Here is a 57,671-nt window from a genome sequence, read left to right on the forward strand (position 1 = left end):
TCCATCGCCGCCCGCACGATGTCGGACTTGTTGTGCCCGAACGTCATGCCGACGAAGGCGCCCCGGGCATCGGCGTTGTAGAAGGGGCAGGCCGCGCCGGCCAGCCACGGGACGAAGACGAGGCCCTGCGCGCCCGGACGGGACTGGGCCGCCTGCCGGGTCAGGAGGTCGTAGCAGTCGATGCCGGTCAGCTCCTGCGCGGTCATCTCCAGCTGGCCGAACGTCTGGCGCACCCACTTGAAGCTGCTGGCCGCCGCGCTCGCGTGTCCCTCGATCTCCCACTTGTGCAGGGCCGACCCGATCACGTGGGCCTTCCTGTTGGGGTCACGCACCGGCTGTTCGGACTGGGCCACGATGACGCCGGCCGTGCCCAGCACGAGGGAGGCCATGCCCTCGGTGATGTTGCCGAGACCGACGGCTGCGCACTGGTGGTCGCCGCTGCCGACGACCAGGGGGGTCCCCTCGGCCAGGCCGGTCTTCTCCGCCACCTCCCTGGTCACTGCGCCCGCGACGGTGCCCGACGGCACGTTCTTCGAGTACTTCGCCGCGTCGACACCGAAGATCCCGGCCAGCTTGTGGTCGTACTGGAAGGTGTCGCCGTCGACGATCTGCCACCAGCCCGCGTCGTCGGTGTCGTCGATGTAGTCGTCGGCGCCGTAGGCCTTCATGACGAGGGCGTGGATGCTGTGGATGAGGGCGGTGCGCTCGTACAGCTCCGGGTGGTGCTTCTTGACCCAGTAGATCTTCGACGAGGGCCAGACCTGCCCGAGGGGGAATCCGGTGATGTCGTAGAGGTCGTCGGCCGTCATGCCGTGCTCGGCCAGCTGCTGCTCCATCCAAGGGAGCATCTCGGCGTTGCGCAGGTCCTGCCACATGATGATGTCCCGGACGAAGCCGCCGTCCTCGTCGCGCAGCACGAAACTCGACCGCATCATGGTGAAGCTGATGGAGGCGATGTCCTGGGGGTCGATGCCGCTCTTGCCGATCGCCTCGCGGGTGGAGTCGTAGCAGTTGTCGATGATCGCCTGCGGGCTGCACTCGACCCAGCCGGCCTGCGGGTAGCGCAGCGGGTTCTCCTTGTAGCCCGACGCTATCTCGTCGCCGCGGAGGTTGAAGATGACGGTGCGGCATCCGGTCGTGCCCGCGTCGATGCCGATCACATATCTTTTGCTGTCCACTGAGATTCCTCCTTGAATTCAGTAGATTCAGACGTGCCGCCGTCCCGAGCGGCCCGATTTGTGCTGCACCAGAATCCGGTCAGGAAATTACCGGAGATCTGTCGCGAAGTGATTCAGTTGTTGTACATGTAGCGGCCGCCAGTGACGTCCACCGAGATGCCGGTGACGTACGCGCTCTCGTCGCAGACGAGGAACATCACGGCACCGGCCGTGTCCGAGGGCTGGGCGATCCGACCCATCGGCACGTTGCCGACCTGCTGGGCCTTCGTGGTGTCCGTGTGCGCTCCCTGGTCGGTGAGCGGGGTCTCGGTGACGCCGGGGCAGACCGCGTTGACCCGGATGCCGTCGCTGACGAAATAGCCGGCGGCGTACTTCGTGAGACCGATGAGACCCGCCTTCGACGCCACGTAGTGGGGGCCCGCCCAACTGCCGCCGCTCTTTCCGGACGTGGAGGAGATGTTGACGATGCGGCCACCGGTGAGCTTCATGTAGGGGTGGACCTCGCGCAAGCACCGGAACGCCCCGGAGAGGTTGATGTTCATGACGAAGTCCCATTCCTCGTCGGAACATTCAGGCAGTTGCGAGAACCGGGCGACGGCCGCGCCGTTGACCAGGATCGTGATCTTCCCGGTCCGGTCGAAGACCTCCTGGAAGGCACGCTTCACGGACGGCGAGTCGGAGATGTCCATGTGCACCGCGAAGGCTTCGCCGCCGGCCTCCTGGATCTCCTTGACCGTGTTCGCGTTGGCGTCGTCGTCGATGTCCGCACAGGCCACCAGCGCGCCGTGCGCGGCGAGTTCCAGGGCCACCGCGCGGTCGATGCCGGATGCCGCGCCGGTGACCACGGCGACATCGCCCTTGAGTCGTTCGCTCCTCATGGCTCCGCCTCAGTCCCTGGTGATCTCGATGTTCGAGAAGATCTCCTCGAACAGCGGCAGTTCACGGATGATCTGGTCACCCGCGCGCGTCCCGACGATGTCCGCCCCGGCGGCCACGCAGCCCAGCGCCACGGCGGTGGTCCAGAAGCGTCCGGTCCCGGCGAGCTTGATCCTGACTCCGGAGTCCTTGAGAGTGTCGTTCATCAGTTTGATGACCGCCATGTCCGGCCCGCCCTCCCGTCCGGTGGACGACTTGACGTAGTCGCCGCCGCCCTCGGCCACGCTGTTGCAGGCCGCGACGATCTCGTCCGAGGTCAGCCGGGACACCTCGACGATGAACCGGGTCTCCCGTCCCTGGGCGGCCTTGACCAGCTCCCGGACCTCCTTGGTGACCTTGTCGTACTCGCCGTTCTTGAGCGCCCCGAACTCGATCACGGGGTCGATGAGGACGGCGCCGCGCCGGACCGCGTCCTCGACCGCGGCGACCTTGGAGGTCAGGGTGCCGGTGCCGAAGGGGTAGTCGGTCACCACGTTCGGCAGCACGTCCGTGCCCTTGAGCTCGCTGACGATGTAGTCGAGGTAGTTCGGGTTCACGCAGCACGCGTGGACGTTGTGCTCGAGGCAGACCGCCACGAGCTCCTTGATGGAGTCCAGGGTGGTGTCGGGGTGGACCAGCGATATGTCGAGCATCTTGGCGAACGACTGCGCGTCGATCTTCTTGCCGCGAATCTTGATCACGATTTCGGACCTCCCTAGAGGCTGTTCTCAGTACCCCTGGATTAGATCTGTATATACAGGCAAGTACGAGATTGGACGAGAGCGTATGTGCGGCGCCTGGGCCAGTCAAGAGACTGGTTCAGGGGAGTTGGGCAGAGGTGTTCAGCATGGCCGCTCCGCAGGGCGGGAGGCCGCGCTGATCGACTCGCAGGCCGCGTCGGCCACGGCCTCGGCGGTCAGGCCGAAGCCGAACAGGCCGCGCTCGAAGCGGGCCGGCATCGCCATGCCGACAGCGTTGGCGACACCCTGGCCGAGCGGGCCCGTCGTGGTCTCGACACCGGGCGTGTGTCCGTGCTCCGGGTGTCCGGGCGTGCGGCTTCCCCAGCTGCGGAAGGCCTGGAGATCCTCGAGTTCGAGGCCGTATCCGGCGAGGAACAGCTGGATGTAGAGCGTCAGGCTGGTGCGGCCGGGGGGACAGTACGAAGCGGTCCCGGCCGGTCCGGTCGGGGTCTGCGGGGTCGTGCCGCATCAGTTTCCGGAAGAGCAGGCAGGCGGCCGGGGCCAGGCTCATCGCCCTCCCGGGGTGGCCGTTGCCCGCCTTCTGCACGGCGTCCATCGCCAGGACGCGCGCGGTGTCCACGGCACGCTGGTCGATGTCGCTCCACTGCAGGTGGTCGGTGGTCGTGCGGGAGTGCACAGCTTTTTCTCCTTCGGAGTGACGGAAACGCTTTCTCCTCGGGGTGGTGCCGCGCCGCGGGCGGGTGGGGAGGCAGCCTGCCGCCCGCGGCGCGAGATCGGCCGGCTCACACGTCCGGGATGGCGTCCCATCGGGCGCGGGTGTACTGGCCTGGGTAGGGCGCCTGCGTCCACGGCATGCCGAGTTCGTGTGCGGCGCGCAGGGGCCAGGCCGCCTCCCGCAGGGCCACGCGCCCCAGGAAGACCGCATCGGCCTCACCGGCCGCCAGGACGGCCTCGGCCTGTTTGGGATCGAGGATCAGTCCGACGGCAGCGGTGGGGATCCCGTTGTCCTCGCGGATCCTGGCGGCGAGGGGGACCTGGTAGCCGCGCGTGGCGGGAATGTCGGCGGGGGCGATGCTGCCGCTGGACACGTCCACCAGATCCACGCCCCGCTCGCGCATGAGCCCCACGAACCTGCTGGTCTGTTCGATGTCCCAGGCGTCCGGCAGCCAGTCGGTCGCCGAGACGCGCACGAACAGCGGTTTGCGGTCCGGCCAGACCTTCCGGACGGCTTCGACGACTTCCAGGGGGAAACGCACGCGTCCCTCGAAGGATCCCCCGTACTCGTCGGTCCGGTCGTTGGCCAGGGGCGAGAGGAACTCGTGCAGCAGATACCCGTGCGCGGCGTGGATCTCCAGGACGTCGGCACCCGCCCGGTGCGCGCGCCGCGCGGCGTCCGCGAACCGGGAGGCGACACCTTTCATCTCGTCCCGGGTCAGCGCCCGGGGCGCGGGGCGGCCCGGGTGTTCCCTCGTGGACGGAGCGACCGTGGTCCACCCACCCCGGTCGGGGGGCAGCACGCCGGACGGCTCACCGGGAAAGCCACGCCAGGTGGAGGCCTTGCGGCCGGCATGGGAGATCTGGAAACCGAACGCCGCGCCCTGGGCGTGCACGAAGTCCACGATGCGGGCCCAGCCCTCGGCCTGCCTGTCGTTCCACAATCCGGCGTCCTGCGGCGTGATCCGGCCGGCGGGATCGACCGCCACGGCTTCGGACATGATGAGCCCGAAGCCGGTCTGGGCCCGTGCGCCCAGGTGGGCCAGGTGCCAGTCGTGGGGCATGCCGTCCTCCTCGACACAGGAGTACTGGCACATCGGGGAGAGCCAGATCCGGTTGCGGACGGACACACCCCGCAGGGTGCAGGGCTCGAACAGAAGCGGCATGGTCACCGGTCTCCTTGGAGGTCTGCGGCGGGCGGAACGCCGGGTGTCGTCTGACGGGGGTCGCTGTCGCGCCGGTCAGTCATGGCCGACCGGGGCCGTGGCCGCCGCGTTCATGAAGCGGCGCTGGTACGACACGACCTGGTTCGCCGAGGCGAAGCGCGCGAGGTACTCGGGCTCGGCCGTGATGACCAGCCGGTCGACGACGTCCGCGAACTCGGGATCGGTCATCAGCTTGTCGAGATCCCGGTAGTTGGCGCCCTCCATGCTGCACACGATCAGACGGGTGTCGGGCAGGTGGGACTGCTTGAGCAGGCGCAGGTTGTGCCGGACGGCGTCCAGGCCGTCCCACCCCTCCGCGTCGTTCAGGTGCCGGTAGGAGACGAGATCCTCGCCGTAGTGCAGGACGTCGATGAGTTCACGGTCGCCGCCCGAGGCGGACAAGTGGTCGGTGTCGACGAGGAACGTCCTCAACTGCTCGAGGCGGGACCTGTCCCGGGTGGCACGGTAGGAGGCGACGAGATCACGCACGTGCCTGGCCTGCGAGAGCCGGTGGCGGATGAAGCTGTTGATGAAGTACGGCTTCGCCTGCAGCGCCAGGGCGCTCTGGTACGGCTCGAACATGAGCGTGTAGTTGACGCGGTAGCCGTGCTCGCGCAGGGCCAGAGCGAGGGTGTGCGACCGGAACGCGTCCTGCGTGGACGGGGAGGCGTAGTGCGCGCCCAGCTTCCGGTCGCCGCTCATCAACTCGTGCACGTTGCCGGCGTTCACCGGGCCGGTGTGCGGGACCTTCACCACGAGCCGGTACGGCGAGAGGATCTCGCGGTACACCGCGATCTCGTCAAGGATCTTGTCGAAGTCCGGCTCGAAGGGGTTCTCGATCTCGACGCTGACGTCGCAGCCGGGACCGAGGACGTCGCCGAGCTCCGTCATCACCTCCTCCAGCGTGTGGAACTTGCGCCCGACGTTCGCCTCGGGATTGTTGATGAACAGGTCGTAGACGATCCCGGGGTTGCAGGTGAGGTTGCCCAGCAGACCCGCGACGGGGGCGACCTCGTACGGGTTGGCGGAGTCCGCGGAGTACACGACACCGGTCGGCCGGCGAACGCCGTTCCCGTCGAAGCCGATGTCGCGCACGAGGTCGATCGACAGCAGACCGTCGGGCTCCAGTGAGCTCTCGATCCGGAAGCCTGCCGGGATTTCCCCCTCGGGCACGGCGAACGTCCTGATGACGTCACGGAACCGGTCCGTCACCGCCACCGCGCTCGCGCACCGGTTGAGCGCTTCGAAGTCCCGGCGCTCCAGAAGGAGGTCGCGAACCCGGCGGACGTCGCCCTCGTGACCGCGGGCCGCGTCCGCGGTCAGAGCGCCGAGCGTGTAGTGCACTCCGGTGCGCCCGGCACCGGCAGACCGGTAGTTGACATGGGGCATCTTCTCGCCTTCCTGCGCTACAGGAGGAGTACGCGGGAGCCTCACTCCACAAGTAGATACACCTGAGTTACTGAGGCATTACCTGTATATACAGGGAAAGCTAGGTGGTCGCTCCCCGCATGTCAACCGATCGGATCCATGACGTTCGCGCACGCACGCGTCCACACATCGAGAAGGCCGACACCATGTGGCCCACCCGGGAGGCTTCGGATGCGGGATGCCGAGCAGCCCACAGCGGGCCACCACAGCAGCACGAAGTCCGGCATGGCCGGCATCGGACGCGCCGTGAGGGCGGGGCGCCCGACGGCAGTCGGCCAGGGGCTTCGAAGGCACGGACGAAGTGGTTCCGGGCTGCCGGCAGCCCGGCTTCCGGGCGCCGGGGGCGGTGATGCAGGCTGTTCCGCACCGCCATGAGGGTTCACCGCACCGAACGCCGCCACCCCTCGGCCGCGAGTGATCGCCTAACCGCCCGGTGACGACCTGTCAAAGCCCAGGCAGCGTCCCTCGCCGGGCAGCCGGCGGGTGCCGCCGGACGGCTCACCGACAGCGTCACTCGAGCGTGCGACGCTCACTCCGGCGGGCGGTGGAACTCGAAGGTCACCTTCATCTTGTCGCCACGGAAGAGCACGTGGCAGTACTCGAACGGCCCGCCCGAGGACGCGTAGTTGGTCTCCTCAAGCTGCAGGAGGGTGAAGCCGGGTTTCACCTGGAGCAGTTGGGCGTCGCGCTCGCTGGCCAACGCCGTCTCGACGGACTCGACGACCCGCGCCGGCTTCAGACCGTAGTCCGATTCCAGCACGTCGCGCAGCTGCACACCCTCCAGGTCCTTGTCACCCAGGTCCGGGCACACACCCACGGGGATGTAGGAGAGGTGGATGCTCAGCGGTTCGCCGTGCACGGTCCGCAGCCGCTCGATCCGGTACACCGTGTCGCCTTCGCCGAGCCCCAGCTCCTTGCGCACCCGCCCCGGCGCCTCCACCTTGGAGGAGTTCAGCAGAATGGTCTTGCTGGAGATCCCCAGGTCGTCGAGCTGGCGCTGGATGCCGATCGGCAGGTGCGCCCTGTTGGCGATCTTGGGTTCGGCCACAAAGGTCCCCTTGCCGGGAACCCTGTAGACCAGCCCCTGCTGGACGAGCCTCGTGATCACCGCCCGCGCGGTCATCCGGCTCAGTCCGTACGTCGCGCTCAGCTCGTTCTCGGACGGGATCTGCTTGTTCGGCAGCCACTCCTCGTCGGCGATTCTGTCCTTGATCGCCTCTTCCAGCTGTACATGCAGCGGCGTCGGGCTCGATCGGTCCAACATGGCGGCCCCCGTTTCGGCAACATGTATGTACAGGAACGGTCAGCATATCACCTGCTAGTGGCACGAGGGCGGGAGTTTGTCAACACCTCGGACCGCCGCGGTCACCAGGTGGCGGTGAGCACGATCTTGCCGACCGTCCTTCCCGACAGCACCTCCAGGTGTGCCCGGCGGATGGTGTCCGTCGTGATCCCGTGCAGAGTGGTGGCCATCGTGGTGCGGATCGTCCCTGCCTCGACGAGCTCGGCGGTGCGGTCGAGCAGCCGCCGGTGCGCGGCCATGTCCTGTGTCTCGAACATGGGGCGGGTGAACATCTTGACCCAGTGCCAGGTGACCGACTTGTCCTTCAGGGGAAGGATGTCGAGCGCCGTGGGGGAATCAAGCGCGGCCACCCGGCCGAACGGTACGGCGATCTCCGCGAAAGCCTGCATGTTGCCCTCGGTGTGCGGGGCCAGGATGTAGTCCACGCCCAGGGGCGCGGCCCTCTTCACCTCCTTGACCAGGTCATGGTGGTCGACGACGTGGTCGGCGCCGTGGGCCAGTGCCCACGCGCGGGACTCGGGCCGGGAGGCCGTCGCGATCACTCGCAGGTTCGTCAGCCGCTTGGCGAGCTGGAGGGCGATCGAGCCGACGCCACCCGCCCCGGCGAGTACCAGCAGGGTTCCCGTGCTCTCGGCGGAGAGCCCGAAGTGGTCGAACAGGGCTTCCCATGCGGTGATGGTCGTCAAGGGCAACGCCGCGGCTTGCGCGAAGGTCAGACCACGCGGCATCCGTCCCACGAGCCGGGCGTCCACCGCATGGTAGGTGGCGTTCGTGCCGTCACGCGTGACGTCGCCGGCGTAGTAGACGCGCTCCCCCACTGCGAACTCGGTGACATCGGCTCCGATCGCCTCGACAGTCCCTGCGGCGTCGTAGCCCAGGACCCTGGACTCCCCCTGCCCCATGCGGGCATGCAGCTTCGTGTCGACGGGGTTGGCCGAGACGGCGTGGATCCGCACGAGCAGGTCGCGCGGTCGCAGCCCGGGCATCGGCAGGGTGCGGGTGAGGAACGCGTCCGGGTCCGCGGCACCGCGGCCTCCCTGCGCGACGATCCCTGTCATCGTGCCGCCCACCGCTGCCTCCATCAGATCGGTTTTGCGCGTCGGCGCCGCGCAGGCGCTCCGGCCGCCGGTCCGGACGCGGCGAAGAGGCGTGGATCACGGCGCGGTGCCGTTCGCCCCACCATGCCATGGTCACGATCGCCGCTGCGCAGCCGACCGAGCCGGTCGGCCCCGGCCCGCCGCCGCGGCACCCGCGGCAGAGGAGGCAGCGCGGCCTCCGCACCCGTGCTCCAACCTGCGCGACAAGCAAGGAAGTTGGACTCGTCGATCGCGGGTCTGGGTGCGAACTCCTTCCGCAGGAACCGACTTGGCCGACAGTCCGTGCGTGATCCCGAACGGACTGGACGCGCCGCGGAGACCCGCCGCGCCGATGCTGGTGGAGTGAGGGATTTCGAGGCCCCGAGCGACCCGACTCGGGTGCGAGCTCCTCCGGGGACGCGCGATCGAAAGGAGAGTCCGATCTTGCGAGAACGCGCATTCAGGACACATGCGCCACCCACTGTCCAGTCTTGCGACCAGCCGCCATCAGTAGCAAAATGCGGGACACCGTTCCGCAATACGACACATGTATGTAGGCCAGGGAGTAGCCCATGAGTGACAGTCCGCGCCTGAACCGTCCGGTCACCGTCCACTTCCGCGCAGACTGGGGGCAGGCGAACTTCCACCGGATCTCCGGTTGGCTGTCGCAGGAACTCGGCGACCGGTCGCCTGAAGGCTCCCGGTTCGCCGTGTGGAACGGCCGGGGCGGCACGGACCAGATCGCGGCGTTGCGCGCCAAGGAATGCGACATCACCATTGCCACGCCGACCGCGGCACTGAGCATGCTGCAGCAGGCCGGCGAGCTGGAGGGGCTGGCCGCCCTGGGCGTCATCCCCCAGCGGGACAGGCTCGTGGTCGCGGTGGATGCCGAACTCCCCGTGTCCACCGTGGCCGACCTGGCCTCCATCGACCGCCCTCTGACGATCGCGACCTCCCAGGACGACGGGGTGAACCTGATCGGCCTGGCCACGCACAAGGCGCTGCGGCTGGCCGGCCTCGACCTGGACCGGTTCTCGTTCTTCTACGACGAGCGCCCCTTCCCGCCGATCGCCCGGTTCGCGGCAGGCAAGGCGGACGTGCTCATCCACGAAGCCATCATGACTCCGCACTGGCAGAGCATCGACCGAGTCCGTCCGGTGAAGTACCTGCCCTGGGGCGACGCCGTGCTGGACGCGTTCGAGGCCGAGGGGTGGGGCCGGGCCGTGGTGCCCGCCGGCTACCTCCCGGGACTGGAGAAGGACCTCACCACGCTCGAGTTCTCCGACTTCGGAGTGCTGTGCCGCGAGGACCTGGCCGACGACCTCGCCTACCTGGTCACCTGGTGCATGGTCCGCACCAAGGCGGCCCTGGAGGGCCAGTACAAGCACATCCCCGCCGACTACTCCCCCGTCGGCTACCCCCTCGACCCGGCCGCGATGGCGCGCACCCCTCTGCCGTTGCACCCGGCCGCGGCACGCGCGTATGCCGACCTGGCCGACGCCGACCTCACGGCGGACGACGGCTCGGTCATCTGGAAGTGATCCAGTAACCGCGGGGCCGGGCGCACCACCAGGGCTCGGCCCCGGGTCCCCGTCAGCGCGCGGTCTCGTCCCTCGACGTCCCGCTCAGTCGCGCACGGCCCAGCAACTCGTCCAGGACGGCCGCGTGCGGCTCGGCGGTATTGCGCACGTGGACGTGCAGCGAGGCCGGCCCGGTGTCGAGTTCCTGCGCCAGCCGACGCATGGTCACCTCAACAGCGTGGAGAGCAGCCAAGCCGTGCGCACGGGCGGTCGGATCGGCTGGACCCTGCCCGCACACAACACCGAACCGCGGGCACAGCTGGCCGAGGTGCGCGAACGCGGATACGCCGCCATGAACACACCCGGCGACGCCAGCGAGATCGCCGCCCTCGTCCGGGACAAGCGAGGCCGTCCGCGCGCCGCGCCCATCACGACTTCGCCGACACGGTCGTACGCATGGCCAAGGAGCTGAGCGACCGCGTCGGCTGATCGCGCATCCCCACGAGCGGCCGGAACTCCCCAGGGAGTCCGGCCGCTCTACGCATGCCGAAACGCAATACCTCCGGCACGACGGTTGCCGAGCCGCGTATTTGGTATCACACTGACGGCCAGTGTTCCGCATAGCGCTACAAGAGCCTTCCCGTCCGTTGCGATCTTCGCAAAGGAGCCCGGTATGTCTGCCCTTGAGCCCAGCCTTGACGAGGTCGAGAAAGCGGTGAGCGTGATGCGCGCTCGGTCCGCCGAACCGGCCCAGGACTCGCTGCTGAACAACATCAAGCCGCCCGCGGACGGCGGCCAGCAGGTTTTGCTGCGCGTGGACCCGCTCGCGGCTCTGTGGGCCGACCACCGAGTGCGACTGCTGTGGCGCGGGGTGCTCGACTTCAGCGACGACGGCACATGGCTCACCGGTATGGGCCCGTGCCGGCGCCGTCGTCCCCTGCGGGAACGTTCTGCAGGGCGGCCCGGCGCAGGAGCACGGGCAGTTCTACCACTGGCACACCGTCTCCGACGTCGTGATCCGCTACGGCGCCCACAACTCGCCTCTGTCGCCCGGGCAGATCATCGCCACGCAGAACCTGCACGGAGTGAACTCGCGGTTGAGGATTGCCGTTCCGAACTTCTGCGCCACGAGTACGACGCCTCGCCACCGGCCCAGTGGGCGGACGAGGCGGTCCGTCAGTTCCCGACCATGGTCGGTTCCACCCAGTTCGCGGCACTGCGCAACAGGGACGAGATCCGCACGTGCAAGGAGTGCGGTCACGTCAACAGTCTCTTCCCCGTGGAGGGTTGGGGCCGGCCACGGCAGGTCCGCCGGACAACCGCGGTGCGGGCCGCCGAGGCCGCCATGCGTGAGGCCGCCGTCACCGACGCCTGACAACGCTCCAGCTCTGGGTGGAGCACGGCCCGTGCATGTGCCCGTACTCCACCTGTGTCCCTCGCCGTAGTCGCCCACGCCGTTCCCGGAACGCCGGCCGCTCACCCACGGCCGCCGCATCACCTTGCAGCATTACGCGTCCTGTTGCTGCCGCACGCCCGAGTCAGAGCCGCAAGCACGCCGCCCTTCCAAGGCCTTTCGTGTCCTGCTGCACCGCAACCCCGCACAGGCCCCGCGTCCTTGCGCCCCGCCGGTTGCCCCGTTGCCGTCCCTCACCTCATCAGAGGAGTACGAGCCGTGTCCTCTTCCCTTCAGCCAGCTGCGGCGGCCGAGACCGCCGACAGCCGGCCCGCCCTATCCCGACCGCTCGCAGTGGCACTTCTTCTCGTCTGGCCCGCCCAGCTGCTGACCGTCGTGGGATCGATCGGCAGCAACGCCATGCCACAGATCGCCGAGCACATGCGCACCCCACACATCGCCTGGTTCACAGTGACCTTCGTCCTGGTCTCGCTGATGACCGTGCCGTTCGCCATGAAACTGGGCTCCGTCTTCGGCAAACGCCGCATCATGGTCATCCTCACCGCGGCCGGCCTGGTCGGTGACATCGTCGCGGCGGTGGCCCCCAACTTCACGGTCATGCTCATCGGCCGCGCCATGGGAGGCTTCTACGGGCCGGTGGTGCCGCTGGTCATGGCGAGCGTACGCGAGATCTTTCCCCGGGCATGGGTGTCCACGGTGTACGGGATCATCACGGGGTCGATCGGCATCGCGCAGGTCGGCAGTCCGCTGCTGGCCGGTTGGCTCATCGACGACTTCGGCTGGCGTGCGGCCCTTTGGTCACTGGTGATCTCGACCCTCGTGGCGGGAGCATGCCTGCTGGCGATGCCCGAAACACCCCGCAAGGGCACCGTCAGGAACTTCGACTGGGCGGGCGGTCTGCTGCTCGGCGGTGGGGTGGCCCTGCTCGTCTTCGGAATCGGCAAGGGCGGCAGCTGGGGATGGACCGCGGCCGGCACCATGATCTGCCTGGTGGCGGGCGTGGCCGCCCTCGTGGGCTTCGTGCTGGTGGAGCTGCGCGTCCAGCAGCCGGTCGTCCACGTGCGGATCCTCGCCAGGCGTGCGGTCGCCGCAGCCGTGATCGTGCCGTCACTGGTGCAGGGCGTGTTCTTCGTCGTGCCGACGGTCCTGACCTTCCTCGCCCTGTATCCGGCCATCCCGCACGTCTCCGACGGCCTGGGGTGGAGTGTCACCCACACCGCGGTCGTCGGTATCGCGGCCGGCGTGGTCACCGTCCTGGCGGGAGTAGCCGTGGGTCGGCTGCTGCGCAGAACGGGCCCCCGGTTGCTGTGGTTCGTCAGTACCGGCACTCTCTCCGTCGGCCTGCTGCTGGCCGGGCTCTACCACGGCGACGAGGTGGAGATCATCCTGACGGGCGTGGTCATCGGTCTGGGTGGCGGCATGCTCGTGTCCACCGTCGGCTCGATGATCGTGTCCGTGGTGTCGCTGGAGGACCAGCCGGCGGCCAGCGGCATCTCCTCCCTGCTCTATCAGGCATCGGGAGCGCTGACATACCAGTTGCTGTTCCTTCAGTTGGACGATCACTCCACGGTGATGCGGGGTGTGACGTTCTACGCGGACGCCGGCTTCCGCAACGCCTACTTCGTGCTCGCCGGCCTCGTCGCCGTCGGCTTCCTCCTGACGCTGGGAATGCCGCGGCTGCAGCGCCCCGAGCAGGCGCTGCAGAGCTGACCGGGAGCGAACCCCATCCCGTCCGGACACCGAACCGAACGACACCCCCTCACAAACGAGTCCAGGAGGCGGCCATGTCCGGCCAGGCTCCCGCGCTGCGGCGCCCTGTCACCCTTCACTTCCGCGGTGACTGGGGACAGGCCAACACGCAGCCGGCGGCAGTCCCCGCAGCAGTACGCCGGGCCGCCGCGGCGGATCGCCAACGTCATCCGGGTCGTACCACCACCGCGATCATGTGCGCCGTCAGGACCTGAGCCGCCACGAGTCCAGCCGTACTCCCGAGGGCGGATGGGGAGGTTTCGCATCCGCCCTCGCGGTCATCCGAACACGTGATACTCACGCGTCCCGTTCCGAGGACGCGGAAGGGAACCGCGGCGGGCGCTTCTCATGGAACGCGGTGATTCCCTCCAGCGCGTCTTCCTGGTAGAAGTCGATGGTCTCCAAGGCGACGGACAGTTCGAAGGCAGGTGCCGCCAGGCGAAGGACGTGGTTGAGAGCCCGCTTGGTGGATCTGACCGCTCGTTGCGGTCCCGCGCCGATCCGGTCGGCCAGATCGTAGGCCCGCTGCAGCACTTCGTCTCCCGGCACCGCCAGGCTCACCAAGCCGATGCGCTCGGCCTCCGCGCCGGTGAGGAATTCCGAGGTGAGGAGGTAGTACTTCGACTTGGCCATCCCGCACAGCCATGGCCAGAGCATCGCGGCGTGGTCGCCGGACGCGACACCGAGACGCATGTGGCCGTCTGTGATGCGGACCGTCTCGTCGATGATGCTGATGTCGGCAGTGAGCGCGACGGCAAGGCCGGCGCCCACAGCAACTCCATTGATCGCGGAGATGATGGGCTTCTTGCAGTCGAGCATGTTGTTGACGATGTCCAGCGCGACCTGGCCCGACCTCAGCACGCGCTCGCTTCGCAGGGCTGCGCGGGGATCGGCGTCCTGCTTCAGATCGCCGCCCGCCGAGAACGCGCGCCCGCGCCCGGTGATCACGGCCACGCAGGCGTCGGGATCCTCGTCGAAGGTTCGCCAGACCGCTGCGAACTCGTCGTGGAGTCGTTCGTTGGCGGCGTTCAGCCGTTCCGGCCGGTCAATGATGATCACGAGGACGCCGTTCGGGCGGCGCTCGAAGGACAGGTGCTCGTAGTCGTCGTACCTCATGTCACTCGGCCGCCGCGTCGCGCTTCTTGGCGTATGCGAGCGCGGTCGCACACAGGATCTCGAACATGATGTTGGCGGCGTTGAGCGCTGTCTGTCCACTGGGGTCGAACGGCGGTGACACCTCCATGACGTCGCCGCCGATGACGTCGAGGCCCTGGATTCCTCGCACGAGCGCCAGGGCCTGCTTCATGGACAGGCCGTCGGGCTCGGGGGCTCCGGTTCCGAAGGCGTAGGGGACATCGAGGACGTCGACGTCGAAGGTGACGTACACCGGCGAGTCGCCGACGACGCGGCGCACCTCGGTGAGCGTCCCGTCGACCCCGATGCGGTCGATGTCCTCGATGGTCAGCAGGGTCATGCCATGGTCCTTGTGCCAGCTTCGGTCCTCGTGAATGAACCGGGTGCCGTGGATACCGAGGCTGATGGTCTTGGTCGCGTCGACGTAGCCGTGCTCGATGGCGGCACGGACGGCGTTGCCGTGGTGGATGTAGTCCCCGCCGAAGGGGTCGTCGTAGGCGTCCGGATGCGCGTCCAGGTGGATGAGGGCGATCGGCCCGTTGTCGCCGACCAGGCCCTTGATGGCGGAGTAGGTGACACCGTGATCGCCACCGGCGGCGACAACCGCGGCGCCGGTCGCGGCGATGCTCGCGACGAACTCGGCGGCCAGGTCGATGCTCAGCTTCGGGTCCATCGGGTTGACCGGTGCGTTGCCGGCGTCGACCACATCGCAGAGCTCGAACGGTGCTACCCCATGGAAGCTGAGCTGGCGGATGAGACCGGACATCTCACGGATCTGCGCGGGCCCGAGCTTCGCCGATCCCCGCCCGCTCTGGAACTCGAACGGCAGGCCGACAAGGGCGATCTCCGCACCGTCGAGTTCGGGCTTGTAGGGCCGGCGCATGAAGGTGGAGAGACCGGCGAAGCGGGCGATGGACCGGCGTCCCAGCTCGGCGGCCACGTCATTGATCTGGTTCGTCATGTTCCTTCTCCTTGGGTGCAGTTGTTCAGTCGTTGGCCAGAGCCAGGACGGTGGCCGCCAGGACCCGCGTTCCCGTTGCCAAGTCGGTGAGGTCGGTGTCCTCCTTCGGGTTGTGGCTCAGACCGTCGCGGCTGGGTACGAACACCATTCCGGTCGGGGCGTGCCCGGCCAGGTGCAGCGAGTCGTGGAAGGCGCCGGAGTCGATCGGCACCGCCGGGATGTCGAGCAGCCGGGCAGCGTCCGCGATAATCCGCTGGATGACCTCGTCGAACGGGGTCGGGGGCATCTCCATGACCCTTGCGATCGTCGCGCCGTCCTGCGAAGCCACGATCGAGCGCAGCCTGGACTCGGCCGATTCAAGTGTCGTGGTTTCGGGATGCCGCAGGTCGACGCTGAAGGAGACGCGTTCGGGAATGACGTTGATCGATCCCGGTCCGACGTTCATGCGGCCGATGGTCAGCCGCAGGTTGTCGTCACCATCGGCGAACAGGCGGTAGACATCGGATGCGATGGCGGTTGCCTTGCGCAGGGCGTCGTCGCGGGCGCCTTTGGGGGTGCTGCCGGCGTGTGCCGCGACACCGGTGGTCTCGACCTCGAACCATCGGGTTCCCTGGATCCCCCGGACGACGCCGACGGGGATGCCGACCGCCTCGAGGATCGGTCCCTGCTCGATGTGGGCTTCGACGAAGGCCGCCAAGGGAGCACCCAACGGACGTGAGGGGACATCAGAGAAGTCGGCGACGACAGCGGACAGCTCCTCCTCGACGGTGATGCCGTCCTTGTCGGCGGTCCTGAGGAAGCCCGCGAGCAGCCCGGGGTCGGTGAACGCGGAAGCTCCCATCGATCCGGGAGGGAAGCGGCAGCCCTCCTCGTTGGTCCAGATCACCGCCTCCACCGGACGACGGTGGGACACACCGCTGTCACGGAGCGCCGCGAGCACCTCGATGGCCGCGCATACCCCGTAGGCGCCGTCCAGCTTCCCCCCGGTCGGCTGACTGTCGGCGTGGGAGCCTGTGACCACAGGCAGGGCATGGGGGTCTGACCCTTCGACCCGGAAGAAGAGGTTGCCGATCGTGTCCTGATGGGCAGTCGCACCGTAGCCCCGGGCGAGGTCGATGAGAAACCGGCGGCCCCGAAAGTCGTCATTGGTGAGGGCCTGCCGGTTCACACCGCCGTCGTCGCGGGCGCCGAAGGCAGCCAGGTCGTTGATCAGCCTCCCCAGACGATGCTCATCGACCGCCGTGGCGAGCGTGCGGACGTCCTCGCTCGAAGGCCCTCTGGTGGTTTGATTTGTTGACGAAGCAGTCACACGCTCAGCAGCTTTCGGTCGGCCTGGCCGGTGACGGATCCAGGAGCGGTTAGGTCGGGCGGTATTCCGGTCACGCCACGAGGCGGGCGGCGCCGCTCACTCGGCTGCGGTCAGGATCGTCGCCGACCTGGGAAAGTTAGTCGTGGACGAGGCCGTCCAGCGCGTCCGCCGCGCATGTGGTGTGCCGACTGCGGCGATACCGCCTGAGAGCGAGTACCACTCGTGTTCGGCGGTGTACTGCGGTTCCTTGGGGAGAGTCATGTCTTCTGTTCCTCTTCGGTCCTGCGGTCTCACTGCGGACGTCGGGAGCAGGGCAGCTCCGCGACGACGACCGTCTCGTTGATGCCGCGGGACGCCGACCGCGAGTTGGGTGCCCCTGCTCGCGTGGTCAGGGCTCACGTAGGTCATCGCCACCAGGCTGCCGCTCGTCGGGGCCGGTGCCGACCTGGGCGCCCGTCACCCGGTCGACCACTGCCTGTCCGGCACGCGGCGAGCGGCTTGCTCCGGCGAGTCCGACGGAGAGCCTGGTCCGCCCCGCGTCGAACGGGGTGAGGTCCCCGGTCAGCTCGTGGCCGTACGGCATTCCCGCCTCCAGGCGGAGGGTGTCTCGACACGGGAGTCCGGCAGGGCACGGCACCGAAGCCGGCACCGGATCAAAGGAGAGCCCGCCCGATTCCTCCGGCATCGACGACTGGCACGAAGATCTCGAAGCCGTCATCGCCGGTGCAGGCCGGCTGGAATGACGTCCCACAGGTCCCGATGGGATGGACGGTCAGACGCCGGTGGTCTCGCGTACAGGGTGATGTCCGGCCGTCTCCGACGAGTGGCGCAGTGGCATGTCCCACCCGGCGGACTCCGTCATGGCCGCCCAGGTGTTTCCGGTGGCCCTGGGCCAGGGGAACGTGTCGGAGAGGCTGGGGCACGGTGGTTCCGGTGGCTTCACTCATTTCTTCGTCGCCATCGTGGCCGTATCGATCGCGGCCGCGTAGGTGTCGCGAAGCCGGCGCTTGAGGATCTTCCCGTAGGCGCTTGTCGGCAGCGCGTCAGTGAACCAGACGTGGCGGGGCTTCTTGTAGGAAGCCATGTTGGCGCGCGCGAAGTCGATGACCTTCTCGGCGGTCAGGTCCGCGCCGGGGACCGGGACGATCACCGCGGCGACGACTTCCCCCCATGTGGCGTCAGGGACGCCGATGATGGCGATCTCATGGACGCCGTCGAGCTTGCCGAGGACGTCCTCGACCTCCTTGGCGTAGATGTTCGAGCCGCCGCTGATGATCATGTCCTTGATGCGGTCGGTGATGAACAGGTAGCCCTCTTCGTCCAGGTAGCCGGCATCGCCGGTGTGGAGCCAGCCGTCTCGGATCGTCTCCGCGGTGGCGTCGGGGCGGTTCCAGTATCCGCCCATCACCAGTTCGCCGCGGACGCAGATCTCCCCGGTCTGGCCTGCCGGGAGAGCGTTGCCTTCCGGATCCATGATGCGGATGCGGGTGGCCATCGTCTCCCGTCCGGCGGACCGCAGTCGTTTCAGGGCGGCCGGGTCGCCATCGATCCGATGGGCCGCCTTGGGCAGACACGTGATGGTCGCAGCGGCCTCGGCCTGGCCGTAGAACTGGATGAAGACGGGCCCGAAGACGCGCAAGGCTTCTTCCAGGTCCTTCAAGGGCATGGGTGCCGCGCCGTAGACGACCGACTTCAGGCTGGACAGGTCGAAGTCGCCTGCGTCGGGCGCGTCGAGGAGCATGCGGATCATCGTCGGGGCGAGCATGGTGGCCGTGACGCCTAGCTTCTCGATGGTGCTGAAGACGGCGGCCGGGTCGAAAGACAGGTTCTCCGGGAAGGCATGTGCGGCACCGACGGCGATGTGGGGCAGCCCTACGCTGGTCGAGCCGTGGGAGATCGGAGCGAGGTGAAGGATCACGTCGGTGGCGGCCAGGTCCGGACCGAGCTCGACGAGGAAGTGCTGCGTCATCGCCAGCAGGTTCCGATGGGTCTCGATCGCCCCCTTCGGCTTGCCTGTCGTCCCGGAGGTGTAGAAGACCCAGGCCGGGTCATCCGGGTCGATGAGGATGTCGGGCCGTGTCGGTTCCTCGGCCGAGATCCAGTCCTCCCACGCCTCATAGCCCTCGACCCGGCCGCCGAAGGCGACCCAGTGTTCGACCGTGGGCAGGGTGCCGCGCAGGTAGGCGATGCGGTCGGCGAGGTCGATGTCGACGATGACGATGCTCGCACCTGAGTCGGTGATGGCGTGGCGGTGGTCGTCGGTGTGGCCACGCGGGTTGAGTGTCACGGCACCGCACCCGGCGGCGATGACACCGAAGTAGGACTCCATGCCCTCGTACCTGTTGGTGGTGAGGATGACGACACGGGAGCGCTGTTCGGTCCGCTTCAGGATCGCGTTGGCGAGCGCTGCGACTCGGGCCGCCCCTTGAGCGTAGGTGACCGTCTCGCGATGGGTTGCCACCCACAGCGGTCGGTCCGGGTGTCGCTGGGCGCTGCGGAAGAGAAGGTGGGCGAGATCCATGTGATGTCGATTCTGCGTGGCGGTTCGCGGGCTCATGCCTTGAGGAAGCCGTGGGCGTGGAGCTGGTCGGTGAGCAGCCCGAAGGTCTTGTCGATGCGGCTGACGATGCTGTCGACCTGCTCGGGGGTGATGATCAGGGCGGGCGTGAGCATGAGGTACTCACCGAAGGCGCCGTTGTTCATGCGCCGGCCACCGATCAGCAGACCGTTCTCCATGGCGATGCGGCGGAACTCGATCGCCGCTCTGGCTGCTCCGGGGAACGGCCGCTTGGTCTGGCGATCGGCCACGATCTCGATGCCGCACATCAGTCCCCGGCCACGGACGTCGCCGATGATCTCCCAACGTCGGGCGAGATCGTCGAGCCGGGACCGAAGCAGGTGACCCATCTCGGCGCCGTTCTCGATCAGGTGGTGTTCACGCATCTCGTCGAGGACGGCGATTCCGGCGGCGCAGGAGATGGGGTTGGCGTTGTAGGTGTGGGACAGATCGAACCCGCCCACCGCGCGAAGGCGTGCGACAAGGTCGGCTGAACAGGCGATGGCCGCCAGGGGAACGTATCCGGCACCGAGGCCCTTGGCGATCACGGCGATGTCCGGGAGGGCGTCCGGGACATGGTGTGCGGCCAGGAACCGTCCGGTTCGGGTGGCGGACATGACCTCGTCGAAGACCAGGAAGACGTCATGACGGTCGCAGATGTCACGCACCGCGCGCAGGTAGGAGTCCGGTGCGACGTTGGCGCCGGTCGCCGTGCCTCCCACAGGCTCCATGATGAACGCGAGCACGTTCTCCGGCCCGAGCTCGACGATCGTTCGCTCCAGCTCCGCGGCAGCCCACAGCGCGCCTTCCTCGGACGTCATCCCCGTCGGCGGACGGTAGGTCAACGGCGCCGGCACCTTGGTCGAGGGCACCGTCATGTCGCCCCACAGAGCGGAGTACTCGGCGTCGCCGCTCCAGCCCATTGTGGCCAGGGTGCCGCCGTGGTAGCCCGGGTTCAGGGAGATGACCTTCCGCTTGGCCGGCTTGCCCGCCAAGTAGGCGCACTGGCGTGCCAGTTTGATGGCCATCTCGTTTGCCTCGGAGCCGTCGTTGGAGAGGTGAACCCGTTCGAAGCCGGGGCCGGCCATCTCTGCAATGCGTGCGGTGAGTTCGAAGTTTGCCTCGTGACGGCTGAAGCGGACGTAGGAGAACGACATCCGGCGGCCCTGCTCCACCATCGCGTCGACGACCCGCTGATTCCCCAGTCCGATGTTGGCCACTGCGGCACCGGCGTTGGCGTCGAGGTACCTCGTGCCGTCGGCGGTGAGGTAGTAGAGACCTTCCGCCTTGACAATGAGAGGGCGCGGGACATCGGACGGTGAGTAGAACGCCTCTTGGTGGTTACCCAGGCCCTGACGAATCACCAATGTGGTCCTCCTGGTTGCCAATCGTTTGGCTTAACTGTAGGACCATGCTCTGTGCCGGTTCAACGTAGGTCATGAGCAATTAACAAACGGACCGGAAACGAAACTTGCACGGCATATCAGCCAGGCAGTCTTGGCCATCGCTTGTAATTTGTTACTCGCGTGGCGACGACGTTCGGTTCTGGGGGAGGGCGGTGCCGGTGTGGGGGGTATGACGATGAAAGAGCTGGCCGATTTGGCCGGCGTCGATGTCTCGACCGTGTCCCGCGCGCTCCGAGGAGACACCAAGAGGGTTGCCGCCGCCACCATCGAACGCGTTCAACGGCTCGCGGCCGAGAAAGGCTATGTGCCCCATGCGGTTGCCTCAAGCCTGCGTAGTGGTCGCTCGCGGACGCTCGGACTCGTGGTGCCGACCCTGAGTGACATCGTCATGGGAATACTGGTCACCGCGATGGAAGAGGCCGCGGAAGAACTGGGATATGTGTCCACCGTGGTCGCCACCCATGGCCAGCCGATGCTGCGCAGGCAAGCGGTCGGGCGGCTCGTCAACCGGAAGGTCGATGGGCTCGTTCTCTGCGATGGACAGATCGGCCATGACGATCCCGTGACCCATGCCCTGAACGACGTGCCGCACATGTACGCGATGCGTCGGGGGGCCAGCGCGGCCTCGGTCGCGGCTGACGACCGCCGTGGTGGCGCCCTGGTGGCCAAGCACTTCCTGGAGCTGGGACATCGGGCGATCGCGGCCGTGCCCGGGCCCCTCGACGCTCAGACGGCCCATGACCGGCTCCAGGGTTTCACTGCCGCGCTTCACCGCCACTCGGTCGGCGCTCTGTCGGTTTCCGAGCACGGCGGGTTCGAGGTCCAGGACGGGCATCGGTACGTGCACGCGTTGCTCGACCGTCCGGAACGACCGACCGCGATCTTCTGCACCAACGACCACACTGCGATTGGCGCCGGCCGCGCGATCGCGGACCGCTCCCTGAAGATCGGCGAGGACATCGCCCTGGTGGGGTACAACGACATCCCCCAAGCGGCATTCTTGGAGACACCGCTGAGCAGCGTGAGCACCGACCTGACGCTCATGGGAACGTCAGCCGTCCGGCAACTGGTCGGGCTGATCGAGGGGAATCCCGCACCCGGGCTGTTGATCGAGCCGACTCTGGTTGTCCGGGCCTCCTCGGGTCGGAGCATCACGCCGGGATGATCGTGTTCGTGGCTGCTGACGGGCTCGCCGGTGACGCGGTCGACGCGGGAGCGCCGGTTGATCCGGCACCGGGTCAGGACCGCGTGGACGATCGAGGGGGGACATGCCCGGCAGGCCGACGATCCGGACCGGGCCCAGACGCTGTCCGAGCATGGACTCGACCGACCTGCCCGGCAGTGAACCTGGACTAGGTCAGTTCACGCGGGATCTCGGCGACTGAGCGGTGTTCATAGAAGTTCTCGCCGTTCTCTGTCGCTCTGAGCACTTCCTCCACGAGGTACTGCTCGGCATCGAAGGTCACCGCACACGTGGCACTGACCTCGACCCGTGTCGTGTGCCGGTTCAGGGTCCGCGTCACCTGCGTCTGCCAGCGTGCCCGGGTGGGATGGACGCTGTCGGTCTCGGCGACACACCGGTCGGCATAGCCGGCGACGACATCGACGCCGTCAATGGGCTCCTCGGTGTATGCGGTCTCGGTGACCAGGGCGACTCGGCTGTCGGCAGCACGTGGTTCCGGCACCGCCGTCCAGTCGGGTGCCGCGTCCGTTCTCAGGGCGGGTGCCGTCGCCGCTTGCGCCGGCGGGACGTTGTCCAGCAGCGTCAACGACAGTGAACTCGTAGGACCCGTTTCCAGGGTGAGGGCGACCCTGTGAGGGGGCAGGGCGGCCACCGGCCAGAACGTCGACGAGACGGCCACCCGGATGCGGGAACCCGTGCGGATGCGGCGGGCCACGAAGCGAAGGTCGAGCCCGACGTCGTAGAACTCGCCTGGTACGAGTGGCGCCGGCCGTTCGGAGCCGTCGCGGTGGGTCAGGTTCAGGACGCCGAAGCTCACTGGCCAGGACCTGCCGTCAGCCGTGACCTCGGTAAGGCGAACACCCAGCATGGCGACGGGTTGGTCGGCGGACACCCGAAGACGGACCCGGGGCCGCCCGATGAAGACGACGTCGTTGCCGAGCGGTTCGGAGTCGAAGGTGAGGCTCTTCTCGTCGTCGTCGGACTGGTCGCCTGCCACATGGGCGGCGCCCTTGTCGGGAGCGCCCCATTCCGGCCATCTCAGCCCGACCACACCCTTGTCGGGTACCGGGAGCCGCACAGGATCTGCCGTCTCCGGCACGAGCCGGTCCACATCGAAGTGGTAGGTCAGGCCGGCACCGGCCGACGGCCACGAGTCAACGCTCGCCCAGTGGCCCGGCACATCGGAGCCGAGACCCGATTGCGCGGCGGCGCCGTCTTGGACGTAGACCCGCAGCACCGGCTCCCGCATGAGCTCCGACTCGTCGCCGGCCAGCCAATGCCGCCACCACCGCAGTTCCTCGGCCAGCCAGTCCATCCGGGGTCCCGGCACGCCGTGCTGCGGGAAACTGTGTCCCCAGGGGCCGATGATCGCCTTGCACGGGCCGCCGGTGTTCCGCAGCACGGAGTCGGCCTCGTCGACCCACCCGTCGAGCTGGCCCCCGACGAAGTAGATCGGGCAGTCGATCGCCCCGTACGCGGCTCCGGGGGAACTGGTCGCCCAGTAGTCGTCGGCCCGCTGGTGGGTCACCCAGAGCGCCCCGACGGCGTCGACCGCCGCAAGCCTTTCCCGCCACATGTCCCGCCACCGCTCGCCGACCACGGCCGGGTCCGGGGGCATACCGAGAACGGTTCTCAAGGCCGCTGCCCACTGCACGTTGGTCAGACCGAGAGAGCCGCCGTGCCAATGCAGGTCACGCGCGAAGCGGTCTCCGCAGGCGCAACAGACGACGACGGCCTTGAGCGGGGCGGGGTTGCGCGCCGCAGCGTACAGGCCCACGTTCCCGCCCCAGGAATAGCCGCGCACACCAACTGACCCGTTGCACCACGGTTGACGTGCGAGCCACTCAATGATCTCGACGAGGTCGTCGGTCTGTGATTCCTCGAATTCATCGCCTGCCACGCCCGCGGACTCGCCCGTGCCGCGGATGTCCACCCGGATGAAGGCGAAGCCGCCGGCGGAGAGCCGGTCGCCGGTCTCGTCGTCGAGCGAACGCGTGAGGTCACGGGTCCGATACGGCAGATATTCAAGGACGACGCCGACGGGCCGGGCGGCGGCATGACCGGGGAGCCACAACCGTGCGCTGAGCCGGGTGCCGTCGTCGAGGGGTACCCAGAACGGTTCGACGCGCCGGATGCGGGCGTTGTCCGCCTCCCTGAGGAGCAGCTCACGATCGGTGTTCTGCTTCGTCACGATCCGCCTTTCCCTGGGCGTTGGTCGTGCGGGCCGACGGAAATGGTGATCACCGTCCTCCGGGACCTTCATATCGTCTGCGGCGGCGTGCTGGCGACCAGCCTCGGCGACGCCGACACGAGTTCGCGGGTGTAGTCCTCTGCCGGGAGGCTGAAGAGCTGGTCGGTCGAGCCTTCCTCGATCACTTCGCCGTCGCGCATGACGAGCGCCCGGTGGGCGATGGTACGGACCACGCCGAGGTCGTGGCCGACGAAGACGATCCCGGTTCCCGTCTGCTGCGACAGATCGGTGAGCAACTCCAGCACAGCCGCTTGAACCGACACGTCGAGCGCGGAGGTCACCTCGTCGCACAACAGCAGGCGCGGCTTCGCGGCGAAGGCACGAGCGATGGCGACGCGCTGCCGCTGACCTCCGGAAAGCTCGCGCGGAAACCTGTGCGCGAACGAGGTCGGCAGGCGCACGGAGTCGAGGAGCGCGGCGACGGTGGCGGCCTCCTCGCCTCGGTCGACGTCGTCACGGAAGAGGCGGATCGGGCGGGTCAGGATCTCTGCGATCGTGTGCCGGGGATTGAGCGTCGAGTCATGGTTCTGGAAGATCATCTGGATCCCGCGGCGGACCTCCTTGGGACGGTTCGCGATCTGCGGGTCGAGCCGCTCGGCGTCGAAGGCGAGGTAGCCGTCCCACTCGGGGGCCAGGCCGGCGATGACGCGCAGGAGCGTCGACTTGCCGCTGCCACTCTCGCCGACTATCCCGACGCGTTCCCCCGGACCCACCCGCAGTCGCACCCCGCGGAGCGAGGGGACGGACGCGCCGCGATACGTGAACCAGATGGCGTCGGCGCTGAGCAGCGGACGCGCCGCTTGTCCCGTGCCCGAGGTGAGTGCCGGCCGGGGACGGCCGAGGACACGGTGATCATCGAGTTCGGCGACCCGCAGGCACCGGACCGTGTGCGATGAGCTGACCTCGACGACCGGCGGATGGGTCGTGGTGCACTGGTCACTCGCCGAGGAACACCGCGGAGCGAAAGCGCAGGCGTCAAGAACGACGGAGCCCGACGGAGTACCCGGAATCCCCGGGACGAGACGGCCTTCCTCGCTGCCCGCCGTGACGTCGCACAGAGCGCGCGCGTAGGGGTGGCGCGGCCTGGTGACGAAACTCGCCATGCCGCTGCGCTCGACGATCTCCCCGGCGTACATGACGGCGATGTCGTCGGCGACTTGCCCCAGGAGGGCGAGGTTGTGGCTGATGTAGAGAGCCGACAGCTCGCGCTGCTCGACAAGGCCCCGCAGCAGCTCGGTCATCCGGGCCTGGGTCGTCACGTCCAAGCCGGTGGTCGGTTCATCGAGCAACAGGACCCGTGGCTCTCCTGCCAGCGCGATCGCGAGCGAGAGACGCTGCTGCTGGCCGCCGGAGAACTGAAACGGATACCTCTCCAACGCTCGGGCGGGGTCTGGAAGGCCCATCTCGGTGAGCAGGTCGATCTGGCGATCGCGCAGCGCCTCACCCCGAAGACCGGTGTGCTGTCGCAGTACCTGGGTGAGCTGCTTGCCGACCGTGGTCCCCGGATTGAGCGACATCGCGGCGCTCTGCGGAACGTAGGCGATCTGGCTGCCCCAGAGCTTGCGCCGGTCAGCCATCCGCAGTGTCAGGAGATCGGTCTCGCCGTCCAGCAGCGATTGGCCACCGAGGACCCTGACCCCCCGCTTGACATAGCCCAGCGCGGCAAGCGCCGCGGTGGACTTGCCCGACCCGGACTCGCCGGCCAACCCGAGGACCCTGCCCGGCCGCAACGAGAAGTCGACCCCCTCGACAACGCGCTTCACACCGCCGCCCGCGGTGACGTAGCCGACCGAAAGGGCACGCACTCCGAGCGTCACCGCATCATCCATGCCGACCGTCATTTCTCGACCACTTTCTCGTCCCCGGCCACGTGCTGCGCAATGGCTTCCGCAGTCAGATTGAAGGCGACCGACACCAGCGCCAGCGCCGCTGCGGGTGCCAGGACCGCGAGGGGCGAGAAGGTCAGTCCCCCGCGATTCTCGTTGATCATCAGTCCCCAGTCCGGGTGCGGAGGCTGCGCGCCGAGACCGAGGAAACTGAGGGTGGCGATCGCGATGATGCCGTACGTGATCCGCAACGCGACGTCAGCCGCCACAGGCGCCACGATGTTGGGCGCGATCTCGCGCAGCAGCACCGAGGACATGGACTCTCCCCGCGCCCGTGCCGCCAGGACGTAGTCCGCGCTGATCTGATCGTTGACCAGCGTGCGAACGGTACGCCCGGCGCGCGGGGCATCCGCGACCACCACGACCAGGACGAGGACCCAGAAGGAGGGCTTGAGAGCGGCAACGGCGATCAGCGACAGGAGAAGCACCGGCATCGAGATCACCAGATCGAAGGAGCGCCGAAGAAACCCGTCGAGGCGTCCACCCCGATACGCGGCGACCGCGCCGAGTCCGCCCCCGATGAGAACGCTGATCACGACCGCGACGAGCGGAATGAGAAGGACTTGTCCGCCGCCTTCCAGGAGCCTGCTCAACACGTCGCGGCCCAGTTCGTCCGTGCCGAGGAGGTGAGCGCCGGACGGCTTGCTGAACGGAGGCGCCAGATTGATCGCACGTGGGTCATAGGGCGCCACGAAGCGACCAAAGACGATCACCGTGAGAATGACACCGCCGAGCCCGACACCGATCTTCCCCGCGACCGACGAGAGTGTCCCCCGTATCAGGCCGACGCGCGGTGCGAGCGAGAGCTCTTGCGTGTCCAGCGGCGTTGGCGTGGTGGTCATCGGCTCAGCCTCAGTCGCGGATTGAGAGCGAGCGTCAACAGATCAGCGAGGAGAAAGACCACGAGGACCACCGTGGCGAGGATCAGCGCGATCGCCTGGACCGTGATCGCGTCACCCTGGGCGATGGCCTGGACGAGGTGATCACCGATTCCGGGAAAGGACGTCACTGTCTCGATGGCGACAAGTCCACTGACGGCGAACACGATGTTGAAGGCAGCGGCGTTGATGATGGGAGCGGCGGAGTTGCGCATCACAAAGTCCCAATGGATCGTTCGGGATGGGAGACCGCGAAGTCGCGCCGCCTCCACGAATGGAGCCTGAAGTCCCTCGTGAACGGCCGTGCGCACGAAACGGTACATGTGAGGGATGATCGCGACAGCGACCGTGAGCGCCGGCAGGACGTAGGCCATGATCTGCTGGGTGCCGGTGCCGAACGCGAACGCCGAGCCACTCTCGATGGGCAACCAGCCCAGCCACACACCGAAGATCATGAGCAGCCCGAGTCCGATGACGAATTCGGGTGTCGCCGCCAGAGCCACACTGGCCATCAGGAACCCGATATCGCTCCGGCTCCCCTTGCGTCGCGCCATGAAGGTGCCGAGCGCGATGGACGAGGGAATGCCGATGACGACCCCCAGTCCGGCAAGCGTCAATGTGCGGGCGAGTTCAGGCAGGATCACTCCGGCGACCGGCCGATTGGTGATCGGTGAAACTCCCAGATCCCCGGTCACGGCATGCCCGAGCCAGGACAGATACCTCGTGGGAAGCGGGTCGTAGAGCCCGTGAGCCGTCGCGTACGCGTCCAACTGGTCACGGGTCGCCGTCCGTCCGACGGCTGCGCGCGCGATCTCCTCGGGGGACTTGTAGTTCATCGCGATGAAGATGAGGACCGACAGGACTCCGAGAGCCAACAGCGTCCAGCCGATCCTCGCCGCGAGCCTAGTGGCCGTCCGCATGACCGGGCCTCCAAGTGCAGTGGGCTGCCGGCGCCGCATGTCCCGCCATGACAGTCGAGGGCCGAACGGCGGGTCCAGGTGCCGGCTCGGGCAGGGTGTGCGGCCCCGTTAGGCCTTGAGCCACATTCGCTCCCATGCGTACATCGGGCTGTAGAGGTCGCCCTGTACCCGAGCGCGGGATGTCTGGACGATGGGCACGAAGAAGTCGATGATGCTGCCCGAGTGGTTCGCCGTATACGCCAGAGCTTCCGTGAGGATGGCGTTGCGCTTGCTGTCAACGGGCTCGGACAGCACCCGGTCGAGGTATGCGGTCAGCTTGCCGTCATTGTCGAAGCCGGTTCCGTTGTAGGCGCCACCCTTCTGGAAGAAGTTGTTCAGGACCGAGTAAGCCGACACCCGCTGGGCATAGTCGTGGAACATCGGCACCTGACCGAACACGCGGTCGAAGTAGGTGTCGACAGGGACCTGTTGCACCTTCACTCGGATGCCCGCGGGCTTGACGACCTCCGCGTAGGCCTGACTGAAGGCTGTCATGCCGGGCTGGAACTCGGCTGTCGGAAGTTCGACGTCGACTCCGTTCGCGTAGCCGGCCTCCGCGAGCAGCTGCTTCGCCTTGGCTATGTTCTGCGGTCTTTCCCCGATCGACCTGGGATAGGTCGCGTCGTCCAGCGGGACCGGCACGTCTCCGGTGATCGTTCCCAACTCGCCCAGCACGGCCTTGCGTATCGCATCGCGGTCCGCCGCCAGCTTGAAGGCCATCACGACACGGGGATCGTTGAACGGCTTCTTGTCGAGCTTCATGTGCAGGAAGTAGGTTCGAACAGCGCGCTGGTCACCCGTCAGGGCCGGGGACGTGAAACGAGAGTCACCCTTCAACTGCCCCACGGACTTGGGATCCAAGGAGTCCGTCCAGTCGATGGTGCCGGCACCGAGTGCCTGCAGCACCGTCGACGCGTCGACGTGGGTGTTCTGAATGCCGTCCAGGTACGGCAGGCCGGCCTCAAAGTAGTTCTCGTTGCGGACGACCTCGAAGGACTCGCCAGGCTTGAAGGACTTCAACTTGAACGGGCCGGTGCCGATCGCATTGCTGGTGCCGAACGACGACTGCTTCTCCTTGACGACGCCGGCGGCGTAGCCGGCGAGCGCCTCACCGAGGAATACGTTGGGGGTCTTGAGGGACAGCTTGAGCGTGGTGTCATCCACCACCTTGATGCCGTCGGGGTCGAGGCTGCCGACAAGCCGTGCCCTGAGCGGCGATCCGACGCCCTTGTCGAGGAGCCGAGTGATCGTCCAGGCGACGTCTTTGGCCGTCAGCGGCGTGCCGTCGTGGAACTTGACGCCGGAACGCAGATGGAAGACCCACTCGGCACCGTCCTTGTTGATCTCCCAGCTCTTCGCGAGCTGCGGCTGGAGTGTGAAGTCGAGACCGGTTCGGACGAGAGTGCTGTACAGCATGCTCGCCAGCCAGCCTGCCGTCGAGGAGAAGCCCACCGCCGGGTCCGTGCTGTCCTTCGTGCTGACGTCGCCGATGGCAGTGCGAAGGGTTCCGCCCTTACGGGGCTTGCCTGTGCCCCCGGCTGTCGACGTCTCGCCGCTCTCCGAACTGCACGCGGTGAGGAAGCCGCCGAGCGTCAGTACCGAGATCCCGGCCGTGGCGCCACCAATGAACTTTCGTCGCGACACGTTGCTCTTCGCCGCGTCTGTGACGAAGTCACGATTCTCATGGTTCACGTTCTTCCCTTTGCTGCTCGGCAGGGCCGGGACCGGCCGGTGCCCCGAACTGTTCACCAAACGATTGGCATGAGGCTAAGGGCGATGTGTTACGTCTCAATGCCAGCATGTCGGGACGTCGTAAAATCGATGTTTCAATCCGGCTGTACGAATTGTCGGTGCCACCGCCCAGGGCATGTCTGAGTGGGTGGCGGTTGAAGTAGGCGGGTCGGCCTTGATGCCTCGATCGGGTGGGCGCCGGGTTCCACTCTCCGGCAGGTCGGTCAGGTCGTCGCAGGAAGTGGAGCTTCTTGGGTTCCCAGCGGCGGGCGGGCCCGGTCAGGGCGAGCATGGGCAGCCAGGCCGGCAGATGGAGCGCGATCTGGACGATCTCCAGCCAGATCTGGTTCTGCGCGGTGCCGTGCAGGGGCAGGTTGCGCAGGCCGGTGTCACGGGCAGCCCGGATGCGGTCCTCGGCCCGGGCCCGCTGGCGGTGCCGCAACTCCAGCCGCGCGATCGGCGCGCGCTGGGTGTTCGTCGCGAAGCAGGTCAGCAGCATCCCGTCGGCGTCGGTGAAACGCAACTGCGCTCCGGGATACCGCCGGCGGGCACTGTCTCCTGGTCGTCAAGGGCAACCAGAAGAAGCTGCGCCGGCAACTGCGCCGCCTGCCCTGGCGGCAGATGCCGCTGCTGGACCGCACCCGCACCACCGGGCACGGACGTCGCGAGGTCCGGCGGCTGAAGGTGTGCACCGTCGAAGCCGGGCTGCTGTTCCCGCACGCCGTCCAGGCCATCGAGATCAAGCGACGCCGCGTCAACACCAAGACCGGCAAGGTCCAGACGAAGACGGTCTACGCCGTCACCAGCCTCACCCCCGGCCAGGCCGACCCCGCCCGCCTGGCCGAACTTGTCCAGGGCCACTGATCCGTGGAGGCCCTGCACCACGTGAGAGACGTGACGTTCGCCGAGGACGCCTCCAAGATCCGCACCGGCAGCGCGCCCCGCGCCATGGCCACCCTGCGCAACCTCGCCATCGGCCTGATGCGCCAGGCCGGCTGGACCAACATCGCCGCGCAGCAGACCACTATCGTTCACGCCCCGACTACGCCACCGCACTCCTCAAGATCACCTGCTGAGAACGCATCAGCCCTGCCACACCACCCAGCTGGGGATCCCTCACTGAGCGGCTCGCCAGCTCGGGTGCGGCCGGCATCACAGCGCCGAACTGCTCGTACGCATGGGTGTGCGCGTGGACTCCCGAGCAGCCAGGAGACTCGTCCGAACACGCTCCTCCCGGTGCCGCGTGGGGCACCGGGAGGAGCGGCCGCAGGCTCCGTCAGCAGCCGTGCCGGGGCCTCAGGTCATGAGCACATCGGGTTGATCTTGTTGGTTTCGTTGACGGCGTCGGCCCACGAGAACTCGTCGTTGTCGCTGAAGTAGTAGTAGGTCGCGCCGTTGGGTGCCATGGCCACGGTGATGCCGCCGTAGCCGGACATGAACGGGACGTAGAAGGAGCAGGAGTACTGCGGGTAGGACGACGGGGTGAACTGGAGCGCCCACAGGCCGTTGTTGTACTTGAAGGCGGTGGTGCCGGTGGTGGTGACGCCCCGGTCCGAGGAGGTCTTCTGCATCGTGGCCGCCAGAGCCGTGGAGTTGAGCACCTGGGTGCCGTTGATGGCGCCGCCGTCGTTGTTCAGCAGCTTCGCCACTTTGGCGATGGAGTCCTGGGTCCAGAACAGCCCGTAGCCGCCGAGGGGCACACCGGTCGCGGAGTTGTCGGTGCGCTCGGTGGTCAGTGAGTCGGGGCCGACGCCGAGGGGTTTGTAGACGTCGTCACGCACCAGGTTGAAGATGTCCGCGCTGCTTCCCGCCTTCGACTGAAGGTAGTTGTTCTCCGCGCGGGCGGCGAGGAAGTAGTCGGAGGTGTGGTAGACCCACTGGCTGCCCGGGGTCGACCTGTGGGGATAGGACAGCGCCGTGGACACCTTGGAGCTGTACGACTCGGCGGTGAAGAAGTTGGACATGGTGGTGCCGTCCTCGTCCGCCTCGAAGCCGGATGAGGAGTAGTTGCCGGTCGCCATGTCCAGCGCGTTGTTGAGGGTGACGCTGGACCAGTCGCCCGAGGACGAGGACGTCTCGGACACCCAGTTCTTGACGAGTTCACCGGCGACGCTCGTACCGTAGAGCTGTTCCAGCCGCATGGCGGCGATGCTGGTGAAGGCGCTCTTGGCCGTGGAGTACGACGGCAGCAGCATGTCGGAGCAGAACGCGTAGCTGCCGTAGCGGGTCGTACAGCCGGAGGTGTAGTTCACTCCGTTGATGTAGACGCCGTAGGCAGTCATGCTGGAAGCGGTGACACCGGAGCCGAACTTGCTGGTGTCGACGCCCGAGTTGGGATAGTCGGTGGCCAGGGCGCTGATGGACTTGGTGGGGAGGCGGCCCGCCACCTCGGCGGCGTAGGCGTTCTCGATGCTGGTGGCGTCGCTGACGGTCTGCGGGGTGTAGGTGCCGGACAGCTGGCCCCACATGTTGAACTTCTGGTAGTCGCAGGTCTCCTGAGTGATCTGGTAGCGCACCTTGCTGATGCTGCCGGCGTCGAACAGGAAGGTCATCTCCCCGTTGTGGACGCAGTTGGCGTTGCGCTCGACGAGCGCGAAGGGGAAGGACGCCCGGGTCATGCCGTTGTCGGAGGTCTCGTCCCAGGCCCGGCCGGCGCCGACCTCCAGGTTCCAGACGGTCGAGCCGGTGTACTGCAGTCCCCGAACGGTCGGGATGAGGTGACTGCCGTTCTGGACGAAGGTGACCGAGAACGACGGCAGGTGCTTCCACGCCGAGTCGGCGTTCGACGTCCGGTTGTAGGTGTCCACGAGCTCGCTGAACCCGCCGCCCGTGGACGTCCCGCTGAGCGTCAGCGTGCCCTGGAAGGTGTGCGACGGCGCCGCCGCGCCGGCGGGAAGCGCGAAGGCGGAGTCGCTGACCGGGGCGGTGGAGGATCCGGTGGTGAGGTCCGTCCGGGTCAGCAGGGTGCGGCTGACCGCGCCGCTGCCGGTCAGGGGGTCGTCGGAGACTGCGGTGAGGGTGTCGGCGGAGGCGGTGGTCGCCGTGGCGGTCAGCCCGGCCAGCAGAAGCAGGCAGGACAGGGCCACGCGGAGTCGCGGGCTGGGTCTCATGTCGCTGAAGGTGGCCCCGGTGACGGGAGGTTGTCGAATGCCCGTTGGTACCGGACGTCATGTCACCTGCGTATGACCGCTCTTGGTACCGGGAGGCGAGGCGAACAGGTCACGGCAGAAGACGGTGAGCCGGTCGAGGCAGGAACGGATCTGGGCGGAGGCATAGTGCGTGGAGTCCCAGGCTCCGAAGAGGGTGACGTGCAGAGGCCCGTCGGCGAGCCGGATCGGCAGTGACCGCAGGGCGAAGCGCGGGTCGTCGGAGACGACGCACACGCCCTTGCCCGCCGCCGCCAGCGCCTGCGCGACGGCCGGTGCCCTGGCCACGTACGAGGCGTTGTAGCCCAGCCCCGCCTTGGCGACCGCCTCGTCCAGGACCCGCCGTACACCGTGCAGTTCGTCCATGACGATGACGCGGTCCGTGCTCAGGTCCTCCAGGGTGACGTGGTCGCGCCCCGCCCAGGGATGGCCGGAGGCGACCTGGACCCACACGCAGGCCTGGCCGAGCACGACGTAACTCAGGTCGGAGGGTGGCGGCCTGGTACCGATGGCGAAGTCGGCCTGGCCGACCGACAGCGCGCCGTAGACGCCATGCGGGGAAGCCTCGACGACGTCGGTGATCTGCCCCTCGGGGCCGCTGGCCACGACGAACGGCGCCACCACGTCGGTGACGGTCGTCGGCGGCGCGATGACGGTCAGCGGCACGCCCGCGCCGGAGGCCATCGAGCGTGCCGTGTCCCTGGCCAGCCGGGCGCGGGCGATCACGTCACGGGCGACCGGCAGGAACGCACGGCCCGCGGGAGTCAGCTTCAGCGGGCCCTCCCCCCGCCTGAACAGCGTCAGGCCCAACTCCCTTTCGAGGTGCCGGATCTGACGGGACAGTGACGGTTGCGTCACGTGCACCTCGTGCGCCGCGGCCGTGACCGAACCGAGATCCACGATCGACAGGAAGTACTCAAGGACACGCAGTTCCACTATGCCTCCAAGGCATGGGAAGTACGGAAGACAAGTATTTGCGGGTCATATCACGCAGGTCAACACTGTCAGGCAACGGCTTCCCGCGGCCCGTCCGGTTCACGTACCCCCGCACGTCACCGCTTCTTTCCCCTTCCTCACATCCCACCTGGAGGTGCTTCGTGCATCACAGACGTCTCCCCGCGCGCTGTTCGCGCCGGTGGGCCGCCGTGGCGTTCACCGTCGGCGCCCTGGCCGCGAGCGGCTGCTCCGGACCCGCCTCGTCCGGCGGCGACGCCGTCCTGACCGTCGCCTCGACCGCCGACGTCACCACCCTCGACCCGGTGGCCTCCTTCTCCACGGAGGCGATGTACCTGGGCAACATCTACGAGCCGTTGCTGTGGAAGAACGCCGCCGGCTCGTCGACCGCGTACACGCCCGCCATCGCCACCTCCTGGAAGAAGTCGGCCGACGCCAGGACCTGGACCTTCACCATCCGGCGCGGTGTCAGGTTCCACGACGGGACCGCGGTCGACGCCTCCGCGGTCAGGCAGAGCATCCTCGCCGCGCGCAAGAGCGGCGGTGCCTCGTTCATCTGGGCACCGCTCGCGAGCATCACCACACCCGACGCCCACACCGTCGTGATGCACCTGAAGTACGCCGCCGCGATGGACCTCATCGCCTCGTCCACCTACGGTGCCTGGATCGTCTCCCCGAAGGCCTTGAAGGCAGCGGCCAAGGACAAGACCTACTACAACACCAAGGGTGTCGACGGCGGGACCGGCCCCTACCGGATGGCCTCCTACCGCGCCGGCAAGGAGATGGTCCTCAGGCGCGCGGCGTCCTACTGGAACACCGCTCACGCCGCCACCTACAAGACGGTGGACGTGCAGATCACGGCCGACACCGTGACGGCCCAGCAGATGCTGACGGCCGGTGAGGTCGACCTCTCCACGTCCGTCCCGCTGCAGAACATCGACTCGTTCCGCAAGGACGCCAAGTACACGGTCAAGGACTACCCTTCGCCGTTCAACTACGTCGCGTTCTTCAACACCAGGCGCAAGCCCCTGAACAACCCCCTGGTCCGCCAGGCCCTGTCCTACGCGACGCCCTACAAGGACATCATCACCGTCGGCGCCCAGGGCTACGGCACGCAGTCGCACGGGCCGGTGCCCAAGGGCATCTTCCCCTACGACGCTTCGGTGCCGCAGTACCACCAGGACCTGACCAAGGCCAAGGAGCTGCTGGCCAAGGCCGGCTACCCGAAGGGCGGTTTCACCCTCCACCTGACCTACGCCTCGGAGAACGAGGCCGAAGCCCGGTTCGTGCCGCTGCTGAAGGACGCCTACGCCAAGCTCGGAGTGACCCTGAAGGTGACGTCGCAGCTCTTCAACCAGCAATGGGCGAACGCCAAGTCGAACCCGACCGACGCGCAGGACATGTTCGTCCTCTACTACTGGCCCACCTACAGCGACGCGGGATCGGACAACCTGTACTCGCTGTACCACAGCAGCGCCAAGCCGTACTTCAACCTCAGCTACTGGAAAAGCACCACCTACGACGGCCTCGTCGACAAGGCGGGCACCTACACCGCCAGTGACCCGGCAAAGGCCCGCTCGCTCTACGTGAAAGCAGAGCGCATCCTCTACTCGCAGGCGCCCGGCCTGTCGTTGTACGACTCGCGGGCGGTCTACGTCGTGCCCAAGGCCCTCAGCGGCTTCCGGTTCAACGAGAACTATCCGTTCACCGTCTTCTTCTCCGCGCTGAAGCCCGCGGCCTGACGGGGGATTCGATGACACGACACCTCGCGCGGCTGGCGGCCTCCGCCGCCGCGGTACTGCTGGTCCTGACCGTGGCCACGTTCGTGCTGGCCCGTGTCCTGCCCAGCGATCCCGCCCTGGCCTACATAGGCCCCAAGGCCACCGCGGCACAGGCGGCCCGGATACGGGCACAGCTCGGGCTGGACCAGCCACTGCCGGAGCAGTACATCCACTACCTCGTACGGCTGCTCCACGGCGACTGGGGCTACTCACTGGCCACGAAACGCCCGGTGCTCAGCGAGGTCGCGGACCGGCTGCCGGCGACACTGGAGCTGATCGCCGCATCCACTCTGCTGTCCGCGGTCCTGGGGATCGGGCTCGGCGTCGTGGCCGCGCGCCGCGAGGGCGGGCGCGTCGACGCACTCGTCCGGCTGGTGTCCATCGGAGGCGTGTCCATGCCCGCCTTCTGGCTGGGGCTGCTGCTGCAGGTGGCGTTCGTCGACCGGCTCGGCCTGCTGCCCGCGACCGGCGCGTTCAGCAGCACCCTGCGTTTCGTCGACCCGATCCGGTCGATCACCGGCTTTCCGCTCCTGGACAGTCTGCTGACCGGCAACTGGACCGCTCTCTCCGACGGGCTGAGCCATCTGGTGCTGCCCGCGGTGACGCTCGCCGCCTACCAGGTAGGGCTCGTGGCCCGGATGACGCGCGCCTCGATGGTCGAAGTACTGGCACAGGACCACATCATCGCGGCCAGGGCCTACGGGCTGCGGGAGAGGGCCATCGTGTGGACGCTGGCACTGCGGGGCGCGCTCTCCCCCACCCTGACCGTGCTGGGCATGGCGGTGGCGTACTCGCTGACGGGCACGTTCTTCGTGGAGACGGTCTTCAACTGGCCGGGCATCGGCCAGTTCGCCACGCAGACGATGCTCGCCGTCGACTACCCGTCGATCATGGCCATCACCCTGCTGGGCGCCGCGGGCTACCTGCTCACCAACGCGGTGGTGGACGTCCTGCAGGCGCGCGTCGACCCGCGGGTGAGGCTGTCATGACGGCCCCGGTACTCAGGGACACGCCGGCCGCACCGAAGGCGACCCCGGCGTCGCGGACACGGTCACTGTGGCGACGCTGCCTGCGGCCGGCCGGAGCCGACCGTTTCGGAGCAGCGGGTGTGACGCTGGTCGCCGCGCTGGCCGTGATCGCGGTCCTCGGCCCGTGGCTCGCCCCCTCCCCGGCGCAGGGCCGGGGCGCCGCCGACGTCGCCGCGCGGAACATCGCGCCCGGCGCGGCCCACCTGTTCGGTACCGACGAACTCGGCCGCGACGTGCTGTCGCGGGTGATCCTGGGCGCGGGCCCCGCGCTGCTGTCGTCGGTGGCCGTAGTGGGACTGGCCGTGACCGTGGGCGTGCCGCTCGGCGCGTTGGCCGGCTACCTCGGTGGGCGGGCGGACGCGGTGATCTCCCGGGTGACGGAGTTCTTCCAGTCCTTCCCACCACTGCTGCTGGCCATGGTGGCCGTCGCCCTCCTCGGCCCCGGCCGACTCGACGCGGGCCTGGCGCTCGCGGTCTGCTGGTGGCCGTGGTACGCGAGGCTGGTGCGTGCCGAGGCCCGCTCCCTGCGCGAGAGGCCGTTCGTCGAGGCGGCCCGGTCCATGGGCGTACCCCTGCCGGTCATCCTCGCCCGCCACGTGGTGCGCAACTGCGTCGGCCCGATCCTCGTCCAGGTCACGGTCGATCTCGGTTCGGTGATCCTGGCGGAGGGTTCGCTGGCGTTCCTCGGCCTCGGTGCGCAGCAGCCGTCGCCCGACTGGGGCCTGATGGTGGAGGAGGGCCGCGCCTCGCTGTTCGACGCGTGGTGGATCTCCACCTTTCCCGGCCTCGCCATCTTCCTGACCGTCCTCGGGTTCAACCTGCTGGGGGACACGCTGCGCGATTTCCTCGACCCGCGGAAGGCGCGGCCATGACGCCTCAGGACAGTTCTCCCTCAGTCATGGGTTCCCAGGAGCGCCCCTCGCCGGCCACCGGCCCCCAGGACGCCCTCCCCGCTGTCTCGGACCACACCGACCCCGCCCCTCGACCGTCAGGCCGTCGCCCGCTGCTGGAGGTCAGCGGCCTCACTGTGTCCTTCCCCCGCCCCGGCCGGCCGGAGCTGCCCCCGGCGCAGCCGGTGCGGGGGGTGGATCTGCGCGTTTCCCAGGGGGAGATCCTCGGTGTGGTCGGCGAGACGGGCTGCGGCAAGACATTGACCGGGATGGCGATCCTCGGCCTGCTCCCCGCGCACGCCCGGCTCGGCGGCAGCATCCGGCTCGACGGCACGGAACTGACCCGCCTGCCGCCCCGCGAACGGGCCGCACTGCGCGGCGGTTCCGTGTCCCTGGTCTTCCAGAACCCCGCCACCGCCTTCAACCCTGTCTTCAGCATCGGCGACCAGCTGCGCCGCGTCGCCCGGCGCCACCTGGCCATCGGCCGCCGCGAGGCCGACGTCCTGGTCCTCGACCGCCTCGGCAGGGTCGGCCTGCCCGATCCACGGCGGGTGGCGCGGGCGTACCCGCACGAGCTGTCCGGCGGCATGCTGCAGCGCGCGATGATCGCGATGGCGTTGATCGGCGGCCCCCGGCTTCTCGTCCTCGACGAGCCCACCACAGCGCTCGACGTCACCGTCGCCCGGCACATCCTGCGCCTGCTGCTCGACCTGCGGCACGAGACGGGCTTCACCGCGCTGCTCATCACCCACAACCTCGGTGTGGTCGGCGACGTGTGCGACAGCACCGCGGTGATGTACGCGGGCCGGGTCGTGGAGCACGGGCCGACCCAGGACGTCCTCAGCCACCCCGCTCACCCCTACACTCGCGGCCTGCTCGGCGCGCTGCCCGGCCGGGGCGCCCCCAGGCAGCCGCTGACCGCCATCGCGGGCACGGTCCCGCCCGACCCCGCGCAGGTGCGTGGCTGTGCCTTCGCCGACCGCTGCCCAGAGGTGATGGACATCTGCCGGACCACCGATCCACGGCCCACCGAGCTCGCCCCCGGACGGCAGGCCGCGTGCCTGCGGGGCGCTGAGGAGGGAGTGTCATGAGGAACCTGGCCGGCACTCGGGGAAGAAGGCCCCCCGGACAATCACCGGCAGGTCCCGGCCGAGGCCGAGGCGGCGCGGCGAACGACTCCCCGCGCGGTGACGCGAGCCCCCGGGCAGACCTGGCCGCCGACCCGGCGGCACTGGAAGTACGCGACCTCCAGGTGCGTTTCCCGGCCCGCGCCGGACGCCGCGGTGAGGTGGTGCACGCCGTGCGGGGGGTCAGCCTGACCGTGGCGGCGGGCTCAGCGTTCGGTCTGGTCGGCGAGTCCGGCTCCGGCAAGAGCACCCTGGCGCGCGCCGCGCTGGGCCTGCTGCGCTCGTCGAGCGGTACCTCCCTCGTCGGGGGGACGGACATCACCACGGCACGCCGTGCCGAACTGCGCACGGTGCGGCGCGACGCGGCGATGGTGTTCCAGAATCCGGTCGCCGCCCTCAATCCCCGCCGCACGGCGGCGGCCAGCGTGGGCGAGCCGCTGCGGCTTCAGGGACTCGGCCGCGCCGAGACCGTTCGGCGCACGGCAGCCCTGCTCGACCAGGTCGGGCTGACGGCCACGCACGGCGCACGGCTACCGCACGAGTTGTCCGGAGGACAGTGCCAGCGGGTCGGAATCGCCCGCGCCCTGGCCACGAGCCCGCGGCTGCTCGTCCTCGACGAACCCACGTCGGCCCTCGACGTGTCCGTACAGGCCCAGATCCTCAATCTGCTGCTTGATCTCAAGGCCTCCCTCGGGTTCGCCTTCCTGCTGATCTCCCATGATCTGGACGTGGTCAGGCACATGAGCGACACCCTGGGCGTGATGTACCGGGGACGGCTTGTCGAGTCCGGTCCGGCCGGTCCGCTGCTGGCCTCCCCCGCTCACCCGTACACCCGCGCGCTGCTGGACTCGGTGCCCGGTCAGGGACGCGAACACCTCCTGGACGGCCTGCCGGAGCCTCCTGGATCTTCCGCTGGTCCGGAAGAAGGCTGCGCCTACCGGTCCCGGTGCCCGCTGGAGAGCAGCAGGGCGGCGGACGGCGCCTGCGCCACCACCGTTCCCCTGCCACGGCCTGCCGGACCCGAGGGCGTCGAAGCCGCCTGTCACCTGGCCACGGTCGTCACCACCACCCGCCCCCCTACGAAAGGAAGCAACGCGTGACCCCCGCGAAGGACAGCATGGTGCAGGGCGGCGGACGCCCTTGGCCGATCACGCTGGACAACTGGCAGGACGCCCCGCTGAGCCGCTGGGGCTTCGCCCACGCGGAGCAGATCGTCCCCGCGGCCGTGATCCGCGCCTCCGACCCGCCCGAGCCGTCACCTTCCGCCGAGGGGCACGGACTGACCGGACTGCACGTTCCGCTCGACGACCGTGAGGTCCCGCTGGACAACTTCCTGTCGGCCTCCGCGACCGACGCCTTCCTCGTGCGGGACCGCGACGGCATCCGTTACGAGGTCTACGACGGTGAGATGGACCGGCACCGCAGGCACCTGCTGATGTCCGTGTCCAAGTCGGTGTGCTCGCTGCTGATCGGCCAACTCGTCGCCGAGGGGGCCCTGGAACTCTCCGCGCCCGCCCTGACGTACGTGCCGGAACTGGGCGAGTCGGCGTTCGGGACCGCGACGATCCAGCAGATCCTGGACATGGCGGCGGACGTGGACTACAGCGAGGACTATCACGACCAGTCCTCCCACGTACGTCTGCAGGACCGGATCGCGGGCTGGCGGACCCGGCTGCCCGAGGACCCCGGAACGGTCTTCGACTTCCTGACGTCTCTGCGCTCCTGTGGCCCGCACGGCAGGCGCTTCCAGTACTGCTCCGCGGCGACCGACGTACTGGCCTGGGTCGCCGAACGGGTCACCGCGGGCCGCTACCCTGACCTGCTCCACGAGCGGCTGTGGCGGCACCTGGCCATGGAACGGGACGCCCAGATCACGATCGACCGGGCGGGCTTCGCCTTCGCCAACGGCGGTATGTCGACCACCGCCCGGGACCTCTCCCGGATCGGCCTGCTCCTGCTGGACCACGGCGTGGCAGGCGGCCGGCAGATCGTCCCCGCGGGTTGGATCGAGGCCATCACCCGGGGCGGCGACCCGGCCGCGGTGGCAGGCACCGTCTTCAGCGAGGTGCACCCGCGTGGCTCGTACCGCAACCACTGGTGGGTGACGGGCGACGATCACGGCAGCGTGTACGCGACGGGCATCCACGGCCAGTACCTGTGGATCGACCCGGCCGCGCAGGTGGTGATCGTGAAGTTCTCCTGCCTCCCGGTCGCTACTAGCGCCGACTGGTCGCACCGCCACGCTCGGGTCTTCCGCAGGATCGCCGAGACACTCTGAAGTGCCCCCGCCGACGTCGCCGCGGACCGCTCGGGTCCCCCGGCTGGGACGCGTTCGAGATGATCTCACCTTCTGGTCGGAGGCTGTGATGAGTCCGAGGTGCATGGCGAGCGAACCACTGGCGAAGTCGGCGGTGAGGGCTCTTGCGGACCTGGAAGACGCCAGAGCTATCCGGCACGGGTTCAGGGAACTGTTCCGGTGGGCGCACGGGTGCCTAGTACTCCAGTCGGACTTCTGTATTTCTGCTGGTCAGCGGCCTGGCGGTGGGGAGTGTAGCGGGGGTGCGCCATGCGTGGGGCGGGCTTGGACAGGTCGTCCCACCAACGTGTGTCCGCGCCGCATGTAGTGACAGCGCGACGAGCAGTCCGTTCCCGTGATCCACGACGTACCGACGAATGCTTGGGACCTGGAACTCGAAGAACTCTTCCTGCGGACCGGAGCCCGCTTCTGCCGGGTGGAGTCCCGGCGGCGGATGCGGGACTACGTCCGCGGACTGCTCGGCCCGGTCGGCCGCAAGAACAGCTGGCAGCTCGCCGAGTACGCCGGCAATGCCACCCCACACGGCCTGCAGCACCTGCTTTCCCACAGCCGGTGGGACGCTGACGGCCTGCGGGACGACCTTCAGGCATACATCGCAGAACAACTCGGCACGCCAAAAGGCGTGTTGATCCTCGACGACACCGGCTTCGTGAAGAAAGGCATCACCTCCGCAGGAGTACAGCGCCAGTACTCCGGCACAGCCGGGGCCCGTATTTCAATAAGCGCTCGGCAGAGGGGTGTTGGTGGGAGTCTGAGATATGACCCCGTGTCTGTCAGGCCGCGTTCGTGCTCTGCGGGCCAAGTTCGATCAGATCCTGCCGCACCTCGATGAGCGCCGCCGTCGGTTGTACCTGGCCAGTGAGGCGACGGCCCTCGGCCGCGGCGGGATCGTCCGGGTCGCCGCCGCCTCCGGCACCAGCACTGCAACCATCGCGCGAGGTGTGGCCGAGTTGGCCGGCTGCTCCTCGCCAACCTTGCGGGTCCGGGCTCCGGGTGCGGGTCGCAAGCGGCTGACTGACACCGACCCTGGTCTGCTGCCTGCGCTGGAGTTGCTGATCGAGCCGCATACCCGAGGCGACCCCGTCTCCCCCTTGCGCTGGACCACGCTGTCGTTACGGGCCCTGGCCTCGACCCTCACCACACAGGGCCACCCGATCAGCGCTTCGACCGTCGGACACCTGCTGCACACCCTGGGCTACAGCCTGCAGGGAACCGCGAAGACAACAGAGGGCATCAGCCATCCAGACCGCGATGCCCAGTTCACCCACCTCAATGCCACCGCCACCGCGTTCCTCAACGATGCCCAGCCGGTGATCAGCGTCGACACCAAGGCCAAGGAATGGCTCGGCAACCGGCACCGGCCCGGTCGCACCTGGCGCCCGGGCAAGAACGCGATCAAGGTGGACTGCCACACGTTCACCACCAACGACCAGCCCATGGCGATCCCCTACGGGATCTACGACATCGCCAACAACAGCGGATGGGTCAACGTCGGCACCGACCACGACACCGCCCAGTTCGCGGTGGAGTCCAACCGACTCTGGTGGCAGCACCGCGGACGGGCGGACCACTCGAATGCCACCCGGCTCCTGATCACCGCCGACTCCGGCGGCTCCAACGACCCCCGCCGCTGGACCTGGAAAAGCAACCTCGCCGCCTTCGCACGAGAGAGCGGCCTGGAGATCACGGTCTGTCACCTACCGCCGGGGACTTCGAAAGTCGGGTAGCCGGAGGGATTCGCACCCTCCGGCTCCCACAGATCCGTACGTGACGATCTCTCGTCATACGGCTCTTGTCGTCCTGATCACCAGGCCAGGGAGGGGGAACTGACCCACCTCCACTGCGCGAACATCCCCGGGCGGCGCTTGGCTGCCCTCTGGAAGGCCGCGATAGCCTTCCTCATCGCGCGAAACCGTCTGTACTTGTTGCTGAGCCAGCGCACCAGGTAGGCGTTGATACGCATCAGGAGTGGATACAGGGCCGATCGGTAGAACCGGCCGTAGTGCGGCCGACAGGAGGCGTCGAACATGGCAGCGCATCATGCGGTAGCCCGACAAACACCCGACTCCTCGGCAGACCACGGGCTCCTGACCCGGTGGGCTCACGACTCCGCCCTGCACGCTGTCCCCACCGCCTGTCCGCACACCGGTGGCCTGCGGTTTGCGTTCTACGGACGAGTGTCCACCGAGGACCACCAGGACCCGGCCACCTCACGAGCCTGGCAGCTGCTGGGCGCCCAGGCACTGGCGTCTGGACACGGGCGGATCGTGGCCGAGTACTTCGATGTCGGCCGCAGCCGGACCGTGCCCTGGGCCCGCAGACCGCAAGCAGCCGCGCTGCTCGCCGCGATGGCCGATCCGGACCGGGACTTCGATGCGGTCATCGTCGGTTCCAGCGAACGCGCCTTCTACGGCAACCAGTTCGCCACCATGGCCCCGCTGTTTGAGCATTACGGGGTGGAGGTGTGGGTGCCGGAACTGGGCGGCGCGATCGACCCGCAGATCGCCGGCCAGGAAGAACTCATGATCCTCCTCGGCATCCTCTCCAAACGGGAGATCGCCCGCGCCCGTATCCGGGTCCGCGGCGCGATGACCGTGCAGACCCGCGACCAGGGCCGCTACCTCGGCGGCCGACCCCCCGTACGGATACCGGCTCGCCGACGCAGGCCCGCACCCCAACCGGACCCTCGCCCGCCGCGGTGTCCGCATCCAACGCCTGGACATCGATCCGGAGTGCGGCCCCATCGTGTCCTGGATCTTCACCCAACGCCTCGCCGGGCACAGCGTCGCCCGCATCACCCGCGCCCTCAACGATGCCGGCATCCCCAGCCCGTCCGCCGCCGACCCACACCGCAACCCGCACCCGACCAGCCGGCGATGGGTCCTCACCACGGTGCGCACCATCCTGGCCAACCCCCGCTACACCGGCCGCCAGGTCTGGAACCGGCAGCGCACCGACCACGACCTCATCGACCCGGCCAACACCAGCCTCGGCCACCGCGACGTGATGCGCTGGAACACCCCCACCGACTGGATCATCTCAACGAAACCGGCACACCCGGCACTGGTCAGCGAAGCCGACTTCGTCACGGTCCAGCACACTCACGCCGACCGGCTCACGGCACCGGGACGGACATACACCCTGGCGGGACTCCTGCGCTGCGGAATGTGCGGGCGCCGGATGGATTCCCACTGGACCCGCCGCCCCGCCTACCGGTGCCGGCACGGCCACTCCAGCGCCGCCCCGCCCCTGTCCCACCGGACGCCCAACGCCTACGTCCGCGAAGACCACGTCCTGCCCCACCTGCCCGCACTGGTCATCCGCCTCACCGCGCACAAGACCGACCTGAGCGGAACGACGGCTCCGCCCTCACCGGCCACCGCCGTGGAGTACCTCCGCACCGAATCAATATCCGTGATATTCGCCCCGGCCACCCGGACCCTGACCGCGGACACCCCACGAGGAGAAAGGATCGCCATCGGCTGACCGGCACCGCAGCAGCACACGCAAGCGCTGGAGGAGGAAGCCAGAAGCCTGCCGAAACGCCAGAACACCCGCGCCCGGCCGGGAGCCGGAGGCGAGTGCCAGTCTGCCCTGCCCGCGAAACGGGACTTAGGGGGCAATGGTGTGTCCGAGGGGGGACTTGAACCCCCACGCCCGATAAAGGGCACTAGCACCTCAAGCTAGCGCGTCTGCCATTCCGCCACCCGGACTAGGTGTCTGCCGCCTGACCGGGGGTGTTCCCCGCGGCGACATGGACAACAATACCAAGCTTTCGGAGTGCCTTTCACCTGCGTTTCCGTCGGTGTAGGCGCAGGTGGGCGCGGGTCACGGCGCGTGGCCGGGCCGTCACCGGGCGGGCAGCAGCGCGCGCAGGGCGCGGACGAGTGTCGCGGCCGTCTCGTCGTCCAGCGGTGCGAGGAAGCGCCGCTCGGCGGCCCGTCGCGCCTCCTCCGCCCGGCCCATCCGCTCACGCCCGGTGTCCGTCAGTTCGACGATGTTGCGCCTCCGGTCCTGCGGGCTGCGCCGGCGTTCTACCAGACCTCGCCGCTCCAGGCCGTCGAGCAGGGCCACCATCGTCGTGCGGTCCACCCCGAGCCGTCCCGCCACCTCGATCTGCGACAGCGGTTCGGCCCCGGCCAGCACCACCAGCACCGCCAGGTCGTGTCCGTCCATGCCGTACGGGGCGAGGGCCTCGGCCGAGCTCCGCGCCAGGTCGGCCTGGACATGCTTGAGCAGGTACCCGAGCCGGGATTCGAGGGGATCACTGACCATGTCGTAGACGATATCGAAATCTGATCGTCAGCATGACTGATGATTGACTAGACTGACGGCCATGACGACCGTGACGGCTGTGCGCTTCGGCATCAAGACCACCCCCATGCACGTCCCCTACGAGGACATCCGCCGTGTCTGGCAGGAGGCGGACGCGATACCGCAGATCGCGGACGCCTGGCTCTGGGACCATCTGCTGCCGGTGGCCGGCCCCAAGGACGGCGCCGTCCACGAGGGCTGGACGCTGCTCTCCGCCCTGGCCGCGCAGACCGAGCGGCTGCGGCTCGGTCTGCTGGTGACCAGCAACCGGATCCGGCCGCCCGCCCTCCTGGGCAAGATGGCCTCCACCGTGGACGTGATCTCGGGCGGGCGGCTGGTCCTGGGGCTGGGCGTCGGCGGGACGCATCAGCCGCCGGGGGCGGGCGGGATCGCCGGGGAGAATCCGGCGGTCGACGAGTACGACGCGTACGGCCTCACGCTCGTGCCGCCCGCCGAAGGCATCGCCCGGCTCGACGAGACGGTACGGATCCTGAAGCTGATGTGGACCCGGGACGTCTTCGGCTTCGAGGGCGAGTACTACCGGCTGAGGGGGACCCGGAACGAGCCCAAGCCGGTGCAGCGCCCGGGGCCCCCGCTGCTGATCGGCGGCTGGGGCACCCGACTGCTGCGGCTGGTCGCCGAGCACGCGGACGTCTGGAACGTGCCCGGGCCGCCGCACAACACCGTCGAGTTCGTCGCCGAGCGCGCCCGGGTGCTGGACGCGCACTGCGCCGAACTGGGCCGGGATCCGGCGGAGATCGTCCGCTCGGTCCAGGTCCTGGTGTCGTACGACGACCCGGCGGCGACCCGGGCCACGGTCGCCGCCCTCGTCCGGGCCGGGATGAACCACATCGTGCTGAGCCTGCCCCGTCCTTATCCCGACGGCGTGGCGCGCCGGCTGGCGGACGAGGTGATCCGGCCGGTGCGCGACGCCACGGAATGAGACACGCGCGCGGTCAGGGCATCAGCTGGTACTCCGGGAAGTTCCCGGGCAGCCGCTCCCCCGCCGGGCCCTGGGTCACCGCCCGCACCAGCAGCTCCCCGCCGACGAAGGCGCCCCGCCAGGACGCGCCGAAGCCGCCGAAGAGCTCGTCCCGGTCGCCTCGGGACCGCGCCTTGCCGTGGCCGATCTTGAAGGCGCGGATCTGCGGGGCCAGGCGCGCGAACGTGGCCTCGTCGTCGGTGGAGAGCGTGGCGACCAGTGCGCCGTTGGAGGCGTTCATGGCGGCCAGCAGTTCGGCCTCGGTGTCGACCAGGACGATCGTGTCGACCGGGCCGAAGGGTTCCGCGTGGTGCAGCGGTGAGGACGGGGGCGGGTTGAGGAGGGTGACCGGGTGGACGTACGCCTCGGTGTCCTGGCCGGGCAGGAAGCGGGCGTCGGCCGGGCTGCCGCGGTGCAGCGGGACGGCGCCGCGGTCGACGGCCTCGGCCACCTGGTCGGTCAGGTCCTTGGCCTTCGCCGCGTTGATCAACGGGCCGAAGTCCAGCTCGGGGAGCGGGTCGGCGGGGTCGGCGACCGCGAGGGGGTGGCCGATCCGGAGCCGGCGCACCGCCGGGAGGTAGGCGGTGAGGAACTCGTCGAACAGTTCGCGCTGGACGACGAAGCGGGGGTAGGCGGTGCAGCGCTGCTTGCCGTAGTCGAAGAGTTTGGGGACGACGGCGGTGAAGGCGGCCCAGTCGGTGAAGTTCCAGATGCCCCAGGTGTTGAGTCCCTCCTGTTCGAGTACGTGCCGCTTGCCGAGGTCGGTGACGGCCGTGGCCACCGCCGCCCCCGTGTCGCGTCCGCCGACGAAGGAGACGCAGCCGATCTCGGGCGCCCGCACCAGCGCCTCCGACAGCTCGCCCCCGCTGCCGCTGAGCAGCGTCACCGGCAGGCCCTCGCGGGCGGCCAGCGCGCAGGCCAGGGTGAGGCAGGCGACCCCGCCGTCGGTCGGGGTCTTGGCCACCACCGCGTTGCCCGCCAGAGCCTGCACCAGTACCGCGTGAACGAGCACGCTCATCGGGTAGTTCCAGCTGGCGATGTTGGACACCGGCCCGTCCAGCGGGCTCCGCCCGGCGAGCATCGGCTCGATGCCGTCGACGTACCAGCGCACCCCGTCGATCGCCCGGTCCACGTCCGCCTGGGCCAGCCGCCAGGGCTTGCCGATCTCCCAGACGAGCAGCAGGGCGAGGAGTTCGCGGTGTTCGGTGAGGGCGTCCAGGGTGGCGGCCACCCTGGCCCGGCGCTCCTCCAGCGGTATGTGCCGCCAGGCCCGGTGCTGGTCGAGGCAGGCGCGGACGGCCCGGTGCGCGGTGGCGCGGTCGAGGCGGGGGGCGCCGGCGATCGGGCTGCCGTCGACGGGGCTGGTGGCGGGCAGCGGGCGGCCGTCGGGCTGCCAGCCGGCGGCCCAGAGGTTGAGGACGCGGTCGTCGCGGAAGGCTTCCGGGGCGAGGGCGAGGCAGCGCGCCCAGGCGCCGTCCCAGCCGGTGCCGGGCTTGCGGACGAGGTCCATGGTCAGCCCCCCGCTTCCAGCAGCTCCAGGACCAGCCGGGCGGTCTCGGTCGGCGTGCTCCCCACCCGCACACCGACCGCCTCCAGCGCCGCCTGCTTGGCCCGGGCGGTGCCGGCCGAACCGGAGACGATGGCGCCCGCGTGGCCCATGGTGCGGCCCTCGGGTGCGGTGAACCCGGCGATGTAGCCGACGACCGGCTTGGTGACGTGCTCCCGGATGTAGGCGGCGGCCCGCTCCTCCGCGTCGCCGCCGATCTCCCCGATGAGGACGACGAGTTCGGTGTCGGGATCGTCCTGGAAGGCGGCCAGGCAGTCGATGTGGCTCGTCCCGACGACCGGGTCGCCGCCGATGCCCACGCAGGTGGAGAAGCCGATGTCCCGCAGCTCGTACATGAGTTGGTACGTCAGCGTGCCGGACTTGGAGACGAGGCCGATGCGGCCGGGCTTGGTGATGTCGGCCGGAATGATCCCCGCGTCGGACTGGCCGGGCGTGATCAGCCCGGGGCAGTTGGGCCCGATGATCCGGGTGCCGTTCCGCCTGGCGTACGACGTGAAGGCCACCGAGTCGTGGACCGGGATGCCCTCGGTGATCACCACCGCGAGGCCGATGCCGGCGTCGGCCGCCTCCAGGACCGCGGCCCTGGCGAAGGCGGGCGGCACGAAGACGACGGTGACGTCGGCGCCGGTCGCCGCCATGCCCTCGGCGACGGTGCCGAAGACCGGGACGGCGATGGGGGCACCTCCCAGGCCGTCCAGGCACTGGGGGACGTCGAAGTCGACGCTCTGCCCGGCCTTGCGCGGGTTGACCCCGCCGACGACGTCGGTCCCGGCGGCGAGCATCCGCCGGGTGTGCTTCATGCCCTCGCCGCCGGTCATGCCCTGGACGAGGACCTTGCTCTCCTTGGTGAGGTAGATCGCCATGACAGAACTCCTCAGGCGGTGGCGGCGAGTTCGGCGGCGCGGCGGGCGGCGCCGTCCATGGTGGTGGCCTGTTCGACCAGGGGGTGCGCGCGGGAGTCGAGGATCGCCCGGCCGCGGGCCGCGTTGTTGCCGTCGAGGCGGACCACCAGCGGTCTCGTCAGCCTGACGGTTTCCAGGGCCTGGACGATGCCGTCGGCGACCGCGTCGCACGCCGTGATCCCACCGAAGACGTTGACGAAGACCGACTTCACCGACGGGTCGGAGAGGATCACCGAGAGGCCGTCGGCCATGATCTGGGCGGATGCCCCGCCGCCGATGTCCAGGAAGTTCGCGGGCCGTGCGCCGCAGCCGGCCACCACGTCCAGGGTGGACATCACCAGGCCCGCGCCGTTGCCGATGACGCCGACCTCGCCGTCGAGCTTGACGTAGTTGAGCCCCTTCGCGGCGGCCGCCGCCTCCAGCGGGTCGTGGTGCTCACCCTCCTCCGCGCCCCAACGGGCCTGCCGGAAGCGGGCGTTGTCGTCGAGGGTGACCTTGCCGTCGAGGGCCAGGATCCGGCCCTCTCCGGTGCGCACGAGCGGGTTCACCTCGACGAGCAGCGCGTCCTCGCGGACCAGTACCTGCCAGAGCCGTACCAGGACGTCGACGGTCTGTGGCGGCAGTCCGGCGGCCGCGGCGATCTCCTGGGCCTTGGCGGAGGTGACGCCGACCGCGGGGTCGACGGGGACCCGGGCCACCGCCTCCGGCCGGGTCGCGGCCACCTCCTCGATCTCCATGCCGCCCTCGGCGGAGGCGATGGCCAGGAAGCCGCCGGCCGCCCGGTCGAGGACGTAGGAGACGTAGAACTCGCTGTCGATGTCGACGGGTTGGGCCAGCATCACCTTGCCGGCCGTGTGCCCCCTGATGTCCATGCCGAGAATCTGACGTGCCGTGAGCTCCGCCGCGGCCGGGTCGGCGGCGAGCTTCACAGCGCCCGCCTTGCCCCGGCCGCCGGTCTTGACCTGCGCCTTCACGACGACCCTGCCGCCGAGCCGGCGGGCGATCTCCCGGGCCTCCTTGGGCGAGTCGGTGACCTCGGCCCTCGGCACCACGATGCCGTGTTCCTCGAAGAGTTCCCTTGCCTGGTGTTCGTACAGGTCCATTTCGGCTCCTGTCTTGAAAGTGCCGCACGCCCCCTGGACACCACCCACCGGATGCGGGATAACAAGGTTCATACAGTATTCGTCGACTGTATGCAATGTACCGCGAGAGCGTTCCAACCCCCTACGAAGGGACAGGACTTCGCCATGCCCGACGACACCCAGGACGTGATTTCCGGTGGTCATCTCGTTGCCAAGGCGCTGAAGGCCGAGGGGGTCGACCGCATCTACACGCTGTGCGGCGGCCACATCATCGACATCTACGACGGCTGCGTCGACGAGGGCATAGAAGTCGTCGACGTCCGCCACGAGCAGGTGGCCGCCCACGCCGCCGACGGCTACGCACGCATCACCGGCAGGCCCGGGTGCGCGGTCGTCACCGCCGGGCCCGGTACGACCGACGCCGTCACCGGCGTCGCCAACGCCTTCCGCGCGGAGTCCCCGATGCTGCTGATCGGTGGCCAGGGGGCGCTCACCCAGCACAAGATGGGGTCCCTGCAGGACCTGCCGCACGTCGACATGATGACGCCGATCACCAAGTTCGCGGCGGCCGTCCCGGACACCGCCCGGGCCGCGGACATGGTCTCCATGGCGTTCCGCGAGTGCTGCCACGGCGCGCCCGGCCCCTCCTTCCTGGAGATACCCCGCGACGTCCTCGACGCCAAGGTCCCGGCCGCGAAGGCCCGCGTACCCAAGGCGGGCGCCTACCGGGCCTCGACCCGCTCGGCCGGCGATCCCGAGGCCATCGAGAAGCTCGCCGACCTGCTCGTGCACGCCGAGAAGCCGGCCATCCTGCTCGGCAGCCAGGTCTGGACGACCCGCGGCACCGCGGACGCCATCGAGCTGGTACGGACCCTCAACATCCCGGCGTACATGAACGGCGCGGGCCGCGGCACCCTGCCGCCCGGCGACCCGCACCACTTCCAGCTCTCCCGCCGGTACGCCTTCTCCAACGCCGACGTCATCGTGATCGTCGGCACCCCCTTCGACTTCCGCATGGGCTACGGCAAGCGGCTCTCTCCGGAAGCGACGGTCGTGCAGATCGACCTCGACTACCGCACGGTCGGCAAGAACCGGGACATCGACCTCGGGATCGTCGGGGACGCGGGCCTGGTCCTGAAGTCGGTGACCGAGGCGGCCTCGGGGCGCGTCAACGGGGGTGCCTCCCGGCGCAAGGAGTGGCTCGACGAACTGCGCGCCGCCGAACAGACGGCGATCGAGAAGCGGTTGCCGCAGCTGAGGTCGGACGCCTCGCCCATCCACCCGTACCGCCTGGTCAGCGAGATCAACGACTTCCTCACCGAGGACTCGATCTACATCGGCGACGGCGGCGACATCGTCACCTTCTCCGGGCAGGTCGTGCAGCCCAAGTCTCCTGGCCACTGGATGGACCCGGGCCCGCTCGGCACCCTCGGCGTCGGTGTCCCCTTCGTGCTCGCCGCCAAGCAGGCCCGCCCCGACAAGGAGGTGGTCGCCCTCTTCGGCGACGGCGCCTTCTCGCTCACCGGCTGGGACTTCGAGACCCTGGTCCGCTACGACCTCCCCTTCGTCGGGATCGTCGGCAACAACTCCTCGATGAACCAGATCCGTTACGGCCAGGCCGCCAAGTACGGCAAGGAGCGCGAGCGGGTCGGCAACACCCTCGGAGACGTCCACTACGACAAGTTCGCCCAGATGCTGGGCGGTTACGGCGAGGAGGTCCGCGACCCCGCCGACATCGGCCCCGCCCTGCGCCGAGCCCGGGAGTCGGGCAGGCCGTCGCTGATCAACGTCTGGGTCGACCCGGACGCGTACGCCCCCGGAACCATGAACCAGACCATGTACAAGTGAGGTGGAACGCCCATGACCGCCAAGGCACTTGAGGGCATTCGCGTCCTCGACATGACCCACGTCCAGTCGGGCCCCTCCGCCACCCAGCTGCTCGCCTGGCTCGGCGCGGACGTGGTCAAGCTGGAGGCGCCGTCCGGTGACATCACGCGCAAGCAGCTGCGCGACCTCCCGGACGTCGACTCCCTCTACTTCACGATGCTCAACTGCAACAAGCGGAGCATCACCCTGAACACCAAGACCGAACGCGGCAAGGAACTCCTGACCGAGCTGATCCGGCGCTCGGACGTGATGGTGGAGAACTTCGGTCCGGGCGCGGTCGACCGGATGGGGTTCACCTGGGACCGCATCAAGGAGATCAATCCGCGGATCGTGTACGCCTCCATCAAGGGGTTCGGGGACGGCCCGTACACCGATTTCAAGGCGTACGAGGTGGTCGCCCAGGCGATGGGCGGGTCGATGGCCACCACCGGCTTCGAGGACGGCCCGCCGCTGGCCACGGGCGCGCAGATCGGTGACTCCGGCACCGGAGTGCATACAGTAGCCGGAATACTGGCGGCACTCTTCCAGCGTGAGCACACCGGCCGCGGCCAGCGCGTCAACGTCGCCATGCAGCACGCCGTGCTCAACCTCTGCCGGGTCAAGCTCCGCGACCAGCAGCGGCTCACCCACGGCCGGCTCGCCGAGTACCCGAACGAGGACTTCGGCGACGAGGTGCCCCGCTCCGGCAACGCCTCCGGCGGCGGCCAGCCCGGCTGGGCGGTCAAGTGCGCGCCGGGCGGCCCGAACGACTACGTGTACGTCATCGTGCAGCCCGTCGGCTGGCAGCCGATCACCCGGCTGATCGGCCGGCCGGAGCTCGCGGACGACCCCGAGTGGGCGACCCCGGAGTCCCGCCTGCCCAAGCTCAGCAAGATGTTCCAGCTGATCGAGGAATGGTCCTCGACGCTCCCCAAGTGGGAGGTGCTGGAGAAGCTCAACGCCCACAACATCCCGTGCGGGCCGATCCTCTCCACCAAGGAGATCATCGAGGACGAGTCGCTGGTCGCCAACGAGATGGTGGTCACCGTCCCGCACCCCGAGCGCGGCGAGTTCGTCACCGTCGGCAGCCCGCTCAAGCTCTCCGACTCCCCTGTCGACGTCACCGGCTCGCCGCTGCTCGGCGAGCACAACGAAGCGGTCTACATCGGCGAACTCGGCCTCGGCGACGAAGAATTGCGCCTGCTCAAGTCGAACGGAGTGATCTGACGTGATGGCAGAGGACCGGGAGCTGCGGGTCCGCGAGCTCCTCGACTCCGTGCGCGCGGAGGGCCGTACGGCACTCACCGCGCCGGAGGGCAAGGTGGTCGCCGACGCGTACGGGATCGCCGTACCGGGCGAGGAGCTGGCCACCGACGTCGACGAGGCGGTGGCGTACGCGGCACGCTTCGCCGGACCCGTCGTCATGAAGATCGTCTCGCCGGACATCCTGCACAAGACCGACGCGGGCGGGGTCGTCGTCGGGGTGGAGGGCGCGGCGGACGTACGGGCGGCCTTCCACCGGATCATCGAGAACGCGCGCGCCTACGACGCCGATGCGCGCATCGAGGGCGTCCAGGTACAGGAGCTGCTGCCGAAGGGCACGGAGGTGATCGTCGGCGCGGTCACCGACCCGACCTTCGGGAAGGTCGTCGCCTTCGGGCTCGGCGGGGTGCTGGTCGAGGTACTGAAGGACGTGACGTTCCGGCTCGCGCCCGTCTCCGCCGACGAGGCGCTGTCGATGCTGGACTCCATCGAGGCGGCCGAGGTGCTGCGCGGGGTGCGCGGGCAGGCCGGGGTGGACCGGTGGGCGGTCGCCGAGCAGATCCGCCGGGTCTCCCAACTGGTCGCGGACTTCCCGGAGATCGCCGAGGTGGACCTCAACCCGGTGATCGCGACCGCGGAGGGCGCGGTCGCCGCGGACATCAGGATCATCCTCGCGGAGCGACAGCCGCCACCGCGCAGGAAGTACACCCGCGACGAGATCCTGGAGACCATGCGCCGGCTGATGCAGCCCCGCTCGGTCGCCGTGATCGGTGCCTCCAACGAGGCGGGCAAGATCGGCAACTCGGTGATGCGCAACCTCGTGGACGGCGGCTTCGCCGGGGAGATCCACCCGGTGAACCCCAAGGCCGATGACATTCTGGGCCGCAAGGCGTACAAGAGTGTCACGGACGTTCCCGGTGAGGTGGATGTGGCCGTCTTCGCCATTCCCGCCAAGTTCGTGGCGGCGGCGCTGGAGGAGGTGGGCCGGAAGAAGATCCCCAACGCCGTCCTGATCCCGTCCGGTTTCGCGGAGACCGGCGAACACGAGCTCCAGGAAGAGATCGTCGCGATCGGCGAGCGCTACGGCATCCGCCTCCTCGGCCCGAACATCTACGGCTACTACTCCACCTGGCAGGACCTGTGCGCCACGTTCTGCACGCCGTACGACGTGAAGGGCGGGGTTGCGCTGACGTCCCAGTCGGGTGGGATCGGCATGGCGATCCTGGGGTTCGCCCGCACCACCAAGACGGGTGTGTCGGCGATCGTCGGGCTCGGCAACAAGTCGGACCTGGACGAGGACGACCTGCTGACCTGGTTCGGCGAGGACCCGCACACCGAGTGCATCGCGATGCACCTGGAGGACCTGAAGGACGGCCGCGCCTTCGTCGAGGCCGCGCGGGCGACCGTACCGAAGAAGCCGGTCGTGGTCCTCAAGGCGGGCCGTACCGCGGCCGGTGCCAAGGCCGCCGGTTCGCACACCGGCGCGCTCGCGGGCGACGACGCGGTGTACGACGACATCCTGCGGCAGGCGGGCGTCATCCGCGCCCCCGGCCTGAACGACATGTTGGAGTACGCGCGCGGCCTGCCGGTGCTGCCGACCCCTCGGGGCGACAACGTCGTGATCATCACCGGCGCGGGCGGCAGCGGTGTCCTCCTGTCCGACGCGATCACCGACAACGGGCTGACCCTGATGGAGATCCCGCCGGACCTGGACGAGGCGTTCCGCCGCTTCATCCCGCCGTTCGGCGCCGCCGGCAACCCGGTGGACATCACGGGCGGCGAGCCGCCGTCGACGTACGAGGCGACGATCCGGCTCGGGTTGGAGGACCCGCGGATCCACGCGCTGGTCCTCGGCTACTGGCACACCATCGTCACCCCGCCGATGGTGTTCGCGGAGCTGACCGCGCGGGTGGTCGCGGAGTTCCGGGAGCGGGGCGTCGAGAAGCCGGTCGTCGCCTCGCTCGCGGGGGACGTCGAGGTCGAGGAGGCCTGCCAGTACCTGTACGAGCGGGGGGTCGTGGCGTACCCGTACACGACCGAACGGCCGGTGGCCGTGCTCGGCGCCAAGTACCGCTGGGCGCGGGCGGCCGGACTTCTGGGGGGCGCGTCATGACATAGCAGAGGAAGGGGCCGGCCGGCGGAGCGCGTCCCCGGCCGGCCCCGGGACCCGTGCGCGCACGAAAGGCATTGGACAGGGGGCGCTGGCCAGAACTTTCGACGCAAGGGGTGCTGAGCAGACATGTCATCCATCGATCTATCGACGTCCGTCCCTTTCAGGGAGGTGACGGACCGCAACGGCCGCAGGTACCGCATCGGCGAACGCGATGTCGATCTCATGGGCCGGACACGCACATGGATGGTCATCCTGCCCTGGGTGGGCATGATGGGCATCAGTTCCGCCGAGTACGCGTTCACGTCGGCGGAGGACACGCTGCACGAGGCGCATCTGTGGGGCAGCGGGCACATCTTCTGGCTGATGGGCGTCTGGGTGTTCTTCCAGGCGGCCGTGGCCTTCCCGGCCGGGCAACTGCGGGAGAGCGGACGGCTCCCCGCGCGTACGGCCATGCTGATCGGCGCGGTGGGCACACTGCTGGGCTATGTGTCGCTGGCGTTCGCACCGAACGTGGTCGTCGCCTATCTCGGCTTCGGCATGTGCAGCGGTATCGGCGCCGGTCTCGTCTACGCGACCTGCGTGAACATGGTCGGCAAGTGGTACCCGGAGCGCAAGGGCGGCAAGACGGGCTTCGTGAACGGCGGTTTCGCCTACGGATCCGTGCCCTTCGTCTTCCTCTTCACCTCGGTGCTCGACCTGAGCAACTACAGGGTCGTCCTCGCCTCGGTCGGCATCGGGCTGTGTCTGGTGGTGGCGTCGGCCGGCTGGTTCTTCAAGGACCCGCCGAAGAACTGGTGGCCGCCGCACGTCGATCCGCTGAAGGTGACTCAGGACCCGAGGATACGCCGAGCGTTGGAGAAGAACCCGCCGGCGATCAAGCAGTACACAGCCAAGGAGGCCGCCCGTACCCCCGTCCTGTGGATGATGTGGTTCTGTCTGCTCTGCACGGCCGGGATCAATATCTTCGGCATCGCCTTCCAGGTGCCGTTCGGCAAGGACATGGGGTTCGCGGGTGGGATCGTCGCCACGGCCATGTCCCTGAAGGCCATCGTCAACGGCACCGGCCGCGGCGTCATCGGATGGATCTCCGACCGCCACGGCCGCCGCAACACGCTCATCATCGTGTGCATCGTGCTCGGCACCGCCCAGTTCGGCGTGCTGGTCTCCGGCCAGATGCACAGCATGCCGTTCTTCCTGTTCTGCTCCATGGTCTCCGGGTTCGGCGGCGGGGCGATCTTCCCACTCTTCGCGGCCATGACGGCGGACTACTTCGGTGAGAACAACAACGCCACCAACTACGGAATGGTCTACAGCTCCAAGCTGATCTCCGGCCTGGTGGGCTCCGGTCTGGGCGCGGTCGTCGTCGGTGAGTGGGACTACCACGGCGCGTTCGTGCTGGCGGGCTCCGTCGGCCTGGCCTCCGCAGTGCTGGCCCTCTTCCTCAAGGCACCGGGCAGGCCCAGCGCCCGGCGCATCGTCCCCAACCCGCAACCGCTCGGCGAGGAGATGGCGTGACATGACGGCTGACCCTGTAGCCACGAACAGCACCGGTGCCGGACGCCGCCCGTACCGCGAGGTCACGGACGCCCGCGGCCGCGTCTACCGGATCGGCGAGACCGACCGGGACATCCTCGGCCACTCCCGCAACATCATGGTGTACCTCCCCTGGATCGCCATGATGGCCATCAGCGTCTTCGAGTACGCGTACGGCTCCGCGGAGGACACCCTGTCCCACGCGCACGGCTGGACGCAGTCCAACACCTTCTGGATCCTGAGCGTCTGGGTGTTCTTCCAGGCCGGCATCGCGTTCCCGGCGGGCTGGCTGCGCGAGAAGGGCATCCTGACCGCGCGGCGCGCCATGTACACGGGTTCCGTGATGTGCCTGGTCGGCTTCCTGGCGCTCTCGCACATCAGCGAAATCTGGCTGGCGATCATCGGCTTCGGCGTGATCGGCGGCCTCGGCTCCGGCCTGGTCTACGCGACCTGCATCAACATGGTCGGCAAGTGGTTCCCCGAACGCCGGGGCGCCCGCACGGGTTTCGTGAACGGCGGCTTCGCCTACGGCTCGCTCCCCTTCATCTTCATCTTCAACTACGCCTTCGACACGGCGAACTACCACCGGGTCCTGGACCTCATCGGCGCCTACGTGATGGTCGTGGTCCTCGTCACCGCGTGCTTCTTCAAGGACCCGCCGAAGAACTGGTGGCCGGCCGACATCGACCCGCTCACGCACTCGGGCGGCACCAAGACCGCGGCGGCCCTCGCCAAGAACCCGCCCGCGGTACGCCAGTTCACTCCCAAGGAGGCGATCCACACCGGCATGCTCCCGCTGATGTGGATCTCCATCGTCATGACGGCCGGCGTCTCGATCTTCGGCATCTCCTTCCAGGTGGACTTCGCGAAGGACGTCGGCTTCGGCCCCCTGGTCGCGGCCTCGTCCATGGGCGTGATGGCGGTCATCAACGGCATAGGCCGCGGCGTGGTCGGCTGGCTCTCCGACCGCCTCGGCCGCAAGCCGACCCTCGTCTTCGTCATCGTCGTCCTGGGCCTCGCCCAGTTCGGCGTGATCTGGGCCGGTGACATCAAGAGCGAGTGGCTGTTCCTGTTCTTCGCCTTCCTCTCCGGCTTCGGCGGCGGCGCCTTCTACCCGCTCTTCGCCGCCCTCACCCCGGACTACTTCGGCGAGAACTACAACGCCACCAACTACGGCCTCGTCTACAGCGGCAAACTCATCAGCGGCCTCTTCGGCGGCGGCCTCGGCTCCATGGTCGTCGGCGCCTGGGGCTACAACGGGGCCTACGCCCTGGCGGGCGGCATCTCGATGCTGGCGGCGGGGGTGGCGCTGCTGTTGCGGCAGCCGGGGCGGGGGACGACCACCAAG

The 57,671-nt window shown here is 68.7% G+C and carries 47 protein-coding genes, 1 tRNA gene and 4 pseudogenes (2 of these 52 cut by a window edge); 23 read left to right on the plus strand and 29 right to left on the minus strand.

The annotated features are described in order from the left end of the window. The 8 genes and pseudogenes from ACFY6U_RS00240 to ACFY6U_RS00275 form a co-directional block, all read right to left on the minus strand. Nucleotides 1-1,178: the 5' portion of an FGGY-family carbohydrate kinase gene (locus ACFY6U_RS00240; protein ID WP_390034314.1), read on the minus strand. Its footprint begins 385 nt before the window's first position; only the first 1,178 of its 1,563 coding nucleotides appear in the window; it begins with the start codon at nt 1,176-1,178; its stop codon lies beyond the left edge, outside the window. A gap of 113 nt (nt 1,179-1,291) precedes the next feature. Then, on the minus strand, nt 1,292-2,056 hold the full coding sequence (locus tag ACFY6U_RS00245) for an SDR family NAD(P)-dependent oxidoreductase (protein WP_330351173.1): 765 nt from the start codon (nt 2,054-2,056) through the stop codon (nt 1,292-1,294). 9 nt (nt 2,057-2,065) lie between these two features. Continuing rightward, nucleotides 2,066-2,794 (minus strand): deoxyribose-phosphate aldolase, encoded by a 729-nt coding sequence (gene deoC / locus ACFY6U_RS00250; RefSeq protein ID WP_390034315.1) that lies wholly within the window; start codon nt 2,792-2,794, stop codon nt 2,066-2,068. Between the two features lie 228 nt (nt 2,795-3,022). Next, nucleotides 3,023-3,389, minus strand: a pseudogene (locus ACFY6U_RS00255) (transketolase); the annotation flags it as partial. 187 nt (nt 3,390-3,576) lie between these two features. Continuing rightward, nucleotides 3,577-4,674: an NADH:flavin oxidoreductase/NADH oxidase gene (locus ACFY6U_RS00260; protein WP_390034316.1), complete on the minus strand. Its 1,098-nt coding sequence runs from the start codon at nt 4,672-4,674 to the stop codon at nt 3,577-3,579. Between the two features lie 75 nt (nt 4,675-4,749). Beyond that, a complete protein-coding gene (locus ACFY6U_RS00265; protein WP_390034317.1) occupies nt 4,750-6,102 on the minus strand; it encodes a hypothetical protein in 1,353 nt (450 codons plus the stop codon). 568 nt (nt 6,103-6,670) lie between these two features. Further along, nucleotides 6,671-7,405 carry a GntR family transcriptional regulator gene (locus tag ACFY6U_RS00270; protein ID WP_390034318.1) on the minus strand — a complete coding sequence of 245 codons (735 nt, stop codon included), beginning with the start codon at nt 7,403-7,405 and terminating at the stop codon, nt 6,671-6,673. 101 nt (nt 7,406-7,506) lie between these two features. Then, the gene (locus tag ACFY6U_RS00275; RefSeq protein ID WP_390034319.1) at nt 7,507-8,526 is read right to left on the minus strand and encodes a zinc-binding alcohol dehydrogenase family protein; all 1,020 of its coding nucleotides are present in this window, start codon (nt 8,524-8,526) and stop codon (nt 7,507-7,509) included. 566 nt (nt 8,527-9,092) lie between these two features. Between ACFY6U_RS00275 and ACFY6U_RS00280 the strand changes: the two genes are divergently transcribed. After that, nucleotides 9,093-10,061 (plus strand): TAXI family TRAP transporter solute-binding subunit, encoded by a 969-nt coding sequence (locus tag ACFY6U_RS00280; RefSeq protein WP_390034320.1) that lies wholly within the window; start codon nt 9,093-9,095, stop codon nt 10,059-10,061. A gap of 52 nt (nt 10,062-10,113) precedes the next feature. Here the strand turns inward: ACFY6U_RS00280 and ACFY6U_RS00285 are convergent, their stop codons facing one another. After that, on the minus strand, nt 10,114-10,269 hold the full coding sequence (locus tag ACFY6U_RS00285; protein WP_390035211.1) for a hypothetical protein: 156 nt from the start codon (nt 10,267-10,269) through the stop codon (nt 10,114-10,116). 9 nt (nt 10,270-10,278) lie between these two features. Here ACFY6U_RS00285 and ACFY6U_RS00290 point away from each other — a divergent pair, with 9 nt between their 5' ends. The 3 genes from ACFY6U_RS00290 to ACFY6U_RS00300 all read left to right on the plus strand — a co-directional run bounded on the left by ACFY6U_RS00290 (nt 10,279) and on the right by ACFY6U_RS00300 (nt 13,164). Beyond that, entirely contained in the window at nt 10,279-10,512 is a 234-nt protein-coding gene (locus ACFY6U_RS00290) for a hypothetical protein (RefSeq protein ID WP_390035212.1), read from the plus strand. 717 nt (nt 10,513-11,229) lie between these two features. Continuing rightward, nucleotides 11,230-11,415: a hypothetical protein gene (locus tag ACFY6U_RS00295; protein WP_390034321.1), complete on the plus strand. Its 186-nt coding sequence runs from the start codon at nt 11,230-11,232 to the stop codon at nt 11,413-11,415. 372 nt (nt 11,416-11,787) lie between these two features. Further along, a complete protein-coding gene (locus tag ACFY6U_RS00300) occupies nt 11,788-13,164 on the plus strand; it encodes an MFS transporter (protein WP_390034322.1) in 1,377 nt (458 codons plus the stop codon). Between the two features lie 336 nt (nt 13,165-13,500). On the opposite strand, the gene ACFY6U_RS00305 is transcribed toward ACFY6U_RS00300, so the two are convergent. From ACFY6U_RS00305 to ACFY6U_RS00315, 3 genes are read right to left on the minus strand one after another with little or no spacing between them, the layout of a single operon-like run. Then, complete coding sequence (locus tag ACFY6U_RS00305; protein ID WP_390034323.1) at nt 13,501-14,319, minus strand: enoyl-CoA hydratase/isomerase family protein; 819 nt, start codon at nt 14,317-14,319, stop codon at nt 13,501-13,503. Nucleotide 14,320: 1 nt separating this feature from the next. Further along, nucleotides 14,321-15,298, minus strand: coding sequence for an arginase family protein (locus ACFY6U_RS00310; RefSeq protein WP_390034324.1), 978 nt, complete (start codon nt 15,296-15,298; stop codon nt 14,321-14,323). A gap of 25 nt (nt 15,299-15,323) precedes the next feature. Then, nucleotides 15,324-16,466: a M20 family metallo-hydrolase gene (locus ACFY6U_RS00315; RefSeq protein WP_390034325.1), complete on the minus strand. Its 1,143-nt coding sequence runs from the start codon at nt 16,464-16,466 to the stop codon at nt 15,324-15,326. On the opposite strand from ACFY6U_RS00315, the gene ACFY6U_RS00320 reads away from it, so the two are divergent. Then, the gene (locus ACFY6U_RS00320) at nt 16,380-16,595 is read left to right on the plus strand and encodes a hypothetical protein (RefSeq protein WP_390035213.1); all 216 of its coding nucleotides are present in this window, start codon (nt 16,380-16,382) and stop codon (nt 16,593-16,595) included. The genes ACFY6U_RS00315 and ACFY6U_RS00320 overlap by 87 nt on opposite strands. A 108-nt stretch (nt 16,596-16,703) precedes the next feature. Here the strand turns inward: ACFY6U_RS00320 and ACFY6U_RS00325 are convergent, their stop codons facing one another. The 4 genes from ACFY6U_RS00325 to ACFY6U_RS00340 all read right to left on the minus strand — a co-directional run bounded on the left by ACFY6U_RS00325 (nt 16,704) and on the right by ACFY6U_RS00340 (nt 20,528). Then, the gene (locus ACFY6U_RS00325; RefSeq protein ID WP_390034326.1) at nt 16,704-16,868 is read right to left on the minus strand and encodes a hypothetical protein; all 165 of its coding nucleotides are present in this window, start codon (nt 16,866-16,868) and stop codon (nt 16,704-16,706) included. A gap of 127 nt (nt 16,869-16,995) precedes the next feature. Further along, nucleotides 16,996-17,190: a hypothetical protein gene (locus ACFY6U_RS00330; protein WP_390034327.1), complete on the minus strand. Its 195-nt coding sequence runs from the start codon at nt 17,188-17,190 to the stop codon at nt 16,996-16,998. A gap of 360 nt (nt 17,191-17,550) precedes the next feature. Beyond that, nucleotides 17,551-19,128 (minus strand): class I adenylate-forming enzyme family protein, encoded by a 1,578-nt coding sequence (locus ACFY6U_RS00335; protein ID WP_390034328.1) that lies wholly within the window; start codon nt 19,126-19,128, stop codon nt 17,551-17,553. 32 nt (nt 19,129-19,160) lie between these two features. Continuing rightward, nucleotides 19,161-20,528 (minus strand): aspartate aminotransferase family protein, encoded by a 1,368-nt coding sequence (locus ACFY6U_RS00340; protein WP_390035164.1) that lies wholly within the window; start codon nt 20,526-20,528, stop codon nt 19,161-19,163. 211 nt (nt 20,529-20,739) lie between these two features. Between ACFY6U_RS00340 and ACFY6U_RS00345 the strand changes: the two genes are divergently transcribed. Next, on the plus strand, nt 20,740-21,735 hold the full coding sequence (locus ACFY6U_RS00345; protein ID WP_390034329.1) for a LacI family DNA-binding transcriptional regulator: 996 nt from the start codon (nt 20,740-20,742) through the stop codon (nt 21,733-21,735). 187 nt (nt 21,736-21,922) lie between these two features. Here ACFY6U_RS00345 and ACFY6U_RS00350 read toward each other — a convergent pair whose 3' ends face one another. The 6 genes and pseudogenes from ACFY6U_RS00350 to ACFY6U_RS00375 all read right to left on the minus strand — a co-directional run. Next, nucleotides 21,923-23,944: a CocE/NonD family hydrolase gene (locus ACFY6U_RS00350; RefSeq protein WP_390034330.1), complete on the minus strand. Its 2,022-nt coding sequence runs from the start codon at nt 23,942-23,944 to the stop codon at nt 21,923-21,925. Between the two features lie 68 nt (nt 23,945-24,012). Next, entirely contained in the window at nt 24,013-25,845 is a 1,833-nt protein-coding gene (locus tag ACFY6U_RS00355; protein ID WP_390034331.1) for an oligopeptide/dipeptide ABC transporter ATP-binding protein, read from the minus strand. Then, nucleotides 25,842-26,732, minus strand: coding sequence for an ABC transporter permease (locus ACFY6U_RS00360; RefSeq protein WP_390034332.1), 891 nt, complete (start codon nt 26,730-26,732; stop codon nt 25,842-25,844). The genes ACFY6U_RS00355 and ACFY6U_RS00360 overlap by 4 nt, the downstream gene beginning before the upstream one ends. Beyond that, on the minus strand, nt 26,729-27,727 hold the full coding sequence (locus ACFY6U_RS00365) for an ABC transporter permease (protein WP_390034333.1): 999 nt from the start codon (nt 27,725-27,727) through the stop codon (nt 26,729-26,731). The genes ACFY6U_RS00360 and ACFY6U_RS00365 overlap by 4 nt, the downstream gene beginning before the upstream one ends. Before the next feature lie 69 nt (nt 27,728-27,796). Continuing rightward, nucleotides 27,797-29,419: an ABC transporter substrate-binding protein gene (locus ACFY6U_RS00370; protein ID WP_390034334.1), complete on the minus strand. Its 1,623-nt coding sequence runs from the start codon at nt 29,417-29,419 to the stop codon at nt 27,797-27,799. A gap of 283 nt (nt 29,420-29,702) precedes the next feature. Then, a pseudogene (locus ACFY6U_RS00375) lies at nt 29,703-30,002 on the minus strand (transposase); the annotation flags it as partial. Between the two features lie 77 nt (nt 30,003-30,079). On the opposite strand from ACFY6U_RS00375, the gene ACFY6U_RS00380 reads away from it, so the two are divergent. Beyond that, a complete protein-coding gene (locus ACFY6U_RS00380; RefSeq protein WP_390034335.1) occupies nt 30,080-30,322 on the plus strand; it encodes a hypothetical protein in 243 nt (80 codons plus the stop codon). 437 nt (nt 30,323-30,759) lie between these two features. Here ACFY6U_RS00380 and ACFY6U_RS00385 read toward each other — a convergent pair whose 3' ends face one another. Both ACFY6U_RS00385 and ACFY6U_RS00390 read right to left on the minus strand, forming a co-directional pair. Beyond that, nucleotides 30,760-32,568 (minus strand): hypothetical protein, encoded by a 1,809-nt coding sequence (locus ACFY6U_RS00385; RefSeq protein ID WP_390034336.1) that lies wholly within the window; start codon nt 32,566-32,568, stop codon nt 30,760-30,762. A 57-nt stretch (nt 32,569-32,625) separates the two neighbouring features. Then, nucleotides 32,626-33,540, minus strand: coding sequence for a LysR family transcriptional regulator (locus ACFY6U_RS00390; RefSeq protein ID WP_390034337.1), 915 nt, complete (start codon nt 33,538-33,540; stop codon nt 32,626-32,628). A 209-nt stretch (nt 33,541-33,749) separates the two neighbouring features. On the opposite strand from ACFY6U_RS00390, the gene ACFY6U_RS00395 reads away from it, so the two are divergent. The 10 genes and pseudogenes from ACFY6U_RS00395 to ACFY6U_RS00440 all read left to right on the plus strand — a co-directional run bounded on the left by ACFY6U_RS00395 (nt 33,750) and on the right by ACFY6U_RS00440 (nt 44,187). Continuing rightward, nucleotides 33,750-35,300, plus strand: coding sequence for an ABC transporter substrate-binding protein (locus ACFY6U_RS00395; protein ID WP_390034338.1), 1,551 nt, complete (start codon nt 33,750-33,752; stop codon nt 35,298-35,300). 11 nt (nt 35,301-35,311) lie between these two features. Next, the gene (locus ACFY6U_RS00400; RefSeq protein WP_390034339.1) at nt 35,312-36,328 is read left to right on the plus strand and encodes an ABC transporter permease; all 1,017 of its coding nucleotides are present in this window, start codon (nt 35,312-35,314) and stop codon (nt 36,326-36,328) included. Nucleotides 36,329-36,447: 119 nt separating this feature from the next. Then, on the plus strand, nt 36,448-37,239 hold the full coding sequence (locus tag ACFY6U_RS00405) for an ABC transporter permease (protein WP_390034340.1): 792 nt from the start codon (nt 36,448-36,450) through the stop codon (nt 37,237-37,239). A 26-nt stretch (nt 37,240-37,265) separates the two neighbouring features. Further along, nucleotides 37,266-38,348, plus strand: a complete 1,083-nt coding sequence (locus ACFY6U_RS00410) for an ABC transporter ATP-binding protein (protein WP_390034341.1) — start codon at nt 37,266-37,268, stop codon at nt 38,346-38,348. Next, nucleotides 38,345-39,484, plus strand: a complete 1,140-nt coding sequence (locus ACFY6U_RS00415) for an oligopeptide/dipeptide ABC transporter ATP-binding protein (RefSeq protein WP_390034342.1) — start codon at nt 38,345-38,347, stop codon at nt 39,482-39,484. Before ACFY6U_RS00410 ends, ACFY6U_RS00415 begins: the two co-directional genes overlap by 4 nt. After that, nucleotides 39,481-40,662 carry a serine hydrolase domain-containing protein gene (locus tag ACFY6U_RS00420; RefSeq protein ID WP_390034343.1) on the plus strand — a complete coding sequence of 394 codons (1,182 nt, stop codon included), beginning with the start codon at nt 39,481-39,483 and terminating at the stop codon, nt 40,660-40,662. Before ACFY6U_RS00415 ends, ACFY6U_RS00420 begins: the two co-directional genes overlap by 4 nt. A 373-nt stretch (nt 40,663-41,035) precedes the next feature. Continuing rightward, nucleotides 41,036-41,533, plus strand: coding sequence for a transposase (locus ACFY6U_RS00425; protein WP_390034344.1), 498 nt, complete (start codon nt 41,036-41,038; stop codon nt 41,531-41,533). After that, nucleotides 41,460-42,419, plus strand: a pseudogene (locus ACFY6U_RS00430) (ISAzo13 family transposase); the annotation flags it as partial. The gene ACFY6U_RS00425 and the pseudogene ACFY6U_RS00430, both read left to right, overlap by 74 nt. Before the next feature lie 309 nt (nt 42,420-42,728). Beyond that, nucleotides 42,729-43,241: pseudogene (locus tag ACFY6U_RS00435) on the plus strand (recombinase family protein); the annotation flags it as partial. 205 nt (nt 43,242-43,446) lie between these two features. Then, nucleotides 43,447-44,187, plus strand: coding sequence for a recombinase family protein (locus ACFY6U_RS00440; RefSeq protein WP_390034345.1), 741 nt, complete (start codon nt 43,447-43,449; stop codon nt 44,185-44,187). Between the two features lie 142 nt (nt 44,188-44,329). Here the strand turns inward: ACFY6U_RS00440 and ACFY6U_RS00445 are convergent. Both ACFY6U_RS00445 and ACFY6U_RS00450 read right to left on the minus strand, forming a co-directional pair. Next, nucleotides 44,330-44,414 (minus strand) — tRNA-Leu (locus tag ACFY6U_RS00445). Nucleotides 44,415-44,550: 136 nt separating this feature from the next. Further along, nucleotides 44,551-44,976: a MarR family winged helix-turn-helix transcriptional regulator gene (locus ACFY6U_RS00450; protein ID WP_390034346.1), complete on the minus strand. Its 426-nt coding sequence runs from the start codon at nt 44,974-44,976 to the stop codon at nt 44,551-44,553. A gap of 61 nt (nt 44,977-45,037) precedes the next feature. Here ACFY6U_RS00450 and ACFY6U_RS00455 point away from each other — a divergent pair, with 61 nt between their 5' ends. Further along, on the plus strand, nt 45,038-45,958 hold the full coding sequence (locus tag ACFY6U_RS00455; RefSeq protein WP_390034347.1) for an LLM class flavin-dependent oxidoreductase: 921 nt from the start codon (nt 45,038-45,040) through the stop codon (nt 45,956-45,958). 13 nt (nt 45,959-45,971) lie between these two features. Here the strand turns inward: ACFY6U_RS00455 and ACFY6U_RS00460 are convergent, their stop codons facing one another. From ACFY6U_RS00460 to sucC, 3 genes are read right to left on the minus strand one after another with little or no spacing between them, the layout of a single operon-like run. Next, nucleotides 45,972-47,507 carry an aldehyde dehydrogenase family protein gene (locus ACFY6U_RS00460; RefSeq protein ID WP_390034348.1) on the minus strand — a complete coding sequence of 512 codons (1,536 nt, stop codon included), beginning with the start codon at nt 47,505-47,507 and terminating at the stop codon, nt 45,972-45,974. A gap of 2 nt (nt 47,508-47,509) precedes the next feature. After that, entirely contained in the window at nt 47,510-48,427 is a 918-nt protein-coding gene (sucD, locus tag ACFY6U_RS00465; protein ID WP_390034349.1) for a succinate--CoA ligase subunit alpha, read from the minus strand. Nucleotides 48,428-48,438: 11 nt separating this feature from the next. After that, the gene (gene sucC, locus ACFY6U_RS00470) at nt 48,439-49,569 is read right to left on the minus strand and encodes an ADP-forming succinate--CoA ligase subunit beta (protein ID WP_390034350.1); all 1,131 of its coding nucleotides are present in this window, start codon (nt 49,567-49,569) and stop codon (nt 48,439-48,441) included. 144 nt (nt 49,570-49,713) lie between these two features. On the opposite strand from sucC, the gene ACFY6U_RS00475 reads away from it, so the two are divergent. The 5 genes from ACFY6U_RS00475 to ACFY6U_RS00495 form a co-directional block, all read left to right on the plus strand. Then, nucleotides 49,714-51,396, plus strand: a complete 1,683-nt coding sequence (locus ACFY6U_RS00475; protein ID WP_390034351.1) for a thiamine pyrophosphate-binding protein — start codon at nt 49,714-49,716, stop codon at nt 51,394-51,396. A 12-nt stretch (nt 51,397-51,408) separates the two neighbouring features. Next, nucleotides 51,409-52,641, plus strand: a complete 1,233-nt coding sequence (gene frc / locus ACFY6U_RS00480; RefSeq protein ID WP_390034352.1) for a formyl-CoA transferase — start codon at nt 51,409-51,411, stop codon at nt 52,639-52,641. Nucleotides 52,642-52,645: 4 nt separating this feature from the next. Then, a complete protein-coding gene (locus ACFY6U_RS00485) occupies nt 52,646-54,790 on the plus strand; it encodes an acetate--CoA ligase family protein (protein ID WP_390034353.1) in 2,145 nt (714 codons plus the stop codon). Between the two features lie 126 nt (nt 54,791-54,916). Then, nucleotides 54,917-56,305: an OFA family MFS transporter gene (locus tag ACFY6U_RS00490; protein WP_390034354.1), complete on the plus strand. Its 1,389-nt coding sequence runs from the start codon at nt 54,917-54,919 to the stop codon at nt 56,303-56,305. Nucleotide 56,306: 1 nt separating this feature from the next. Further along, on the plus strand, nt 56,307-57,671 hold the 5' portion of the coding sequence (locus ACFY6U_RS00495) for an OFA family MFS transporter (RefSeq protein ID WP_390034355.1). The gene runs 33 nt beyond the window's last position; the window shows 1,365 of its 1,398 coding nt (coding positions 1-1,365); its start codon is at nt 56,307-56,309; its stop codon lies off the right edge, out of view.

The sequence above is a fragment of the Streptomyces sp. NPDC013157 genome (assembly GCF_042899865.1).
Classification (GTDB): Bacteria; Actinomycetota; Actinomycetes; order Streptomycetales; family Streptomycetaceae; genus Streptomyces.

Bases quoted from the DNA above. Each gene is read 5' to 3' on its own strand.
- ACFY6U_RS00275 (WP_390034319.1), bottom strand. From the start codon at position 8,526: ATGGAGGCAGCGGTGGGCGGCACGATGACAGGGATCGTCGCGCAGGGA.
- ACFY6U_RS00400 (WP_390034339.1), top strand. From the start codon at position 35,312: ATGACACGACACCTCGCGCGGCTGGCGGCCTCCGCCGCCGCGGTACTG.
- ACFY6U_RS00245 (WP_330351173.1), bottom strand. From the start codon at position 2,056: ATGAGGAGCGAACGACTCAAGGGCGATGTCGCCGTGGTCACCGGCGCG.
- ACFY6U_RS00325 (WP_390034326.1), bottom strand. From the start codon at position 16,868: ATGACTCTCCCCAAGGAACCGCAGTACACCGCCGAACACGAGTGGTAC.
- ACFY6U_RS00450 (WP_390034346.1), bottom strand. From the start codon at position 44,976: ATGGTCAGTGATCCCCTCGAATCCCGGCTCGGGTACCTGCTCAAGCAT.
- ACFY6U_RS00280 (WP_390034320.1), top strand. From the start codon at position 9,093: ATGAGTGACAGTCCGCGCCTGAACCGTCCGGTCACCGTCCACTTCCGC.
- ACFY6U_RS00490 (WP_390034354.1), top strand. From the start codon at position 54,917: ATGTCATCCATCGATCTATCGACGTCCGTCCCTTTCAGGGAGGTGACG.
- ACFY6U_RS00355 (WP_390034331.1), bottom strand. From the start codon at position 25,845: ATGACGGTCGGCATGGATGATGCGGTGACGCTCGGAGTGCGTGCCCTT.
- ACFY6U_RS00455 (WP_390034347.1), top strand. From the start codon at position 45,038: ATGACGACCGTGACGGCTGTGCGCTTCGGCATCAAGACCACCCCCATG.
- ACFY6U_RS00295 (WP_390034321.1), top strand. From the start codon at position 11,230: ATGGTCGGTTCCACCCAGTTCGCGGCACTGCGCAACAGGGACGAGATC.
- sucD (WP_390034349.1), bottom strand. From the start codon at position 48,427: ATGGCGATCTACCTCACCAAGGAGAGCAAGGTCCTCGTCCAGGGCATG.
- frc (WP_390034352.1), top strand. From the start codon at position 51,409: ATGACCGCCAAGGCACTTGAGGGCATTCGCGTCCTCGACATGACCCAC.
- ACFY6U_RS00305 (WP_390034323.1), bottom strand. From the start codon at position 14,319: ATGAGGTACGACGACTACGAGCACCTGTCCTTCGAGCGCCGCCCGAAC.
- ACFY6U_RS00320 (WP_390035213.1), top strand. From the start codon at position 16,380: ATGGGCAGTCGCACCGTAGCCCCGGGCGAGGTCGATGAGAAACCGGCG.
- ACFY6U_RS00385 (WP_390034336.1), bottom strand. From the start codon at position 32,568: ATGAGACCCAGCCCGCGACTCCGCGTGGCCCTGTCCTGCCTGCTTCTG.
- ACFY6U_RS00460 (WP_390034348.1), bottom strand. From the start codon at position 47,507: ATGGACCTCGTCCGCAAGCCCGGCACCGGCTGGGACGGCGCCTGGGCG.
- ACFY6U_RS00485 (WP_390034353.1), top strand. From the start codon at position 52,646: ATGGCAGAGGACCGGGAGCTGCGGGTCCGCGAGCTCCTCGACTCCGTG.
- ACFY6U_RS00270 (WP_390034318.1), bottom strand. From the start codon at position 7,405: ATGTTGGACCGATCGAGCCCGACGCCGCTGCATGTACAGCTGGAAGAG.
- ACFY6U_RS00410 (WP_390034341.1), top strand. From the start codon at position 37,266: ATGGGTTCCCAGGAGCGCCCCTCGCCGGCCACCGGCCCCCAGGACGCC.
- ACFY6U_RS00345 (WP_390034329.1), top strand. From the start codon at position 20,740: ATGACGATGAAAGAGCTGGCCGATTTGGCCGGCGTCGATGTCTCGACC.
- ACFY6U_RS00360 (WP_390034332.1), bottom strand. From the start codon at position 26,732: ATGACCACCACGCCAACGCCGCTGGACACGCAAGAGCTCTCGCTCGCA.
- ACFY6U_RS00475 (WP_390034351.1), top strand. From the start codon at position 49,714: ATGCCCGACGACACCCAGGACGTGATTTCCGGTGGTCATCTCGTTGCC.
- ACFY6U_RS00265 (WP_390034317.1), bottom strand. From the start codon at position 6,102: ATGCCCCATGTCAACTACCGGTCTGCCGGTGCCGGGCGCACCGGAGTG.
- ACFY6U_RS00330 (WP_390034327.1), bottom strand. From the start codon at position 17,190: ATGCCGTACGGCCACGAGCTGACCGGGGACCTCACCCCGTTCGACGCG.
- ACFY6U_RS00260 (WP_390034316.1), bottom strand. From the start codon at position 4,674: ATGCCGCTTCTGTTCGAGCCCTGCACCCTGCGGGGTGTGTCCGTCCGC.
- ACFY6U_RS00380 (WP_390034335.1), top strand. From the start codon at position 30,080: ATGCCGCTGCTGGACCGCACCCGCACCACCGGGCACGGACGTCGCGAG.
- ACFY6U_RS00335 (WP_390034328.1), bottom strand. From the start codon at position 19,128: ATGGATCTCGCCCACCTTCTCTTCCGCAGCGCCCAGCGACACCCGGAC.
- ACFY6U_RS00310 (WP_390034324.1), bottom strand. From the start codon at position 15,298: ATGACGAACCAGATCAATGACGTGGCCGCCGAGCTGGGACGCCGGTCC.
- ACFY6U_RS00415 (WP_390034342.1), top strand. From the start codon at position 38,345: ATGAGGAACCTGGCCGGCACTCGGGGAAGAAGGCCCCCCGGACAATCA.
- sucC (WP_390034350.1), bottom strand. From the start codon at position 49,569: ATGGACCTGTACGAACACCAGGCAAGGGAACTCTTCGAGGAACACGGC.
- ACFY6U_RS00365 (WP_390034333.1), bottom strand. From the start codon at position 27,727: ATGCGGCGCCGGCAGCCCACTGCACTTGGAGGCCCGGTCATGCGGACG.